This is a genomic window from Streptomyces sp. NPDC002835 (assembly GCF_053591995.1).
Genome location: NZ_JBSFUW010000017.1, coordinates 57,672 through 115,342, shown reverse-complemented (window position 1 = coordinate 115,342; position 57,671 = coordinate 57,672). Strand labels below are relative to the sequence as shown.

The 57,671-nt window shown below is 71.5% G+C and carries 44 protein-coding genes (1 of these 44 only partly in view); 34 read left to right on the top strand and 10 right to left on the bottom strand.

Features of this window, described 5'->3' with window-relative positions; genetic code table 11:
- On the bottom strand, positions 1-280 hold the 5' portion of the coding sequence (locus tag ACWD01_RS20160) for a GH1 family beta-glucosidase (RefSeq protein WP_451163641.1). The gene continues 1,136 nt to the left of window position 1, outside the view; the window shows 280 of its 1,416 coding nt (coding positions 1-280); the start codon lies at positions 278-280; its stop codon lies off the left edge, out of view.
- 395 nt (positions 281-675) lie between these two features.
- Here ACWD01_RS20160 and ACWD01_RS20155 point away from each other — a divergent pair, with 395 nt between their 5' ends.
- Positions 676-1,794 (top strand): glycoside hydrolase family 9 protein, encoded by a 1,119-nt coding sequence (locus ACWD01_RS20155; protein WP_451163639.1) that lies wholly within the window; start codon positions 676-678, stop codon positions 1,792-1,794.
- A 61-nt stretch (positions 1,795-1,855) separates the two neighbouring features.
- Here the strand turns inward: ACWD01_RS20155 and ACWD01_RS20150 are convergent, their stop codons facing one another.
- Entirely contained in the window at positions 1,856-2,449 is a 594-nt protein-coding gene (locus tag ACWD01_RS20150) for a peptidase inhibitor family I36 protein (protein ID WP_451163637.1), read from the bottom strand.
- Between the two features lie 293 nt (positions 2,450-2,742).
- On the opposite strand from ACWD01_RS20150, the gene ACWD01_RS20145 reads away from it, so the two are divergent.
- Entirely contained in the window at positions 2,743-3,738 is a 996-nt protein-coding gene (locus ACWD01_RS20145; RefSeq protein WP_451163635.1) for an ArsR/SmtB family transcription factor, read from the top strand.
- A gap of 29 nt (positions 3,739-3,767) precedes the next feature.
- On the opposite strand, the gene ACWD01_RS20140 is transcribed toward ACWD01_RS20145, so the two are convergent.
- Positions 3,768-4,793 (bottom strand): LacI family DNA-binding transcriptional regulator, encoded by a 1,026-nt coding sequence (locus ACWD01_RS20140; RefSeq protein ID WP_451163633.1) that lies wholly within the window; start codon positions 4,791-4,793, stop codon positions 3,768-3,770.
- A gap of 440 nt (positions 4,794-5,233) precedes the next feature.
- On the opposite strand from ACWD01_RS20140, the gene ACWD01_RS20135 reads away from it, so the two are divergent.
- The 3 genes from ACWD01_RS20135 to ACWD01_RS20125 all read left to right on the top strand — a co-directional run bounded on the left by ACWD01_RS20135 (position 5,234) and on the right by ACWD01_RS20125 (position 8,608).
- Entirely contained in the window at positions 5,234-6,580 is a 1,347-nt protein-coding gene (locus ACWD01_RS20135) for an ABC transporter substrate-binding protein (RefSeq protein WP_451163631.1), read from the top strand.
- A gap of 109 nt (positions 6,581-6,689) precedes the next feature.
- On the top strand, positions 6,690-7,700 hold the full coding sequence (locus ACWD01_RS20130; RefSeq protein WP_451163629.1) for a carbohydrate ABC transporter permease: 1,011 nt from the start codon (positions 6,690-6,692) through the stop codon (positions 7,698-7,700).
- Positions 7,697-8,608 carry a carbohydrate ABC transporter permease gene (locus ACWD01_RS20125; RefSeq protein WP_451163627.1) on the top strand — a complete coding sequence of 304 codons (912 nt, stop codon included), beginning with the start codon at positions 7,697-7,699 and terminating at the stop codon, positions 8,606-8,608. Before ACWD01_RS20130 ends, ACWD01_RS20125 begins: the two co-directional genes overlap by 4 nt.
- Before the next feature lie 58 nt (positions 8,609-8,666).
- Here ACWD01_RS20125 and ACWD01_RS20120 read toward each other — a convergent pair whose 3' ends face one another.
- Entirely contained in the window at positions 8,667-9,587 is a 921-nt protein-coding gene (locus ACWD01_RS20120; RefSeq protein WP_451163625.1) for a carbohydrate kinase family protein, read from the bottom strand.
- Positions 9,588-9,595: 8 nt separating this feature from the next.
- Positions 9,596-10,630: a LacI family DNA-binding transcriptional regulator gene (locus tag ACWD01_RS20115; protein WP_451163623.1), complete on the bottom strand. Its 1,035-nt coding sequence runs from the start codon at positions 10,628-10,630 to the stop codon at positions 9,596-9,598.
- A 427-nt stretch (positions 10,631-11,057) separates the two neighbouring features.
- Between ACWD01_RS20115 and ACWD01_RS20110 the strand changes: the two genes are divergently transcribed.
- The 18 genes from ACWD01_RS20110 to argF all read left to right on the top strand — a co-directional run bounded on the left by ACWD01_RS20110 (position 11,058) and on the right by argF (position 39,702).
- The gene (locus ACWD01_RS20110) at positions 11,058-12,332 is read left to right on the top strand and encodes an extracellular solute-binding protein (RefSeq protein ID WP_451163621.1); all 1,275 of its coding nucleotides are present in this window, start codon (positions 11,058-11,060) and stop codon (positions 12,330-12,332) included.
- Positions 12,333-12,351: 19 nt separating this feature from the next.
- Positions 12,352-13,362, top strand: coding sequence for a carbohydrate ABC transporter permease (locus ACWD01_RS20105; RefSeq protein ID WP_451163619.1), 1,011 nt, complete (start codon positions 12,352-12,354; stop codon positions 13,360-13,362).
- Complete coding sequence (locus tag ACWD01_RS20100) at positions 13,356-14,234, top strand: sugar ABC transporter permease (protein WP_451163701.1); 879 nt, start codon at positions 13,356-13,358, stop codon at positions 14,232-14,234. The genes ACWD01_RS20105 and ACWD01_RS20100 overlap by 7 nt, the downstream gene beginning before the upstream one ends.
- Positions 14,235-14,317: 83 nt before the next feature.
- Entirely contained in the window at positions 14,318-15,967 is a 1,650-nt protein-coding gene (locus ACWD01_RS20095) for a glycoside hydrolase family 13 protein (protein WP_451163617.1), read from the top strand.
- Positions 15,955-17,016: a LacI family DNA-binding transcriptional regulator gene (locus ACWD01_RS20090; RefSeq protein ID WP_451163615.1), complete on the top strand. Its 1,062-nt coding sequence runs from the start codon at positions 15,955-15,957 to the stop codon at positions 17,014-17,016. The genes ACWD01_RS20095 and ACWD01_RS20090 overlap by 13 nt, the downstream gene beginning before the upstream one ends.
- A 600-nt stretch (positions 17,017-17,616) precedes the next feature.
- On the top strand, positions 17,617-19,317 hold the full coding sequence (locus tag ACWD01_RS20085; protein WP_451163613.1) for a carbohydrate-binding module family 20 domain-containing protein: 1,701 nt from the start codon (positions 17,617-17,619) through the stop codon (positions 19,315-19,317).
- 124 nt (positions 19,318-19,441) lie between these two features.
- Entirely contained in the window at positions 19,442-24,838 is a 5,397-nt protein-coding gene (pulA, locus tag ACWD01_RS20080; protein ID WP_451163611.1) for a pullulanase-type alpha-1,6-glucosidase, read from the top strand.
- 85 nt (positions 24,839-24,923) lie between these two features.
- Positions 24,924-25,322, top strand: coding sequence for a cell division protein SepF (locus ACWD01_RS20075; RefSeq protein WP_356894886.1), 399 nt, complete (start codon positions 24,924-24,926; stop codon positions 25,320-25,322).
- A 77-nt stretch (positions 25,323-25,399) separates the two neighbouring features.
- Positions 25,400-26,656: an AAA family ATPase gene (locus ACWD01_RS20070; RefSeq protein WP_451163699.1), complete on the top strand. Its 1,257-nt coding sequence runs from the start codon at positions 25,400-25,402 to the stop codon at positions 26,654-26,656.
- Entirely contained in the window at positions 26,653-26,985 is a 333-nt protein-coding gene (locus ACWD01_RS20065; RefSeq protein WP_451163608.1) for a nucleotide pyrophosphohydrolase, read from the top strand. The genes ACWD01_RS20070 and ACWD01_RS20065 overlap by 4 nt, the downstream gene beginning before the upstream one ends.
- 230 nt (positions 26,986-27,215) lie before the next feature.
- Positions 27,216-27,701 carry a DUF6099 family protein gene (locus tag ACWD01_RS20060; RefSeq protein WP_451163697.1) on the top strand — a complete coding sequence of 162 codons (486 nt, stop codon included), beginning with the start codon at positions 27,216-27,218 and terminating at the stop codon, positions 27,699-27,701.
- Positions 27,702-27,923: 222 nt separating this feature from the next.
- Entirely contained in the window at positions 27,924-28,847 is a 924-nt protein-coding gene (locus tag ACWD01_RS20055) for an LLM class F420-dependent oxidoreductase (RefSeq protein WP_451163606.1), read from the top strand.
- 16 nt (positions 28,848-28,863) lie between these two features.
- Positions 28,864-29,802: a homocysteine S-methyltransferase gene (gene mmuM, locus ACWD01_RS20050; protein WP_451163604.1), complete on the top strand. Its 939-nt coding sequence runs from the start codon at positions 28,864-28,866 to the stop codon at positions 29,800-29,802.
- A gap of 46 nt (positions 29,803-29,848) precedes the next feature.
- Positions 29,849-31,309, top strand: coding sequence for a 3' terminal RNA ribose 2'-O-methyltransferase Hen1 (locus ACWD01_RS20045; protein ID WP_451163602.1), 1,461 nt, complete (start codon positions 29,849-29,851; stop codon positions 31,307-31,309).
- A complete protein-coding gene (locus ACWD01_RS20040) occupies positions 31,306-33,873 on the top strand; it encodes a polynucleotide kinase-phosphatase (protein WP_451163600.1) in 2,568 nt (855 codons plus the stop codon). The genes ACWD01_RS20045 and ACWD01_RS20040 overlap by 4 nt, the downstream gene beginning before the upstream one ends.
- Before the next feature lie 103 nt (positions 33,874-33,976).
- On the top strand, positions 33,977-37,126 hold the full coding sequence (locus ACWD01_RS20035; RefSeq protein ID WP_451163598.1) for a DUF4132 domain-containing protein: 3,150 nt from the start codon (positions 33,977-33,979) through the stop codon (positions 37,124-37,126).
- A gap of 192 nt (positions 37,127-37,318) precedes the next feature.
- Complete coding sequence (locus ACWD01_RS20030) at positions 37,319-38,551, top strand: arginine deiminase (protein WP_451163596.1); 1,233 nt, start codon at positions 37,319-37,321, stop codon at positions 38,549-38,551.
- 128 nt (positions 38,552-38,679) lie between these two features.
- Positions 38,680-39,702 (top strand): ornithine carbamoyltransferase, encoded by a 1,023-nt coding sequence (argF, locus tag ACWD01_RS20025; RefSeq protein ID WP_451163594.1) that lies wholly within the window; start codon positions 38,680-38,682, stop codon positions 39,700-39,702.
- Positions 39,703-39,861: 159 nt separating this feature from the next.
- Here the strand turns inward: argF and ACWD01_RS20020 are convergent, their stop codons facing one another.
- Positions 39,862-40,287, bottom strand: coding sequence for an ATP-binding protein (locus ACWD01_RS20020; RefSeq protein ID WP_451163592.1), 426 nt, complete (start codon positions 40,285-40,287; stop codon positions 39,862-39,864).
- 228 nt (positions 40,288-40,515) lie between these two features.
- Here ACWD01_RS20020 and ACWD01_RS20015 point away from each other — a divergent pair, with 228 nt between their 5' ends.
- Together ACWD01_RS20015 and ACWD01_RS20010 are read left to right on the top strand one after the other, a co-directional pair.
- Positions 40,516-41,343, top strand: a complete 828-nt coding sequence (locus ACWD01_RS20015; RefSeq protein ID WP_451163590.1) for an enoyl-CoA hydratase family protein — start codon at positions 40,516-40,518, stop codon at positions 41,341-41,343.
- Position 41,344: 1 nt separating this feature from the next.
- Positions 41,345-43,825: a bifunctional salicylyl-CoA 5-hydroxylase/oxidoreductase gene (locus ACWD01_RS20010; protein WP_451163588.1), complete on the top strand. Its 2,481-nt coding sequence runs from the start codon at positions 41,345-41,347 to the stop codon at positions 43,823-43,825.
- A gap of 43 nt (positions 43,826-43,868) precedes the next feature.
- Here the strand turns inward: ACWD01_RS20010 and ACWD01_RS20005 are convergent, their stop codons facing one another.
- Positions 43,869-44,687 (bottom strand): PaaX family transcriptional regulator, encoded by an 819-nt coding sequence (locus tag ACWD01_RS20005; RefSeq protein WP_451163586.1) that lies wholly within the window; start codon positions 44,685-44,687, stop codon positions 43,869-43,871.
- A 4-nt stretch (positions 44,688-44,691) separates the two neighbouring features.
- Positions 44,692-46,308: an AMP-binding protein gene (locus ACWD01_RS20000; RefSeq protein WP_451163584.1), complete on the bottom strand. Its 1,617-nt coding sequence runs from the start codon at positions 46,306-46,308 to the stop codon at positions 44,692-44,694.
- 142 nt (positions 46,309-46,450) lie between these two features.
- On the opposite strand from ACWD01_RS20000, the gene ACWD01_RS19995 reads away from it, so the two are divergent.
- The 3 genes from ACWD01_RS19995 to ACWD01_RS19985 all read left to right on the top strand — a co-directional run bounded on the left by ACWD01_RS19995 (position 46,451) and on the right by ACWD01_RS19985 (position 49,742).
- Complete coding sequence (locus ACWD01_RS19995; protein ID WP_451163582.1) at positions 46,451-47,647, top strand: acyl-CoA dehydrogenase family protein; 1,197 nt, start codon at positions 46,451-46,453, stop codon at positions 47,645-47,647.
- Positions 47,644-48,042 (top strand): RidA family protein, encoded by a 399-nt coding sequence (locus tag ACWD01_RS19990; RefSeq protein WP_451163580.1) that lies wholly within the window; start codon positions 47,644-47,646, stop codon positions 48,040-48,042. The genes ACWD01_RS19995 and ACWD01_RS19990 overlap by 4 nt, the downstream gene beginning before the upstream one ends.
- A 221-nt stretch (positions 48,043-48,263) precedes the next feature.
- Positions 48,264-49,742: an MFS transporter gene (locus tag ACWD01_RS19985; RefSeq protein ID WP_451163695.1), complete on the top strand. Its 1,479-nt coding sequence runs from the start codon at positions 48,264-48,266 to the stop codon at positions 49,740-49,742.
- 80 nt (positions 49,743-49,822) lie between these two features.
- On the opposite strand, the gene ACWD01_RS19980 is transcribed toward ACWD01_RS19985, so the two are convergent.
- A complete protein-coding gene (locus tag ACWD01_RS19980; protein ID WP_451163578.1) occupies positions 49,823-50,278 on the bottom strand; it encodes an SPW repeat protein in 456 nt (151 codons plus the stop codon).
- A 240-nt stretch (positions 50,279-50,518) separates the two neighbouring features.
- Here ACWD01_RS19980 and ACWD01_RS19975 point away from each other — a divergent pair, with 240 nt between their 5' ends.
- The 6 genes from ACWD01_RS19975 (at position 50,519) to ACWD01_RS19950 (ending at position 56,130) form a co-directional block, all read left to right on the top strand.
- The gene (locus tag ACWD01_RS19975) at positions 50,519-51,370 is read left to right on the top strand and encodes a hypothetical protein (RefSeq protein ID WP_451163576.1); all 852 of its coding nucleotides are present in this window, start codon (positions 50,519-50,521) and stop codon (positions 51,368-51,370) included.
- A 551-nt stretch (positions 51,371-51,921) separates the two neighbouring features.
- Complete coding sequence (locus tag ACWD01_RS19970; protein ID WP_451163574.1) at positions 51,922-53,328, top strand: sensor histidine kinase; 1,407 nt, start codon at positions 51,922-51,924, stop codon at positions 53,326-53,328.
- Between the two features lies 1 nt (position 53,329).
- Positions 53,330-53,737 carry a roadblock/LC7 domain-containing protein gene (locus tag ACWD01_RS19965; RefSeq protein WP_451163572.1) on the top strand — a complete coding sequence of 136 codons (408 nt, stop codon included), beginning with the start codon at positions 53,330-53,332 and terminating at the stop codon, positions 53,735-53,737.
- Between the two features lie 38 nt (positions 53,738-53,775).
- Positions 53,776-54,090: a DUF742 domain-containing protein gene (locus ACWD01_RS19960; RefSeq protein WP_356894847.1), complete on the top strand. Its 315-nt coding sequence runs from the start codon at positions 53,776-53,778 to the stop codon at positions 54,088-54,090.
- Positions 54,071-54,694 (top strand): GTP-binding protein, encoded by a 624-nt coding sequence (locus ACWD01_RS19955; protein WP_356894845.1) that lies wholly within the window; start codon positions 54,071-54,073, stop codon positions 54,692-54,694. The genes ACWD01_RS19960 and ACWD01_RS19955 overlap by 20 nt, the downstream gene beginning before the upstream one ends.
- Positions 54,691-56,130 (top strand): cytochrome P450, encoded by a 1,440-nt coding sequence (locus ACWD01_RS19950; protein ID WP_451163569.1) that lies wholly within the window; start codon positions 54,691-54,693, stop codon positions 56,128-56,130. Before ACWD01_RS19955 ends, ACWD01_RS19950 begins: the two co-directional genes overlap by 4 nt.
- Positions 56,131-56,188: 58 nt before the next feature.
- On the opposite strand, the gene ACWD01_RS19945 is transcribed toward ACWD01_RS19950, so the two are convergent.
- On the bottom strand, positions 56,189-57,253 hold the full coding sequence (locus ACWD01_RS19945) for a terpene synthase family protein (RefSeq protein ID WP_451163567.1): 1,065 nt from the start codon (positions 57,251-57,253) through the stop codon (positions 56,189-56,191).
- Positions 57,254-57,671 lie beyond the last annotated feature (418 nt).

Below are 57,671 nucleotides of genomic sequence, written 5' to 3'. Positions count from 1 at the left end.
AGAAGCGGTAACCGCCGACGCCGAGATCGGACATCAGGGCGACGTCCTGCTTGTACCGGTCGTAGTGGTCGGCGGCCACATCGCCGTTGTGGCCGTTCGCCACCTTGCCTGGAGTGTGCGAGAACGTGTCCCAGATCGACACTCCACGGCCGTCCCGGCCCGCCGCGCCCTCGATCTGGTACGCCGAGGTCGCCACTCCCCACAGGAATCCCGGTGGGAAGGACGCTGCGGCCTGCGGGCGCGCGAGCGCTGCGGGAACCGGATCGTTCTCTGCGGTCATCGTCATCCTCTGATCGGTCGATCGCCGGCGGCGGGCCGAGGGCCCGCGGCGGCCGGGCACGAACTTGGCGGGGCTGCTGAAAGCGCTCCCGCTCCGACGACCGGCAGCTCTGCGGCGGGGCAGGCGGAAGACCAGAGCTGCGTCAGCCGGAATGGGAGCGCTCCCATGAGATTCGGGCAGCCGGCGCGGGTTGTCAAGGGCCCGAGGTCCTGTCGCGGTCATTGACACGGGCCGTGCGAACCGCTTCATTGGTCCGCGGTGCCGCACCAGTGGTGCTCGACCCGCCATGCCCGTCGGGGCGCGGCGGGAACGAGTTGCGACCGGGGCGCGCCGCCCATGTGGGAGCGCTCCCGCATCCGGGTCCGCCGATCGTCCTGACCCGGTCGGTGGCCTCCTTGGCTGGGAGCGCTCCCGTTCGCAGCCCCGTCAGCCCCGTCCGCTCCGCACCGTCCCACCGTTCGGCGGTCACGGGCTCGCCGCACTACGGCCAGGTCGGGCAGTTCGACTGGGCCGAGGTCGCCACCGCGGGCACGCTCTCGCTGCTGACCGTCGCGGCCGACCTGCCCGCCGCCGACACCGCCAGGATGCGCGGCAACCTGACGGCGTTCGCGGACGCGGCCGTCACCACTTTGAACGGCGAGGGCTACCCCGCCCTCATCCCCGGCTCCAGGCAGTACCCGTGGGGCTCCAACTCGTACATCGTCAACCGGATGCTGCTCCTCGGCACCGCCCACGACCTGACCGACGACGTCCGCTATCTGAAGGCCATGCACCGCGGCATGGACTATCTGATGGGCGCCAACACCATGCGGCTGTCCTACGTGACCGGCTACGGCGAGTACGCGGAGACCGACCTGCACGACCGGCTCGCCTGGGGCGCGTACCCCGCCACCCCGTACCCGCGGGGCTGGCTGTCCGGCGGGCCCAACAACGAGAACATCAACGACCCGGCCACGCCCACCGGCCGGCCCGCCGCGAAGTCCTACGCGGGCCCCGGCACCGCGCCGGACGCCTGGGGCTCCAAGGAGAACACCATCAACTGGAACGCGCCGCTCGTGTGGACGGCGACGTATCTGGACCGCACCACGGACCGGCTGACGGCCGGTGAACCGGAGCCCGGCGCCTCCCTGTTGTCCCAGGGCAGGCCCGTGTCGGCGTCCTCGTCGGAGAACGGCGGGCTCACCCCGCAGCACGCCGTCGACGGCCGTGACGACACCCGCTGGAGCAGCGCCTTCCAGGACGACCAGTGGATCACCGTCGACCTGGGGACTTCCCGTTCCGTCTCCCGCGTGGTGCTCAAGTGGGAGGCGGCGTACGCGAGGTCGTTCCGGGTCCAGATCTCCGACGACCCGGACTTCCGCACCTCGACCGACCTGTACGCCACCTCCGCCGGCACGGGCGGCACCCAGTCGATCGACGTCTCTGGCCAGGGGCGCTACGTCCGCCTGCACGGCCGGACCCGCGCCACTCCGTACGGCATCTCGCTCTACGAGTTCCAGGTCTACGGGCGCTGACGGCCCGCCCGGCCCAGGGCCGCCGCCGCACCGTGCGGCGGCGGCCCTGCTGCGGAAGGGGTCAGCAGACGCGGATGCCGTCGGCCTTGTCGTTGTCGGAGCTGCCGACGTAGGAGTCGCGCGACGGGGCGGTGGAGGACCAGATCTGGGACCAGGAGCTGCCGGTCCAGTTGTAGACCCTGGTCACGGTTCCGCTGGTCTGGTTGTTGTGCCAGGAGGACGCCTTGTCGTTGAAGCCCCAGGTGGAGAGGTTGTTGAAGGCACAGTCCTGCCAGGTCAGCCGGCGGCCCTCGTAGCTCGCGTGCTCGTAGAGGCAGGTCCAGGTGTAGCTGCAGTTCGCCGTGCCGAGCGTCGTGACGGGCTCGCCGACGGCGCGGGCCTTCTTCTCGCCCGGGAGCGGGAACGTCATGATCGTCTTGCCGTCGCGCCAGGCGACCTGGTTGACGCCGATCTGCTCGCCGCCCGGGGTGATCTCCAGCTGCTCGTCGATCTGCTTCTGCAGACCGGCGACCTCGCTCGTGCTGAGGCCGGCTCGCTCCGCCTGGGCCGCGATCGTGCTGTCGAGCGTGGTCGCGGCAGAGGTCGTGCCGGTCACTCCGAGGACGGTCAGGGCGCCCGCGAAAAGAGTGGCCGCCAGCTTTGTTCTCGTATGCACAGGAATCGTGTCCCTTCCGGTGGTAGGACTTCGTGGAGGATGGTGAACGCACGTCATCGCCCCCGGCATTGCCGGTCGTACGCCCTCTTGCTCCGGGCCGGGTGATGACACGGACCACGCTGCCCGCCGGCGCCGGTGGGCGACAGCTCTCCCGAATTGCCGCAATCCCCAGCGCCGCAGCGTTCCTTGTGCTACGGCGACAGCCGTCACCGCGGCTCGGCGCGCCGCCTCGGAATCCCGGCGGGCCTCTGGGCACCCTGCGAAGGACAGCAGGCACCGCATCGGGGGACAACGTGCTTCGCATCCACTTCACCGGAGAAGACCTCGGCAGGGTCCGGCTCGCCCAGCAGCCGGACGCCATGTGGGAGACGGTGCTGAGTCTGCACCAACTGGTCGGCCCGGGGCCCTTCTTCGCCCCGTGGTGCCGTCGAACCCGCGCGGTGCTGGCCGCCGCCGGCTCGGGCCACGAGGTCAGGATGCTCACCGCGCTGGCCCCGCGCACCTCGTACTTCCCGGACTTCCTCACCCCCGCCGACGGCGCCGGCTGCGAACCCGTGCTGAACGCGGGCCTCGACAGGATGCTCTCCACCGGCAGGGGCCGGCTGCGCGCCGACATCACCCGCCTCGCCGCGGGCCGCTCCCGCCCTTCCGCGTGGCTCGACGACATCGCCTCCGGCCGCGCCCCGGCCCTGCGCCGGCTCGGCGCCATGCTGCACCGCTACCACCGTGTCGCGGTGGCTCCGCACGCCGACGCGTCGGCACGGTGCGTCCACCGTGACCGGCGGCGCCGGGTGCGTGACGTGCTGGAGCACGGCAGTGAGGGCCTGCTGGCCGGCCTCGGCCCCACGTCCCGCTGGCGCCCGCCCGTCCTCGAGGTCGACTACCCCGTGGAGCAGCAACTCCACCTGGAGGGACGGGGTCTGACGGTCATTCCCAGCTTCTTCTGCCACGACCACCCCATCACGCTCGCTCTTCCCGAGCTGCCGCCGGTGCTGGTCTACCCGGTGGCCCGGCAGCCGCTGTGGATACCGGAGCCGGCCGGAGAGACGCCCGGCGCGTCGGCCCTCGGCGAGTTACTCGGCGGCACCCGTGCCGCCGTCCTCCACTGTCTCGCCAGCAGCCACAGCACCACCACGCTCGCGGAGCGCCTGCGTATCTCCACCACGGCGGCCAGCCGCCACGCCGCCGCCCTGCGTGCGGCAGGTCTCGTCGCCACGGAGCGGCGGGGGGTCTCGGTACGGCACAGCCGCACACCCCTGGGAAACACCCTGGTGCACGAGGGCTGTTGACGCGGGGCGTACGGGCGTGGGGCGCGCGGTCAGGCCGTGGCGCGGCGTACCAACTCCGTGCGGAGCACCACGTTCCGCCAGGCGGCGCCCGGGGAGGCCATCTGGTCGAGGAGGACGTCGGCCATGGTGCGGCCCATCTCCTCCACCGGCTGGCGGACCGTCGTCAGCTGCGGGTCGGTGTGCTGCGCGAGCGGCGAGTCGTCGAAGCCGATGACGGCCACGTCGCCGGGCACCGCGCGGCCCGCGGCGCGCAGGGTGTGCAGCGCGCCGGCGGCCATCACGTCGGACGCGGCGAACACCGCGTCGAGGTCCGGGTGGCGGCGCAGCAGCTCCGTCATGGCGTGGCGGCCGCTCTCCTCGGTGAAGTCGCCGTCGGCGACCCAGGTGGGGTCGAACTCCCCGTACGCGCCGCGGACGGCCTCCTCGTAGCCGCGCAGCCGGCACTGGGCGACGTACATGTCCGCGCGGCCGGTGATGGTGACGATCTTGCGGCGGCCGGTCTTGGCGAGATGGCGCACGGCCAGCCGGGCCCCTCCGGCGTTGTCGCAGTCGACGTAGGAGACCGTCTCGTCGCCGGTGCGGCGGCCGCCCAGCACGGTGGGCATGTCCATGTCCGAGAGCTGGTCGGGGAGCGGGTCGTCGCGGTGGAGGGAGACCAGTAGGACGCCGTCGATCCGGCGGGCCTTGGCGTACTGGAGGAACCGGTCGCGTTCACGCTCCGTGCGCACCAGGGTCAGCAGCAGCTGGAGCTCCGTGTCGGCCAGGCCGATGCCGACGCCGTGGATGATCTCGGAGAAGTAGGGCTCGGTGAAGAACCGCTTCTCGGTCTCGGGGACGACCAGCGCCACCGCGTCCGTGCGGCTGCCCGCGAGGGCGCGGGCGGCGTGGTTGGGGATGTACCCGAGCTCCGCGATGGCCTGTTCGACGGCGTGCCGGGTGGAGTCGCGCACCCCCGGGGATTTGTTGATCACCCGTGACACGGTGCCCCGCCCGACACCGGCCAGGGCGGCCACCTGCTCGAGTGTGGGCTGGCCGTAGCGGCCCCGTGCTGCCATGCGTGCCTCCGGTGAGGGTGTTGCCGTGTGCGTCGATTCTCCCTGGTGACCTCGGTGACGGAGAGTTCGGGAGCGCTCCCAATATTGATCGATCAGCTCCGGCTTGTCGAGGATCATCCCGGGGCGCCGGCGCCGCTGGGGCGCGGGCGCGGCCAACTGGGCCTTATGTGGCGGCTCGCGGGTTTTGCCTGCGCTGAAAGCGGGAGATTCTCACGCCGGTGACATCTCGGAGCAATAAAGCTCTGTTGTTCGACCTTGACAGAGGGTGTCGCCGCCGGGAAGCTTTCGAACCAAGCAGTAGTGGGAGCGCTCCCACTCACCCGTACGGGATTGCTGTGCACCGCTTCCTCACTTCCCCTCCGTGACCGGTCCTGCTCGCCGTCAGCCCCACTCTGTCGCTCTGGGCCCGCCACCAGCCGAAACAGTCGTAGGAGCCTCGAATGCGCATATCTTTTGGTGACGTCCCGCGCAGACGCCGCGCGGTCACCCTCACCACCGCGAGTCTGCTGTCCCTCGGTCTTCTCGTGACCGGCTGCGGCGGCTCGGGGGACGAGGAGGGCAGCGACAGCTCGGGCGGAGAGATCACCCTCCGCGTCGGCACCTTCGGATCGTTCGGGTTCGACGACAAGACCGGCGCCAAGCTCTACGCCGAGTACGAGAAGCTGAACCCCGGCATCAAGATCGAAGAGACCAACGTCGCCGACGGCCAGAAGTACTGGGACGCGCTGAAGCTGAGGCTCTCGCAGGGCAGCGGCCTCGCCGACATCCAGGCCATCGAGGTCGGCTACATCGCGGAGGCCACCGGCGAGGCGATGTCGAAGAAGTTCGTCGACCTGGGCAAGACCGAGGGCGTCGACACCTCGGCGTTCCTCGACTGGAAGGTCAAGCAGGCCACCGCCCAGAACGGCGAGGTCGTCGCGCTGGGCACGGACATCGGCCCGATGGGCATCTGCTATCGCAAGGACCTGTTCCAGAAGGCCGGCCTGCCGACCGACCGCGAGGAGGTCGGCAAGCTGTGGGCCGGTGACTGGGCCAAGTTCCTGGCAGCGGGCGAGAAGTACAAGGCCGGCGCGCCGGACGGGGCGGCGTTCCACGACTCGGCGAGCGGTCTGTTCAACGCGGTCGTCTCCAGCCAGCCCGAGCAGTACTCGGGCGAGGACGGCCAGCTGCGCTGGGACAGCAGCCTCGGCGTGATGAAGGCGTGGGACACCGCCGTCAAGGCCGCCGAGGGCGGACTGACCGCCAAGCTGCGGCAGTTCGACGAGAAGGGCAGCTGGAACGCGGCGTTCAAGAACTCGAAGTTCGCCACCGTCGCCTGCCCGTCGTGGATGACCGGCATCATCAAGGACCAGGCCGGACCGTCCAACAAGGGCAAGTGGGACATCGCCCAGGCGCCGGTCCCGGCGAACTGGGGCGGCTCGTTCCTCGCCGTGCCCAAGGCGGGCAAGCACACCGCCGAGGCCGCCAAGCTCGCCGCCTGGCTGACCGCGCCCGAGCAGCAGGCCAAGGTGTTCGCCGTCAACGGCAACATCCCCTCGACCACCGAGGGCCTGAAGTCCGAGACCGTCCAGAACGCCCAGCCCGAGTACTTCCCCGGCGTCCCGGTCGGCAAGATCTACTCCGAGGCCGCGCAGCAGATCAAGCCGGCCCCGATCGGCCGCTGGGACGGTCAGGTGAAGACCTTCCTGACGGACAACGGGATCCTCGACATCGAGACCCGCGGCACCTCGCCGGAGAAGGCCTGGAACAACGTGCGCAAGCTGGTCGAGGACAAGATCGACCAGTAGCCGACGCCCTTCCGCCGGCTGTCCCCGCGGCAGCCGGCGGCTCCTTCGCGGGCGCCGCGCGGGCGCCCGCCGTTCTCCCGTCACCACTCACCAGGGAAAGGGTCGCCTGATGGCCACCTCCCTCCGGCCCGACCAGGGCGCCGACGTGATCGCCGGCCCCTCGGGCCCACCGAAGGGCCCGCGGCACCGGGACCCGTCCGGCTGGCGCAGCCGCCTCTACCGCCTCGACCTCAAGGCGACCCCGTACGCCTATGTGGCGCCGTTCTTCCTCGTCTTCGCCGCCTTCGGTCTCTTTCCGCTGCTGTACACCGGCTGGCTGTCGCTGCAGAAGGTCGAGCTCGGCGGCGCGGCCGAGTGGCGGGGCCTGGAGAACTACACCAGGCTCTGGGACAGCGACTTCTTCTGGAACGCCCTGGCGAACACCTTCACCATCGGCGTCATCTCCACCGTGCCGCAGCTGCTGATGGCGCTCGGACTGGCCCATCTGCTCAACTACCGCATCCGCGGCCGCGGTTTCTACCGGGTCGCCATCCTCGCCCCGTACGCGACGTCCATCGCCGCGGCCGCGCTGGTCTTCGCCCAGCTGTTCAACACCGACTACGGGCTGATCAACCAGCTGCTCGGCTACGTCGGCATCGACGCGGTCAACTGGGAGACCGAGAAGTGGCCCGCCCAGATCGCCATCTCCACGATCATCACGTGGCGGTGGACCGGCTACAACGCGCTGATCTACCTGGCCGCGATGCAGGCGGTGCCGAACGACCTCTACGAGGCGGCGGCCCTCGACGGGGCGTCCCGCTTCCGGCAGTTCATCAGCATCACCATCCCGTCGATCAAGCCGACGATCCTGTTCACCATCGTCGTCTCCACCATCGGCGCCACCCAGCTCTTCGGTGAACCGCTGATCTTCGGCGGCAGCCTGGGCATCGGCGGCGGCAGCGGCAACCAGTACCAGACGCTGAGCCTGCTGATGTACGAGAAGGGCTGGGTCACCGGTGCGCTCGGCCAGGCCTCCGCGATCGCCTGGGTGATGCTGCTCCTGCTGCTGGCCATCGGCCTCGTACAGCGCCTGCTCAGCCGGTCGAGCGCGCAGAAGAAGAACGGAGCGGCACGCTCATGAGTCATGTGCTGGACAAGACCGCGGCGCCCGCGCCCGCCGGACCGGCGAAGTCGCGCCGGCGGCGACTGGGGCAGAAGGCCGGACGGCAGCACCACGGCGGTCCGCTCACCTACGCGCTGCTGGTGTTCGCCGCCGTGGTCTCGCTCTTCCCGCTGTACTGGAACCTGGTCGCGGCCTCCCACTCCGGTGAACGCGTCGTCCAGGCCCCGAGCCCGCTGCTGCCGGGCAGCCGGCTGTTCGAGAACCTCTCCATCGCCTGGAACCAGGTGGACATGGGGGAGGCCCTGATCAACACGACGATCGTCGCGGGCGCGGTCGCGACCAGCACCGTGCTGTTCGCGACGCTCGCCGGGTTCGCCTTCGCCAAGCTGCGGTTCAAGGGGCGCAATGTGCTCCTGGCGGTCGTGGTGGCGACGATGACGGTGCCGCCGCAGCTCAGCGTCATCCCGCTCTACCAGCTGATCACCGAGCTCGGCTGGGTCAACCAGCTCCAGTCGGTGATCCTGCCGAGCCTGGTCGCCGCCTTCGGCGTGTTCTTCATGCGGCAGTACCTGCTGGAGGCGCTGCCGGTCGAGCTCATCGAGGCGGCCCGGATGGACGGCGCCCACAGCCTGCGCATCATCTGGCACGTGGTCTTCCCCATCGCCCGGCCGGCGATGGCCGTCCTCGGGATGCTGATCTTCGTCCAGTCGTGGAACGACTTCTTCTGGCCGTTCATCGCGCTCACCCCGGACGGCTCGCCCACCCTTCAGGTGGCACTCGCCGGTCTGGGGTCGGGGAACCACACCGTGAACCACGCGATCGTGCTGACCGGCGCGTTCATCGCGACCGTCCCGCTGCTCCTGGTCTTCGCCCTGCTCGGCAAGCACATCGTCGGGGGCATCACCTCGGGCGCGGTCAAGAGCTGAAACGCAGGGGAGCCGGGGCTCGCAAGGCGCGTGGGGCGCCCTGCGGGCCCCGGCGCAGTCACGCGTCGCAGGCCGCCCGCGCGCAGGCGGCGCGCAGTTCCGGCAGGCCGATGAACTCGGTGTGGGTGCCGGCCGCCCCGCAGACGAAGGCGCCCGCCACGGAGCCGGCGAGCACGCACTCCTCCATCTCCCGGCCCTCGAACAGCGAGTGCAGGAACGCGGTGACGAACGCGTCCCCAGCGCCGTTGGTGTCGACCACGGGGCGCTCGGGCCGTACGGCGGGGAAGTGCCGCGCCTTCTCGTCGCCGCGGACCAGCAGGTGGCAGCCCGCGGCGCCGGCCGTCGCCACGACGAACCGTGCCCGCCCCTCGGCGAGGATGCCGTGCATGACCTCCTCGAACCGGTCGCCGAGGGCCGCGGCGCTCAGGAAGACGTAGTCGGACGCGAGGGCGTAGTGCCGGTGGTGCGGGTTGCGGCCGTCCCAGTCGTGGAGATCGGTGGAGCTGGTGACGCCGAGCCGGTGGACGTCCTCGTACATGTCGCGGTTGTGGCCGACGATCGAGAGGTGGACGTGCCGGGCGCGCTCCAGGAACGGCAGATAGAAGGGGCGCGGCAGTCGCAGGTCCGCCGGGTGACGGCCGTCGTAGAAGGAGAAGCGGCGGCCCGCCGGGTCGACCAGATTGATGCCGCGCGGTGTGCCGTGCGGGGAGTGCACATGGCTGAAGTCGAGGCCCCGCTCCTCGTACGCGGCGAGCACCGTGCGGCCCTGGACGTCGTCGCCGAGGAAGTCGATGAACTTGGTGGCGAGACCCAGCGCGTGCCAGCCCAGCGCCACCCCGTTGCCGGTGTGCCCCACGTAGTCGCGCACCGGGGGCACGAACAGCGAGTCGCCGGGCGGTACTTCCAGCGCGTCGACGCGGACGATGGTGTCCACGCCGGTGCCGCCGACGACCAGTACGTCGTACTCCTGCTCGCTCACCTACGGCCTCAATCCCGGGCCGCGGCCCGCTTCGTGGCGGACGCGGTCGAGCCCCGCACCACCAGCTCCGGCATGAACACGAACTCGCTGTGCGGGGCGGGCGTGCCCTCTATCTCCTCCAGCAGCGCGCGCACCGACGCCTGCCCCATCGCCTGGACGGGCTGGCGGATCGTGGTCAGCGGCGGATCGGTGAACGCTATGAGCGGGGAGTCGTCGAAGCCGACCACCGAGATGTCCCGGGGGACGTGGAGCCGCTGCTGCCGCGCCGCGCGGATGGCACCGAGGGCCATCATGTCGCTGGCGCAGGCGATCGCGGTGCACCCCTTGGCGATCAGTGCGGCTGCCGCCGCCTGGCCGCCCTCCAGGGTGTAGAGGGAGTGCTGTATCAGCTCCTGCGACTCGTCGGGGGACAGCCCGAGCCGTTCCTCCATGGCCGCCTGGAAGCCCTCGATCTTGCGCAGCACCGGCACGAACCGCCGGGGGCCGAGCGCGAGGCCGATCCGGGTGTGGCCGAGCGAGGCGAGGTGGGTCACCGCCAGGTGCATCGCGGCCCGGTCGTCGGGGGAGACGAAGGGGGCCTGGACCTTCGGCGAGAAGCCGTTGACCAGGACGTACGGCACGCCCTTGGCGCGCAGCCGGTCGTAGCGCTCCATGTCGGCGGTGGTGTCCGCGTGGAGTCCGGAGACGAAGATGATCCCGGAGACGCCGCGGTCCACCAGCATCTCGGTGAGTTCGTCCTCCGTGGACCCGCCGGGGGTCTGGGTGGCGAGCACCGGGGTGTAGCCCTGCCGCGTCAGCGCCTGGCCGATGACCTGGGCGAGGGCGGGGAAGATCGGGTTGTCCAGCTCGGGGGTTATCAGTCCCACGAGGCCGGCGCTGCGCTGCCGCAGCCGGACCGGCCGTTCGTAGCCGAGCACGTCGAGTGCGGCGAGGACGGATTCGCGGGTGGCCGCGGCCACGCCGGGCTTGCCGTTGAGCACGCGGCTGACTGTGGCTTCACTGACCCCCGCCTGGGCTGCGATGTCGGCGAGCCGCGCGGTCATGGGAGTGGACTGTACCGGGCGCGCGTCGGATTGCCCACCAGGGGTGGGAATCGGCAGGTTCATTGCGTCATGTCGCCGCCGGTGCTCCCGTACGACCCCCGGTATGACCCCCGGACGACCTCCGTACGGCCGCCGCGGGGCATGAAGCGCGTCGCATCCCTGCAAAGCCTTGCGGAGCGCTTGCGAAGGCGTCCGTCGGCGGCGCACCCTGGGCACGGTCCGGTCCTGGAGGGGTGTCAAGCGATCCTTCGGCAACTCTCAGGACACGCGGATGTAACGATCACCTGTCCTTGCAGAAATTTGCCGCAAGGTCTTTCCGATGGTTTTCAGCCCTGTTACGTTCCTGGCAACCCGGCACCGCGAGGGAGCGGACGGCGGGAGGCAGGTCTTCGCCTCCGCCCTTCCGGGATCAGTTGAAGGAGTTCACATGCGGCGTGGCATAGCGGCCATCGCTCTGGTCTCGGCACTGGCCGTGTCGGCGACGGCGTGCGGTGGGAACGACAGCGGCGATACCGGCAACAAGAGCTCTGGTGAGCTCAGTGGCACGGTCACCTGGTGGGACACCTCCACGGTCGGCAGTGAGGACAAGGTCTTCAAGAAGCTCGCCGAGGACTTCACCAAGCTGCACCCGAAGGTCACCGTCAAGTACGTCAACGTGCCGTTCGGTGAGGCGCAGAACAAGTTCAAGAACGCGGCGCAGTCCGGCTCCGGCGCCCCCGACGTCATCCGCTCCGAGGTCGCCTGGACTCCGGAGTTCGCCGACCTCGGCTACCTCGCGCCGCTCGACGGCACCGCGGCGCTGAAGGGCGAGGACGACTTCCTCAAGCAGGCCGCTGCCTCCACCGAGTACAACGGCAAGACCTACGCCGTTCCGCAGGTCATCGACTCCATGGGCATCTTCTACAACAAGAAGATCTTCAAGGAGGCCGGCGTCGAGGTCCCCAAGACCATCGACGAGCTGAAGACCGTCTCGGCCACCATCAAGGACAAGACCGGCAAGACCGGCCTCTATCTCCGTGGTGACGACGCCTACTGGTTCCTCTCCTTCCTCTACGGCGAGGGCGGTGACCTGGTCGACGCGAAGAACAAGAAGATCACCGTCGACGACGCGGCCGGCGTCAGGGCCATGAAGACCGTCAAGGACCTGGTCGACTCCAAGGCCGCGATCACCGACGCGACCAACGGCTGGGACAACATGCAGGCCGCCTTCAAGGACGGCAAGGTCGCCATGATCATCAACGGCCCGTGGGCCGTCTCCGACACCTACACGGGCAAGGAGTTCGCCGACAAGGCGAACCTGGGCATCGCGCCGGTCCCGGCGGGCTCGGCCGGTCAGGGCGCCCCGCAGGGCGGCCACAACCTCGCCGTCTACGCGGGCTCCAAGAACCTGGACGCCTCGTACGCCTTCACCGAGTACATGACCTCCGCCGAGAGCCAGGCCAAGGTCGCCAAGGAGCTCAGCCTGCTCCCGACCCGCAACTCGGTCTACTCGCAGCCGGGTGTCGGGAGCAACGAGATCGTCAACTTCTTCCGCCCGGTCGTCGACAAGGCCGTCGAGCGCCCGTGGATCCCGGAGACCGGCAGCCTCTTCGCGCCGCTGGTGACCGAGTACACCAAGGTCCTCACCGGCCAGACCACCCCGGAAAAGGGAGCGAAGGCCACGGCCGACGAGTACCGCAAGCTCCTCAAGGACTGGAAGTAACAGGAAGGTTGGCCGGCTGATGGCTGTGGACACCAGCAGCCAGTCGGTGGCGAAGGCCGCGGGCGATGTCGCCCGCGGCCCGAGCCGCGGTACTGGCAAGCGCGAGGGCAGGCTCCGGCGCTCCCTCTCCACGCACTGGTACGCGTGGGCGATGGTCGCTCCGGTGACGGTCGTGATCTCAGTGATCATCGGATATCCGCTCGTCCGCGGTATCTACCTGTCCCTGACGGATGCCACGGAGCGCAATGTCGCGCGGACCATCGGCGTCAACGAGATCCCCGCGACCTATGAGTTCGTGGGCCTGGACAACTACAAGGAGGCGTTGTCCGGCGGGCAGTTCTTCGACACCCTGGGCTGGACGCTGGTGTGGACGGTGGCCTGCGTCTCGATCACGTTCGGCCTCGGCATGGCGCTGGCCAACATCCTCAACCGCAGGATCGCCGGCCGGTCCTTCTACCGGATGCTGCTGATCCTGCCGTGGGCGGTGCCGGGCTTCGTGTCCGTCTTCGCCTGGCGCTTCCTCTACGACGAGCGCCGCGGACTGCTCAACAGCATCCTCGCGGGCGGCGGCATCGACGCGGTGCCGTGGCTCAACGACCCCGGCATGGCCAAGGTCGCGGTGATCGCCGTGAACGTGTGGCTCGGTGTGCCGTTCATGATGGTCGCCCTGCTCGGCGGGTTGCAGTCGATCCCCGGCGAGCTCTACGAGGCCGCCGAGATGGACGGCGCCGGCCCCTGGCAGCGGTTCCGCAACATCACGCTCCCCGGCCTGCGTTCGGTCAGCACCACCGTGGTCCTGCTGAGCACGATCTGGACCTTCAACATGTTCCCGGTGATCTTCCTGCTCACCCGGGGCGGACCGGGCGAGGCGACCCAGATCCTGGTGACGCAGGCGTACAAGTTCTCCTTCGAGATCAGCCCGCGCGACTTCGCTCAGTCGTCCACCTGGGGCGTACTGATCCTGGTCATCCTGATGGTCTTCGCCGCGGTCTACCGGCGAGTCCTCCGCAAGCAGGGAGAAGTCTGGTGACCACCGCCGTGACCCCCACGTCCAGCAGCCGGACCAAGGTCCGCCCCCGTGGCGCGCGTTCGCCGCTCGCCTCCGCCGGGCTGCACGCCACCCTGATCGTCGCCTCCGTGATCGCCGTCTTCCCGGTGCTGTGGGTGTTCCTGACCTCACTCAAGCCCGCGAAGTACGCCAACACGACCGACTTCGTGAAGGAGACGACGCTCGCGAACTACCGGGGCCTGCTGGAGAACACCGAGTTCCTCACCTGGTTCGGCAACTCGCTGCTGATCGCCGGCCTCACCACCCTGCTCGGCGTCTTCGTCGCCGCCACCACGGGCTACGCGGTCAGCCGTTTCCGCTTTCCCGGCAAGCGCGGCCTGATGTGGACGCTGCTGATCACCCAGATGTTCCCGGTCGCCGTCCTCATCGTGCCGATCTACAACATCATGTCCGCCATCGGGCTGCTGAACAACGCGTTCGGCCTGGTCATCACCTATCTGACCATCGCCGTCCCGTTCTGCGCGTGGATGATGAAGGGCTTCTTCGACACCATCCCGATGGAGATCGACGAGTCGGGGCAGGTGGACGGACTCACCCCGTTCGGCACCTTCTGGCGGCTGATTCTGCCGCTGGCCAAGCCCGGCATCGCGGTCACCGCGTTCTACTCGTTCATCACCGCCTGGGGCGAGGTCGCCTACGCGTCCGCCTTCATGATCGGCGACGAGAACCTGACCCTCGCCGGCGGACTGCAGAAGTTCGTCAACCAGTACGGCGCCCAGTGGGGCCCGATGACCGCGGCCTCCGTGCTCATCGCCATCCCCGCGGGGCTCGTCTTCCTCTTCGCCCAGCGGCATCTGGTGACCGGCATGTCCGCCGGCGCCGTCAAGGGCTGAGAAGCCGTATGAAGCGGCGGCGCCGGTCCGTGCCCGACTCCCGGCCCGGCGCCGCACCCCACCCCATCACCTCCAGGGATGACATGACCCAGCACCTCGCTGCCCCCGCCGCCCCCACCACCGGCACGCACACGGGCTGGTGGCGTGACGCGGTGATCTACCAGGTGTACCCGCGCAGCTTCGCCGACGGCAACGGCGACGGCATGGGGGATCTGGAAGGCATCCGCGGCCGGCTGCCGTATCTGCGGGACCTCGGCGTCGACGCCGTCTGGCTGAGCCCGTTCTACGCGTCCCCGCAGGCCGACGCCGGCTACGACGTGGCCGACTACCGCGCCATCGACCCCATGTTCGGCTCGCTGCTCGACGCCGACGCGCTGATCCGCGACGCCCACGAACTCGGCCTGCGCATCATCGTGGACCTCGTGCCCAACCACTCCTCCGACCGGCACGAGTGGTTCCAGCGCGCCCTGCGCGAGGGCCCCGGCTCGCCGCTGAGGGAGCGCTACCACTTCCGCCCCGGCAAGGGTGCAAGCGGCGAACTGCCCCCCAACGACTGGGAGTCCATCTTCGGCGGGCCCGCCTGGACGCGTGCCGCCGACGGCGAGTGGTACCTCCACCTGTTCGCGCCCGAGCAGCCCGACTTCAACTGGGAGCACCCCGCCGTCCGGGACGAGTTCCGCTCGATCCTGCGGTTCTGGCTCGACATGGGCGTCGACGGCTTCCGCGTCGACGTCGCCCACGGCCTCATCAAGGCCCCGGGCCTGCCCGACCTCGGCGAGCACGACCAGCTGAAGCTGCTCGGGAACGACGTCATGCCGTTCTTCGACCAGGACGGCGTCCACGACGTCTACCGCTCCTGGCGCAAGGTCCTCGAGGAGTACGGCGACGACCGCGTCCTCGTCGCGGAGGCCTGGACGCCCACCGTCGAGCGCACCGCCAACTACGTCCGTCCCGACGAGATGCACCAGGCCTTCAACTTCCAGTACCTCGGCACCCACTGGGACGCCGAGGAGCTGCGCAAGGTCATCGACGACTCGCTCGCCGCCATGCGCCCCGTGGGCGCGCCCACCACCTGGGTGCTCTCCAACCACGACGTCACCCGGCACGCCACCCGCTTCGCCAACCCGGCGGGCCTCGGCACCCAGCTCCGCGAGGCCGGCGACCGCGAGCTCGGCCTGCGCCGCGCCCGCGCCGCCACCCTGCTGATGCTGGCGCTGCCCGGCTCCGCGTACGTCTACCAGGGCGAGGAGCTCGGCCTGCCCGACGTCACGGACCTGCCCGACGAGGTCCGCCAGGACCCGTCGTTCTGGCGGGCCAGCGGCCAGGACGGCTTCCGCGACGGCTGCCGGGTGCCGATCCCGTGGACCGTCGAGGGCTCCTCGTACGGCTTCGGCGACGGCGGCAGCTGGCTGCCGCAGCCCGGCAACTGGGGCCCGCTGAGCGTCGAGGCGCAGACCGGCGACCCGGGTTCCACGCTCGAGCTGTACCGCACCGCGCTCGCCGTCCGCCGCGAACACGCCGGGCTCGGCGCCGGTGACGCGGTCGAGTGGGTGGACGCCCCCGAGGGCGTGCTCGCCTTCCGCCGCGACGGTTTCCTGTGCACCGCCAACACCACCGGCGCCACGGTCCGTATCCCGGTGCCCGGCCGGACCCTGCTCGCCAACGACACGGTGATGGTCGTGGACGACATGGCAGAGGTGCCCGCCGACACCACCGTCTGGTGGGCGGTGTGACCGTACCCCTGCCTCGGGGCGGCGACGGTTCCGCCGCCCCGAGGCTCGCCGACCTGGCCCTCCAGGCCAAGGTCAGCGAAGCCACGGTCAGCCGGGTGCTCAACGGCAAGGCCGGCGTCGCGGCCGGCACCCGGCACAAGGTGCTGGCCGCCCTCGACGTGCTCGGCTACGAGCGGCCGATGCGGCTGAGGCAGCGCAGCGCCGGGCTCGTCGGCCTGATCATCCCCGAGCTGACGAACCCGATCTTCCCGGCGTTCGCTCAGGTCATCGAGCAGGTGCTGGCGGGGCACGGCTACACGCCCGTGCTGTGCACCCAGATGCCGGGCGGTTCCACGGAGGACGAGCTCGTCGAGCAGCTCGAGGAGCGCGGTGTCACGGGCATGGTGTTCCTCTCCGGGCTGCACGCCGATACGACGGCCGACCCGTCCCGCTATCTCAAACTGGCGGGGCGGGGCGTGCCGTTCGTCCTCATCAACGGCTACAACGAGGCCGTCCAGGCGCCGTTCGTCTCGCCCGACGACCGGTCCGCGGCGCGCATGGCCGTACGGCACCTCGTCGACCTCGGCCACAAGCGCATCGGTCTGGCCATCGGGCCGACCCGCTACGTGCCCTCGCTGCGCAAGGCGGAGGGTTTCACCGAGGCGCTCGAATCGATGCTGGGTCTGTCGGCGGACGACGCCGGGAGCTTCATCCAGCGCACCCTCTTCTCCGTCGAGGGCGGCCAGGCCGCGGCCGGCCTGCTGCTCGACCAGGGGTGCACCGGGATCGTCTGCGGCAGCGACCTGATGGCGCTCGGCGCGATCAGGGCGGTGCGGGCACGCGGACTCGAGGTGCCCGGGGACGTGTCGGTGGTCGGCTTCGACGACTCGCCGCTCATCGCGTTCACCGACCCGCCGCTGACGACGGTGCGTCAGCCGGTGCAGGCGATGGCGACGGCGGCGGTGGACGCGCTGGTCGAGGAGATCGACGGAAACCCGGTGCAGAGGACGGAGTTCGTCTTCCAGCCGGAGCTCGTGGTGCGCGGCTCGACGGGTGCGCCGCGGCGCTGAGGTCCGGTTTGCGGCGATGCCCCGGGCCGCGCGGTTGTCGGGAAGCCCGGGGCCGGCCCCGGGTCGGGGCGCGGCGGGGTCCTTCGGCGGCCCCGGGCCTCCTGCTCTTGGGCCTCGGCCGGTGAGCCGGGCCGGCGATGCCGACGCCGTTGACCCGGCGGCCTGTTGAGGCACTCCGGCGCTTCGGCGGTTTCCGGCCGGTGCGGTGACGGCCTGCCCCGGCCGGGCGCGTGGGGCCCGGCACTGACCGGGACCCCCGGCCGGGGCAGACCCCGTGGCAGCCGCCCGCTCGGGGCGACGGCCAACGGCCCCTGCCGGACCGGCCGCTGCGGGTGAGGGCCGGGCCGGAGTCGTGGTTGAACGTAACACCGCTGCAATGACTTGCGAAAGAGTTTGCGGTCACGAAACGGCCAGTTTTCAAGCACATTGCGGGAGTGTGCCCGGAGGGTTGACCACCGGCCGGGCTGGGCTTACGGTCTCGTCCGCAACGAGTTTCAGACTTCTTGCAGCAAGAAATCCCCAAGGCCTTGCGGGCACGGCGCGTTGCCGCACGAGGCTGACCCCTCGCATCCGCGCCTTCCTGTGAGCCCAGGAGGAATCATGGCCAGCAGAACCGTGGCCGCGGCCCTTGCCGTTGTGGCAGGAGCCGCCGCCGTCGTCACGGCCCCCACCCCCGTCCAGGCCGCGCCACCCGGCGGCAAGGACGTCACCGCCGTGATGTTCGAGTGGAAGTTCGACTCGATCGCCAAGGCGTGCACCGACAGCCTCGGCCCCGCCGGATACGGCTTCGTCCAGGTCTCCCCACCCCAGGAGCACATCCGGGGCAGCCAGTGGTGGACCTCCTACCAGCCCGTCAGCTACCGGATCGCCGGACGCCTCGGCGACCGCGCCGCGTTCGCGAACATGGTGGACACCTGCCACGCGGCCGGCGTCAAGGTCGTCGCGGACTCCGTCATCAACCACATGTCGGCCGGGTCGGGCACCGGCACCGGCGGGTCCTCGTACACCAAGTACGACTACCCCGGCGTGTACTCCGCGCCCGACATGGACAACTGCACCGCGGAGGTCAACAACTACCAGGACCGCGGGAACGTGCAGAACTGCGAACTCGTCGGGCTCGCGGACCTGGACACCGGCGAGGAGTACGTCCGGGGCAGGATCGCCGGATACCTCAACGACCTGCTGTCGCTCGGCGTCGACGGCTTCCGCATCGACGCCTCCAAGCACATGCCGGCCGACGACCTGACCGCCATCAAGTCCAGGCTGAGCAACCCGAACGTCCACTGGAAGCACGAGGCCATCCACGGCGCGGGTGAGGCGGTCTCGCCGAGCGAGTACCTCGGCAGCGGCGACGTCCAGGAATTCCGCTACGGACGCGGCCTCAAGCAGGTGTTCAACCACGAGAACCTCGCCTACCTGAAGAACTTCGGCGAGGGCTGGGGCTTCATGGAGTCCGGGAAGTCCGCCGTCTTCGTCACCAACCACGACACCGAGCGCGTCGGTGACACCCTCACCTACAAGGACGGCGCCGCCCACACCCTGGCGCACGTCTTCATGCTGGCCTGGCCGTACGGCTCGCCCGACGTCCACTCCGGCTACGAGTTCACCGACCACGACGCCGGCCCGCCGAACGGCGGGCAGGTGAACGCCTGCTACAGCGACGGCTGGAAGTGCCAGCACGCCTGGCGCGAGATCTCCTCCATGGTCGCCTTCCGCAACACCACGCGGGGCGCCGGTGTCACCGACTGGTGGGACAACGGCGGCGACGCGATCGCCTTCGGCCGCGGCGACAAGGGTTACGTGGCCATCAACCACGAGGGCTCCACGCTGACCCGCACCTTCCAGACGTCACTGCCGTCCGGCGCCTACTGCGACGTACAGAGCGGCAACGCCGTCACGGTGGACGGCTCCGGCCGGTTCACCGCGACGCTGGGCGCCGGCACCGCCGTCGCGCTGCACGCCGGTGCCCGTGACTGCGGCGGCGGCTCCACCGAGCCCGAACCGGTGAGCACGGGCGCGTCCTTCGCCGTCAACGCCACTACCGTCGTGGGCCAGAACATCTACGTCACCGGCAACCGCGCCGAGCTCGGCAACTGGAGCCCCGGCAGTGCCCTCAAGCTGGACCCGGCGAGCTACCCCGTGTGGAAGCTCGACGTGAACCTGCCCGCCGGCACGTCGTTCGAGTACAAGTACATCCGCAAGGACGGCTCCGGCAACGTCACCTGGGAGAGCGGCGCCAACCGCACCGCCACCGTGCCGTCGTCCGGCAAGGTCACGCTGAACGACACCTGGCGCGACTGACGCCACCCCCCGCGCTGCCCCGCGTCCCTCCCCGGGCGCGGGGCGGCGCACACCATTCACGTATTCGCACACCACGTACATCGCACACCATCCTCATCCAGCCCTCATCCAGGAGAGACCCGCCTTGATACGCCCCCGTATCCCGCTGCGCAGCGCAGTGGCCGCCGCCGTGGCGACGGCGACGGTCGCGGCGCTCGTGTCCGCCCTTCCGGCGGCAGCGGCGCCCAAACCGCCGAAACCGCCGTCGGACAGATCGCTGGCCGCCGAGCCCGCCCGTCACGACCTGACGCGTGAGCAGTTCTACTTCGTCCTGCCCGACCGCTTCGCCAACGGCGACCCGAAGAACGACCGCGGCGGACTGACCGGTTCGCGCCTCGCGACCGGCTACGACCCCACCGACAAGGGCTTCTACCAGGGCGGCGACCTCAAGGGGATCACCGAGAAGCTGGACTACATCAAGGGCCTCGGCACCACCGCCATCTGGATGGCGCCGATCTTCAAGAACCAGCCCGTGCAGGGCGAGGGCAAGGACGCCAGCGCCGGCTACCACGGCTACTGGATCACCGACTTCACCCAGGTCGACCCGCACTTCGGCACCAACGCCGACCTGGAGAAGCTGGTCGACAAGGCCCACGCCAAGGGCATGAAGGTCTTCTTCGACGTCATCACCAACCACACCGCCGACGTCGTGGACTACAAGGAGAAGTCGTACGACTACCTCTCCGAGGGCGCCTTCCCCTATCTGACCAAGGACGGCGAGCCGTTCGACGACACCGACTACGCGGACGGCTCGAAGCGCTTCCCGCGCGTCGGCACGGACTCCTTCCCGCGCACCCCCGTCGTGCCCGAGGACAAGAAGGACCTCAAGGTCCCGTCATGGCTCAACGACCCGACGATGTACCACAACCGCGGTGACTCGACCTTCGCCGGCGAGTCCTCGGAGAACGGCGACTTCGTCGGCCTGGACGACCTGTGGACCGAGCGTCCCGAGGTCGTCGAGGGCATGGCGAAGATCTACCAGCGCTGGGTCCGCGACTTCGGCATCGACGGCTTCCGCATCGACACGGTCAAGCACGTCAACACCGAGTTCTGGACCCAGTGGGCGACCGCGCTCGACGCGTACGCGGCGAAGCGCGGCCGTGACGACTTCTTCATGTTCGGCGAGGTGTACTCGGCCGACCCGGCCATCACCTCGAAGTACGTGACCGAGGGCCGCCTCGACGCCACCCTGGACTTCCCCTTCCAGGACGCCGCCCGCGCCTACGCCTCCCAGGGCGCCTCCGCCGAGAAGCTGGCGAACCTGTTCGCGCAGGACTACCGCTACACCACCGGCCGGGCCAACGCCTACGAGTCGGTGCCCTTCCTCGGCAACCACGACATGGGCCGCTTCGGCACGTTCCTCGCACAGGACAACCCGAATGCCGGCGACGCCGAACTGCTGGCGCGGTACAAGCTGGCCAACGAGCTGATGTTCCTCAGCCGCGGCAACCCCGTCGTCTACTACGGCGACGAGCAGGGCTACACCGGCGCCGGCGGCGACAAGGACGCCCGCCAGACGCTGTTCGCCTCGAAGACCGGGGACTACCTGGACGACGACCAGCTCGGCACCGACCGCACCCACGCGGCCGACGCCTACGACACCTCCCACCCGCTCTACCGCCAGATCGCCGCGCTGGCGAAGCTCACCAGGGCCCACCCGGCGCTGCGCGACGGCATCCAGGAGCAGCGCCACGCCGAGGGCTCGGTGTACGCCTTCTCCCGTACGGACCCGAAGACGCGCACCGAGTACGTCGTGGCCGTGAACAACGCGGCCGGGGCGAAGACGGTCAAGGTCCCCACCGGCTCCGCGGGCATGGACTTCGCGGCGCTCCACGGCGGTGACGCCACCGTCCGCAGCGGCGGTGACAAGAGCATCGAGGTCACCGTCCCTGCGCTGGGCGCCCTGGTGCTGAAGGCGGCCAAGCCGCTCGGCGCGCCCGGCGCGGAGCCCACCCTCACCCTGAAGGCCCCCGAGGCCGGCGCCACCGGCACCGTCGAGATCACGGCCGACACCGACGGCGGGCAGCTGAACCGCGTCGTGTTCGCCGCCCAGACCGGCAACGGCGACTGGCAGGTCCTCGGCTCCGCCGACCACGCCCCCTACAAGGTCACCCAGCGCGTCACCGCCCCGGCCGGAACCGCCCTGCGGTACAAGGCCGTCGTCGTCGACAGCGCGGGCCGCACCGCGAGCGCGACCGCCGCCACCACCAGCGGCGCACCGGCCGTGGAGCAGCCCCCGACCGCCACCCAGCGCGACTACGCGATCGTCCACTACAAGCGCGCGGACGGAGACTACGCCGACTGGGGCCTCTACACGTGGGGCGACATCGCCGAGGGCGAGGGCACCACCTGGCCCGCCGGCAAGCCGTTCAGCGGCCGCGACGCCTACGGCGCCTTCGCCCACGTCAAGCTCAAGCCCGGCGCCTCGTCGGTGGGCTTCATCGCCGTGAACAAGGACGGCGTCAAGGACACCGACGCCGACCGCGCGATCGACCTGTCGAAGACCGGCGAGGTCTGGATCGAGCAGGGCGACCCGGCGGTGCGCAACACGGCGCCCGAGGGCGCGTACCCGCCGCAGGACACCAGCAAGGTGGTAATCCACTACCAGCGCCCCGACGGTGACTACACCGGCTGGGGCCTGCACACCTGGACCGGCGCCGCGAACCCGACCGACTGGTCGAAGCCGCTGGAGCCGGTGCGCACCGACGCGTACGGCGCGGTCTTCGAGGTGCCGCTCGCGGCCGGAGCGACCTCGCTCAGCTACATCGTGCACAAGGGCGACCAGAAGGACCTGCCGTCCGACCGGTCGCTCGACCTCAAGGCGGCCGGCCACGAGGTGTGGCTGCTCGCGGGCCAGGAGAAGCACCTGCTGCCGCAGCCCAAGGGCGGCGGCGCGGCACTCGACCTCGCCAAGGCGGAGGCCGTCTGGATCGACGCGGACACCGTCGCCTGGAAGGGCAGCGACGCCGCCGCCTCCAGCGCCCTGCTGTACGCGCGCGACGGCTCCATCGCCGTCAAGGACGGCGCCCTCACCGGGGAGCGCCGGGTGCTGCGGCTCAACAGGACGGAGTTGACCGACGCGCAGAAGGCCGCGTACCCCCATCTGAAGGCGTACCCGGCCTGGTCCGTCGACCCGCGCGACCGTGACAGGGTGCGTGAGGCGCTGCGCGGGCAGCTCGTGGCCGCGCAGTACGCGGCCAACGGCGCCGCGGTGAGCGCCACCGGAGTGCAGATCGCCGGAGTCCTCGACGACCTGTACGCGGCGAAGGCCACCAGGGCCGACCTCGGCGCCACCTTCGACCGCAAGGGCGTGCCGACGCTGCGGCTGTGGGCGCCGACCGCCCAGCACGTGTCCCTGGAACTCGACGGGAAGCGTGTCGCCATGCGCCGCGACGACGCCAGCGGCGTCTGGTCGGTCAGGGGCAGGAAGAACTGGAAGGGCGACGCGTACCGGTACCACGTGAAGGTCTGGGCGCCCAGCGTCCAGAAGGTCGTCACCAACAAGGTCACCGACCCCTACTCGCTCGCCCTGACCACCGACTCGGAGCGGAGCCTCGTCGCCGACCTGTCCGACAGGTCGCTCATGCCGGCCGGCTGGTCGGCGCTGAAGAAGCCCGCCGCCGTGCCGCTGGGGGACGCCCAGATCCAGGAGCTGCACATCCGCGACTTCTCGATCGCGGACGCCACGGCCGACCACAAGGGCACCTACCTCGCCTTCGCCGACAAGGACAGCAGGGGCTCGCGGCACCTGCGCGAGCTGGCGGCCGCCGGCACCTCGTACGTGCATCTGCTGCCCGCCTTCGACATCGGCACCATCCCGGAGCGGAAGTCGGAGCAGCAGCAGCCGGAGTGCGACCTGAAGATCCTCGCGCCCGACTCGGCCGAGCAGCAGGCGTGCATCGCGAAGGCAGCCGCGAAGGACGCGTTCAACTGGGGCTACGACCCGCTGCACTACACCGTGCCGGAGGGCTCGTACTCCACCGATCCGGACGGCACCCGACGCACCGTCGAGTTCCGGCAGATGGTCAAGTCGCTGAACGAGGACGGACTGCGCACCGTCATGGACGTGGTCTACAACCACACCGTGGCCGCCGGCCAGTCGGACAAGTCCGTGCTCGACAAGGTCGTGCCCGGCTACTACCAGCGGCTGCTGGCCGACGGCAGCGTCGCCACCTCCACCTGCTGCGCCAACACCGCGCCGGAGAACGCGATGATGGGGAAGCTCGTCGTCGACTCGGTCGTGACCTGGGCGCGTGACTACAAGGTCGACGGCTTCCGCTTCGACCTGATGGGCCACCACCCGAAGGAGAACATCCTCGCGGTGCGCGCCGCGCTCGACGAGCTCACGCTCGAGCGGGACGGCGTGGACGGCAAGAAGATCATTCTCTACGGCGAGGGCTGGAACTTCGGTGAGGTCGCCGACGACGCCCGCTTCGTCCAGGCCACCCAGAAGCACATGGCGGGCACCGGCATCGCCACCTTCTCCGACCGGGCGCGTGACGCCGTCCGCGGCGGCGGCCCGTTCGACGAGGACCCGGGCGTGCAGGGCTTCGGCTCCGGCCTGTTCACCGACCCCAACCCCGCGGCCTCCAAGGAGGCCAACGGCACCGAGGCCGAGCAGAAGGCACGGCTGCTGCACTACCAGGACCTGATCAAGGTCGGGCTGTCCGGCAACCTCGCCTCCTACTCCTTCACCGACACGGCCGGCCGGACCGTCAAGGGCTCCGAGGTCGACTACAACGGCGCACCGGCCGGCTACGCCGCCGTACCCGGTGACGCTCTCGCCTACTCGGACGCCCACGACAACGAATCGCTGTACGACGCCCTCGCGTTCAAGCTCCCGGCCGCCACCTCCCCGGCCGACCGGGCAAGGATGCAGGTGCTGTCGATGGCCGTCTCCGCGCTGTCGCAGGGCCCGGCGCTCTCCCAGGCCGGGTCGGACCTGCTGCGCTCCAAGTCCCTGGACCGCAACTCGTACGACAGCGGCGACTGGTTCAACGCGATCCACTGGGACTGCCGCGACGGCAACGGCTTCGGCCGCGGACTGCCGCCGGAGGCCGACAACAAGCCCAAGTGGGGCTTCGCGAAGCCGCTGCTCACCGCGCCCACACTGACCGTGGGCTGCGCGGAGATCAACGGCACGTCCGCCGCCTACCGCGACCTGCTGAGGATCCGCACCGGGGAGCCGGCCTTCGGCCTGTCCACCGCGGAGCAGGTCCAGTCGGCACTGTCCTTCCCGCTGTCGGGCAAGGACGAGACGCCCGGAGTGATCACGATGCGCCTGGACGACCTGGTCGTGGTGTTCAACGCCACGCCGGAGCGGCAGACGCAGCGGATCGAGGCGCTCGCCGGCCAGGGCTACGCCCTCCACCCGGTCCAGCGCGCCGGCGCGGACGAGGTCGTCAAGTCGTCCGAGTACGAGAGGAGTTCGGGCAGCTTCACGGTTCCCGCCCGTACGGTCGCCGTGTTCGAGCGCGGCTGACCGCCGCGTTCGTCACCTGAGGTTCCCCGCCCCCTCACCCGTGTCGCTGTTGGGCCGAACGGGTGAGGGGAGCGAGGATGGACCCATGAGTAGGTACGAGAGGTACGACGTCACCGACGAGCAGTGGGAGGGCCTGGCCCAGGTGGTTCCGCTGCGCGGCCGCAACGAGTGGCCGTCGCGGGTCGACCACGTCACGGTCCCACGGGAGTACGAGGCCGCCGAGCACCGCCGCTTCATCGTCCTGCGGGTACAGGTCTTCGCCGACGCCCGCGAGGTCGCCGAGTACCTCATCGCCGGGATGCCGGTGCTGCTCGACCTCACCGGCGCCGACACCGATGTCGCCAAACGCATCCTGGACTTCAGCAGCGGCGTCGTCTTCGGACTCGGCTGCGGGATGCACCGGGTCGACCGGAACGTCTTCCTGCTGGCGCCGGTCGGCACGGAGGTCGAGGGGATCGCGGCCGCCGCCGTCCCTCATTCGTAGGAAGCTGCCCAAGGCGGAACGGTTCCGCGTGTTCACTGCTGCGTACCGTCCCGCTCATGGACGCGAACACGCTGGTCATGGACCGGGACGCATCGACTTGCAGCGACACTCCGGCCGGGGGCGCAGCAGCGGGGCGGGGGAGCGACGCCCTCGCCGCGGACACATCGCCGGTCCGGGGGAATGACCCCCTGGCCACGGGCACCTCGCCCAGGGGCGGCAGGGACCGGCCCGCCGTCACCGAACTGCGGCTCTCCGCCTTCAGGTCGCACCGCTCCGCCGTCTTCCCGATCGGCCCCATGACCCTGCTCGCCGGAGCGAGCGGCAGCGGCAAGTCGAACGCCCTGCAGGCGTACGAGGCCCTGGCGCTGCTGGGCTCCGGTTGCGATCTGGCCACCGCCTTCCCCCAGCCGCTCGAGTGCGTCCCGGAACGGGCGGTGGCCGACCGGCAGGGGCGGCGCGGCTTCCGGATCGGCTGCACCGTCGACGGGCCGGCCGGCCCCGTGCGCCTCGACGTCGCCGTACAGGCCGAGCCGCGGCTGCGGGTGGTCGGCGAACGGCTCACCTGCGGCGGCCGGACCCTGCTGACCACGGCGCTGCGCGACCCCTCCCGCTCCGTGCTCGAAGCCGCCTGGCACACCGCGGGCTCGGCGATCGTCACCCGCGGCCCGCTGCCCGACGACAGGCTCGGCACGGCGCTGCTGCCGCTGCGCGTCGCGGGCAGCACCGACGCCCAGTTACAGGTGCTCGCCGCGGCGGAACAGGTCGTGGTGGCGCTGCGGTCGGTCTTCGCCTGCGACCCCCGGCCGGAGCGGATGCGGGCGCCCGTGCCCGCCGGGCCGGGTCGGCTGCGCCGCGGCTGCGACAACCTCGCGGAGGTGCTGCACCGCACCCGCAGCGAATGCGCCAGGCGGCACGCCAGGCTCGCCGCGGCAGCCCGGACCGGGTGCGCGGGAGCCGTGGACGACCTGACCGTCGAGGAGTTGGCGAACGGCCGGGTACGCGCCCTGCTCGACCGGGGCGCCGCCGGTGGGGCGACGCCGCTCGGGCGGCTCGGCGAGGGCGAGCTCAGATATCTGGGGCTCGCCCTCGTGCTGCTCACCGGGCCGGGCGTGCTGGCCATGGACCAGGTCGCGGAGGTGCCGGTGGCGTACCAGTCGCTCACGGTGCTCGCCGACGGCTTCGACCGCTGCCTCGATCCGGAGCAGGCCCGCCAACTGGTGGCGCTCGGGGCGGAGATGTGCGCCCGGGGACACATCAGGCTGGTGGGGACGGTCACCGACGCGTCGTGCGCGCGGGGGATCGGCGGCGTGACGGTGGTAGACCTGGTGCCGTGACAAGAGATGACGGGCTGGATGTCGAGGGGTTGCAGCGCCGGCTGGCGTCGTTCGCGGCGGCGCGCGGCTGGGAGCCGTACCACACGCCGAAGAACCTGGCCGTGGCGCTGAGCGTGGAGGCGGCCGAACTGGTGGAGATCTTCCAGTGGTTGACGCCGGAGGAGTCCGCGCGGGTCATGGACGACGACGGGGACGCGCACCGGGTGCGGGACGAGGTCGCGGACGTGCTGGCCTATCTGCTCCAGTTCTGCGAGGTGCTCGGGATCGACCCCCTCCGGGCGCTGTCGGAGAAGATCGACCGGAACGAGATCCGATTCCCCGTGAAGTGAGCGCGTCGAGGCGGGCGTCTGAAGCGAGCGCCCGAAGTGAGAACCGGAGGCCGACGGACGCCTTCCGCGAGGTGCACAACGGCGTTTCGTCACTCTATGGAGTTGCCGAGTTGTCCACAACCGCCTTGCTGTCCACAGATTTCCGAATTCCCCTGGCTTTCTGGCTCAATGAGCTTCACTCTGGGTAATGAACTCAGTAGGAAGAAAGTCGTACGAGCGGGGGCGTGCAGATGGATGCGGAACGACTCGTGAAGGTGTGCCGCCATGCGCTGGCCCAGAGCCGCGCGGTGCCGGAGATCGTCGCGGAGGCCTGGCAGGCCCAGGCGCTGGCGCAGGCGATCGGCGCCCGGCTGGCGATCGTGGGTCCGACGGAGATCAGAGGGGAGGCCGCGGGACTGAGCGAGATCGGGGGCCGCGGATGCGGGGTGCTCGACCACCCCATGGTGCGCAGCGGTGGCGTGCGGGCGGCGCAGTTGTCCCAAGTCGCCGACCCGGAAGCGGCGTTACTGGCTCTGAACGTGCTGCTCGGGGACGTCGGCATCGCGCTGGTGGGGGTCGCCTGCGCCACGGACGACGAGGGTCTGTACTGGCAGTGCATCGAGACGATAGACACGGCCGACGAGTCGAGCGACCGCGTCCGGGGGATGCTGCGCCGGCTCGCGGAGCGCGAGCCGGACCGGCCGCCCGAAACCGTCCACGGCCGCGCGGGACCTTGACGGCTTCGGGCGGCCGGTCCGCGAGTTCCGCTGCGGCAGGCCGACGGCCGACAACCGAAGGCGCAGAATGGAACCGTGGCTCCGCTCCCCTCAAGAGGGGGCTTCCAACCCGAAGGTTGCGGTCCAGCTCGAACCGATCCCTCGCGGGACAAGTGGGAAACTAGCACAGACAAGGGAACCTCCCCGCCGGATGAAGCCGGCGGTCCTCGCGCTAGGAAATTGATGGATCTTCGAATCTTCACCGAGCCCCAGCAAGGGGCGAGCTACGACACCCTGCTGGCCGTCGCCAAGGCCGCCGAGGACCTCGGCTTCGACGCCTTCTTCCGCTCCGACCACTATCTGAGCATGGGGTCCGCCGACGGGCTGCCCGGGCCGACCGACGCCTGGATCACCCTCGCCGGACTGGCGCGTGAGACCAGCCGCATCCGCCTCGGCACGCTGATGACCGCGGGCACCTTCCGGCTGCCGGGCGTGCTGGCCATCCAGGTCGCCCAGGTCGACCAGATGTCGGGCGGCCGCGTCGAACTGGGCCTGGGCGCGGGCTGGTTCGAGGACGAGCACAAGGCCTACGGCATCCCGTTCCCCAAGGAGAAGTTCGCGCGGCTCGAGGAGCAGCTGGCGATCGTCACCGGGCTGTGGGAGACGGAGGTGGGCAAGACCTTCTCCTACGAGGGCACGCACTACCGGCTGACCGACTCGCCCGCCCTGCCGAAGCCCGCCCAGACCAAGGTCCCGGTGCTGATCGGCGGCCACGGCGCGACCCGTACCCCGCGCCTCGCCGCGCAGTACGCGGACGAGTTCAACCTCCCCTTCGCCTCGATCGAGGAAACCGAGCGGCAGTTCGGCCGGGTGCGCGCCGCCGCGGAGAAGGCCGGCCGCGCCCCGGACGACCTGATCTACTCCAACGCGCTGGTCGTGTGCGTGGGCAAGGACGACGCGGAAGTGGCACGCCGCGCCGCCGCGATCGGCCGGGAGGTGGAGGAACTGAAGGCCAACGGCCTGGCGGGCTCGCCCGCCGAGGTCGTCGACAAGATCGGACGCTTCGCGGCGACCGGCGCCTCGCGGGTCTATCTGCAGGTGCTCGACCTCGACGATCTCGACCACCTGGAGCTGATCTCGTCCCAGGTCGGCTCCCAGCTCGGCTGATCCACCGGGAGCCGCCGTGAAACCCGTACGTACGCTGGCCGTCGCCCTCGCCGCCGGGCCCGTCGTCCTCGACGGCGGCCTGTCCAACCAGCTCCAGGCGCAGGGCTGCGACCTGACCGGCAGCCTCTGGTCCGCCCGGCTGCTCGCCGACGAACCGCACCAGATCGCGGCGGCGCACACCGCGTACGTACGGGCGGGGGCGCAGGTGCTCATCACCTCGAGCTACCAGGCCACGTTCGAGGGCTTCGCCCGGCGGGGCCTCGGCCGGGCGGAGACCGCCCGGCTGCTCGGGCGCAGTGTGGACCTCGCCAGGTCGGCGGCTCTGGCGGCCGGCCACGAGGTGTGGGTCGCCGCCTCCGTCGGGCCGTACGGCGCGATGCTCGCGGACGGCAGCGAGTACCGCGGGCGGTACGGGCTCGGGGTGCGGGAGCTGGAGCGCTTCCACCGGCCGCGAATCGAGGCGCTCGCCGCCGCGGGCCCGGACGTGCTCGCGCTGGAGACCGTGCCGGACACCGACGAGGCGGAGGCGCTGCTGCGGGCGGCCGAAGGGTGCGGCGTGCCGGTGTGGCTGTCGTACACCCTCGCCGGCGGCCGGACGCGCGCCGGTCAGGACGCCGCCGCGGCGTTCCGGCTCGCCGCCGGCCGGGACGAGGTGATCGCCGTCGGGGTCAACTGCTGCGATCCCCGGGAGGCCGCCGACGCGGTGGCGCTCGCGTCCCGCGTGACCGGCAAGCCGGCCGTCGTCTACCCCAACAGCGGCGAGCGGTGGGACGCCGCGGCCCGGGCCTGGCGGGGCGGCTCCGCGTACGACCCGGCCCGGGTGCGGGAGTGGCGCGCGGCGGGCGCGCGCCTGGTCGGCGGCTGCTGCCGGGTCGGTCCGCGGGAGATCGGCGAACTCGCCGGGCTGCTGGTGCCGGACGAGGGGCAGGAGGGTGGAACCGGCCTCAGGGCCTGAGGAAAACCCCTGGTCGGCGCGGCCGGGGGAGACGATACTCAAACGCGTGTTCCTGACGATCAGTACCACCGGCACCCCTGAGCGACCCGCGACCGATCTGGGCTTCCTGCTGCACAAGCATCCCGACAGCGCGCAGGCGTTCTCCACCTCGCACGGCACGGCGCACGTCTTCTACCCCGAGGCGTCCGCCGAGCGGTGCACGGCCGCGCTGCTGCTGGAGGTGGATCCGGTGGCGCTGGTGCGGCGCGGCAAGGGCAAGGGCCGCGGCGGCGCCCCCGACTCGGCACTCGCCCAGTACGTCAACGACCGCCCGTACGCGGCGTCGTCCCTGCTGGCCGTGGCGCTGAGCGCGGTGTTCAAGAGCGCGCTGCGCGGCGTGTGCGACGCCCTGCCCGGGCGGGCCGAGGCCCCCCTGCCGCTGCGTGTCGAGGTGCCCGCGCTGCCCGCGCGGGGCGGCCCCGAACTGGTCCACAAACTCTTCGGACCGCTCGGCTGGAGCTCCGTCACCGCCGAACCCGTCCCGCTGGACCCGAAGTTCCCCGAATGGGGCGACTCCCGCTACGTGACGCTGGTGCTCGAAGGCGAGCTGCGGCTGGCCGACGCGCTGCGCCAGCTCTATGTGCTGCTCCCCGTCCTCGACGACGCCAAGCACTACTGGGTCGCACCGGACGAGGTCGACAAACTGCTGCGGGCCGGCGAGGGCTGGCTGGCCGAGCACCCCGAGCAGAAGCTGATCACCAGCCGCTATCTCGCGCGCCGCTGGGGCCTGACCCGCCAGGCCATGGAGCGTCTCGAACTGGTGCGGCTCGCCGAGGCCGACGACCTCCAGGTCGAGGACGTGGACAACGCCGTGGACGAGACCACCGACACCGAGGAACGCCCCGTGCCGCTCGCCGAGCAGCGCAGGGACGCCATCCTGACGGCACTGCGCGACGCGGGCGCGAGCCGGGTGCTCGACCTGGGCTGCGGACAGGGCCAGTTGGTGCAGGCGCTGCTGAAGGACGTCCGGTTCACCGAGATCGTCGGCGTCGACGTGTCCGTACGGGCCCTGACGATCGCCGGCCGGCGCCTGAAGCTGGACCGGCTCGGCGAGCGCCAGGCCGCCCGGGTCAAGCTGATGCAGGGATCGCTCACGTACACCGACAAGCGGCTCACCGGCTACGACGCCGCGGTGCTCAGCGAGGTCGTGGAGCACGTCGACCTGCCCCGGCTGCCGTCCCTGGAGTACGCGGTGTTCGGCGCGGCCAGGCCGCACACGGTGCTCGTGACGACGCCGAACGTCGAGTACAACGTCCGCTGGGAGACGCTGCCCGCGGGCCATGTGCGCCACGGCGACCACCGGTTCGAATGGAGCCGCGAGGAGTTCCGGCAGTGGGCCGAGGGCGTCGCCGGACGCCACGGGTACGCGGTGCGGTTCGTGCCCGTCGGACCCGATGACCCCGAAGTCGGGCCACCCACCCAGATGGCAGTGTTCGAGATGACCTCGAAGGAGGCGAAGGCCACATGACCAGTACCGAAGAAGCCGTGGTCACCACCCCCGGCCGCCGGCTCCCGGTGACCGACCTGTCCCTGGTCGTCCTCGTAGGCGCCACCGGCTCCGGCAAGTCCACCTTCGCGCGCAGGCACTTCCGGCCGACCGAGGTGATCTCCTCCGACTTCTGCCGAGGGCTCGTCGCGGACGACGAGAACGACCAGAGCGCCAGCGGCGACGCCTTCGACGTCCTGCACTACATCGCGGGCAAGCGGCTCGCGGCCGGGCGGCTCACCGTCGTCGACGCCACCAACGTGCAGCCCGAGAGCCGGCGGCAACTGGTGCGCCTCGCCCGGGAGCACGACGTCCTGCCGATCGCGATCGTCCTCGACATGCCCGAGGACGTCTGCGCCGCCCGCAACGCCACCCGCCCCGACCGGGCCGACATGCCAAGCCACGTCATCGGACGCCACCGGCGCGAACTGCGCCGCTCGCTGCGTGGCCTGGAGCGCGAGGGCTTCCGCAAGGTGCACGTCCTGCGCAGCGTCGAGGAGGCCGACCGCGCGGAGATCGTCATCGAGCGCCGCTACAACGACCTGCGCCACCTCACCGGACCGTTCGACATCATCGGCGACATCCACGGCTGCAGCTCCGAGCTCGAAACCCTGCTCGGCAAGCTCGGCTACACGGACGGGGTCCACCCCGAGGGCCGCACCGCCGTCTTCGTCGGCGACCTCGTGGACCGCGGCCCCGACAGCCCCGGCGTGCTGCGGCGCGTGATGGGCATGGTCGCTTCGGGCAGCGCCCTGTGCGTGCCCGGCAACCACGAGAACAAACTCGGACGCTGGCTGGGGGGCCGCAACGTCCAGCACACCCACGGCCTCGCCGAGACCATCGAGCAGCTGGAGAAGGAGGACGCCAAGGACCCCGCCTTCCGCGAGCGGGTAAGGGAGTTCATCGACGGACTCGTCAGCCACTACGTCCTCGACGAGGGAAAGCTGGTCGTCTGCCACGCCGGTCTGCCCGAGAAGTACCACGGCCGCACCTCCGGCCGGGTCCGCTCGCACGCCCTGTACGGGGACACCACCGGTGAGACCGACGAGTTCGGGCTGCCCGTCCGCTACCCGTGGGCGGAGGAATACCGGGGCCGCGCCGCCGTGGTCTACGGCCACACCCCGGTACCCAACACCTCGTGGATCAACAACACGATCTGCCTCGACACCGGCGCCGTCTTCGGCGGGAAGATGACCGCCCTGCGCTGGCCCGAGCGCGAACTGGTCGACGTACCGGCCGAGAAGGTCTGGTACGAACCGGTCAGGCCGCTGCTCACCGAAGCACCGGGCGGACGCGAGGGCCGGCCGCTCGACCTCGCCGACGTACAGGGCCGGCGGGTCGTCGAGACCCGGCACATGGCCCGGGTCGCCGTCCGCGAGGAGAACGCGGCGGCCGCGCTCGAGGTGATGAGCCGGTTCGCCGTCGACCCCCGGCTGCTGACGTACCTGCCGCCGACGATGGCGCCCACCGCCACCTCCCGCGAGGACGGCTATCTGGAGCACCCGGCGGAGGCCTTCGCCCAGTACCGCGCCGACGGCGTCGCCAGGGTCGTGTGCGAGGAGAAGCACATGGGCTCGCGGGCGGTCGCACTGGTCTGCCGCGACGCCGGCGCCGCGCGGGAGCGGTTCGGCGCCGAGGGAGCGACGGGCGCGCTGCACACCCGTACCGGACGGCCCTTCTTCGACGACCCCGCCATCACCGAGGAGATCCTGGACCGTCTGCGCGCGGCCGTCTCCGCCGCCGGCCTGTGGGACGCGCTCGACACGGACTGGCTGCTGCTCGACGCCGAGCTGATGCCCTGGTCCGTCAAGGCGTCCGGGCTGCTGCGTTCGCAGTACGCCGCGGTCGGCGCCGCGTCCGGGGCCGTGCTGCCGAAGGCGGCCGCCGCCCTGGAGGCCGCCGCCGCGCGCGGCGCCGGGGTGGCCGACCTGCTCGACCGGCAGCACGGACGGGCCGCCGACGCGGCCGCGTTCACCGACGCCTACCGGCGCTACTGCTGGACCACCGACGGGCTCGACGGGGTACGGCTCGCGCCGTTCCAGATCCTCGCCGTCCAGGGCCGTTCCCTCGCCGCGGTCCCGCACGACGAACAACTGGCCTGGCTGGACAAGCTGGTGGAGCACGACCCCACCGGCCTGCTCCAGGTCACCAGGCGGCTGGTCGTCGACACGGCCGACGAGGCGTCGGTGCGGGCCGGCACCGACTGGTGGCTGGAGATGACCGGGCGCGGCGGCGAGGGCATGGTGGTCAAGCCGCTGCAGGCACTCGCACGGGACGGGAAGGGCAGGCTCGTGCAGCCCGGCATCAAGGTCCGCGGACGCGAGTACCTGCGCATCATCTACGGCCCCGAGTACACCCGGCCGCAGAACCTGGAACGGCTCCGGAACAGGTTCTTGAACCACAAGCGCTCCCTCGCGCTGCGCGAGTACGCCCTCGGGCTGGAGGCGCTGGACCGGCTGGCCGACGGCGAGCCGCTGTGGCGGGTCCACGAAGCCGTGTTCGCCGTGCTGGCGCTGGAGTCGGAGCCGGTCGACCCCCGGCTCTGACCGCGCCGGACACCGGCCGCGGGGGCGTTGTCAGTGGCTCGTCCTACTCTGTGATCACCCGCTCGTGAAGGGCGGGTGATCAGCACGGAGTTCGGGGGGAAGCATGACCGCCACCGGGGGCTGGACGTCCGTCGGGGAGTACGGACTGACGCTCGACCCGTACGCGGAGCCGAAGCCCGCGCTGCGCGTGCGGGGCGGATCCGGCCGCGAGCTGAAGAAGGTGCCGCCGGCTCTCAAGCGCGACCCGGCGGCCCTGGAGCTGGTGGCCCTCGCGGACTGGATCGGCGACCACGCGGCACAGGCCCGCACCCGCGTCGAGGACTGGATGACCCGGTCCCTCCCGGTCACCGCCGCGTTGATACGGCACGTGTGGCCCGACCCGTACTGGCAGCGCGCCCTGCGGTACGCGGTGGTCGCGCCCTGCGCCGACGGTGAGCCGGACGTGGGCCGGGCGGGGCTGCTCACGGACGTCGCCGCCGGACCGGACGGCGCCCTGGAGCTGACCGGCCCCGGCGGGAGGACCGTACTGAGTGACGCCGTGGTGGCGGTTCCCCACCCCGTACTGCTGGACCCGGCGGGCAGCGGGCGACTGACACGGTGGCGGGACCTGCTCGACGAGTTCGGTGGCGAACAGGGCATCGAACAGCTCGGGCGCGCGGTGTACGTGCGCCCCGGCTCCTCACCCGCCCCGCATCCGCATGTGAGCCATTTCCGGATCAGGGCCTTCGACGGCGCCGCGTACAACTCCGGTTCGCGTTTCGAGCGCGTGGTGTCCCGCTTCGGGGGCCGCGTCAACGGAGAGACCGTCACGTTCACCTTCGAAGAGCGGGGCGGGACCCACCGGTTGCGGGTCGACCTGCGCTACCAGGGCCCGATGGCCCCGGTGGACATCCACGACTGCTGGTGGGACGACGCCAGGGGGCGCACCGGCACCGGAGCCTACGACCCGGTGCCCCGGGTGGTCTGGTCGGAAGGGCTGCGCGCCATGGCCGCCCTCTACGACGAACGGGACACCGAGGGCTGGGGCGCCGACCGCCGGGCCGGACTGCCCGCCGACTCCGGCGCCGTCTACCAGCGTTACCTGGCCGACTGCGCCGAGTACGGCTCTGCCGGCGGCCCGCCCGCGGAGCCGGCAGCGCCCCGCCGGACCACCTCCGACAGCGGACTCCTCGGCGCGGGCGCGGTGTTGGGCGGGATCCCCGCCGGGCCAAACGAAGAGACGCTCACCGCCCTGCGGCTCGACTGGCCGGTGCTCGACGAGGGCCACCACCTGGTGCGGCTCGTACCGGGCCGCGCCGTCGAGGGCGAGGCGGCGGTCGCCCGCGCCCTCGGGCTCCGGCCCGCGACGGCCGGTGCCGTGCCGGTGGGCCGGGTCAGGGTCCGGCCGCTGGACTTCCTGGCACAGGTCAGCCGGGTCCATCCGCAGCACGCGCGGCAGGCCATGGCGCTGCTGGCACCGTTGCGCCGGTGCGCGGAAACGGCCCCTGCCAAGCCGGGCCGCGCCGCGACACAGTTGCAGCAGGCGCTGGCGAAATTGACCGCCACCACACCCGAGCTGCTGCCCTTCGCGCTGTACGAGGGCGCCAAGGTGGTTGCGGGAGCCGGCAGCCCGGCGATGGCGGCGCCCCTCTTCACCGAGGCCCGCCGCCTCGAGGAGTCCCGCCTCGAGGAGTCACAGGGCGGCCGTGTGGACGAGGACGCTCTCGCGGCCACGTTCGCCGAGTTCACCCGGCTCGGTGTGGTGTCGGCGAAGCTGCTGCAGGAGTACCGCCAGGGCCTTGCCGCACGGCTCTCCCCGGCCGAGACCGCCGACCGGTATCTGCGCCTGGTGCTGGTGTGGTGCCGCGCGGGGCGGGAGGCCCCGCGCTCCCTCGCGGGGGACCTGGCCCGGGCCGCCGACGGCGCGGCGCTGCCCGCCGACGAGGACCACACCGAGATCCTGGACGCGCTGCTGCACCGCGGGGGCATGGACAAGGCCCCGCTTGCGGTCTGGCAGTCCTGGGAGCCGGCGCTCGCCGCCCTGACGGCCAGGAGCCCGGCCGCCGCCCGGCGGGCGCTCCGGCTGATGGCCGCACCGCGGGGGACGTCGGCGGCGGCCAAGGCGGCCACCGCCGAGGGCTGGCTGGAGCTCCTGCGACGTACCGGCCTGCTTTCGGCCATCACCGGCGACCCCGCGCACGGCACGCCCGCTTCCTCCTCTTCCTCCTCGGGGCCGGCCGCGCCCGACGAACGGGATGCGCGCCCCGAGCCGGCCGCGCCCCCCGCCCCGGCCTCGCCCGGCGAACTCGCCTCGCCCGCCGAGGTGAAGGCATGGCTCGGCCTCTTCCTGGAGCAGTACCAGGGCATGAAGCAGCCGGTCGCCGGTCTCGACGCGGTCCTCGCGGCCGTGGCCCGCAGACTGCGCGAGGCGGGCGAGGCATGGCAGCCGCCCGGGGGCCTGATGGCCCACGGCCAGGCCGGACCGGCCGTGGATCTCGACCTGCTGGCGCTGATGTCGAGGGCCGGCATCCCCTGGGCGGAGCCGTACGCCCATGGGAGCCTCGACGTGGTGCGATGGCTCGCGGCCAAGGGGCCCGCCGCCGTCGAGGAGATCGCCGCCGATCCGGTGCTGCGGCCTCTCGTCGGCCGGGAACTGGTCGTGCGGGGGCACGGCCGGGAGAAGCATGTGGCCGGTGCGCACCCGCTCACGGTCGCGCCCCGCGGCCTGGCCGCGCTGCGCCGGTCCGGGCCGCTGACGACCGTGGTGGAGGAAGGCACCGAGGAGCTCGGGCAGCGGCTGCATGGGGCCGACGGGACCGGCGGGACCGGCGGATCCGACAGGCTCACGGCGCTGCTCGATCTGCTGGTGCATCTCGAGCCCTTCCACGCCGCAGGGCTGACCGGCCCGTTCGCGGGGCCGGCCAAGGAGGCGGCCGGGGCCGACGCGGCGGCACTGCTCGCCGAGGCGCTCAGCGGCATACTCGGCGGCGCCGGCCGGGACGTCACCGTCCCGGCCGGCCACGCTCGTGAACTCCTCGACGCCGTCGGCCCGGAGGTGCTCGAGGAGTGCCGCGACCGGATCGTCCGGGGCCGGGCCGGACACCACGTCTACACGGCGACCGCCACGTCGCAGGTCCTGGCGGGGCTCGTCGTACGCATGCTGCCGGATCTCCCCGACGACGACGCCGCCGCGGCGCGGCGCGCGTCCACGGCGTTGCAGCAGGCCCTGGTCTGCGAGATACGGCAGGAGGACCTGCGAAAGCACCTCGCCTGACGTGCACCTCCTCGACCCGCACACGTCGCCCGGCGGACCTACGGCCGGACCCCGCCGGACCCCCGGCGGACCGCCGCTGGACCTCGCGTCGGCCCCGGCGCGCACATCGCATGACGGACCCCCGCGCACGAAGTCCGGACGCGATCAGCCGTTCGACGGGTGAGCGGCCTGCGGCACGGCCAGGATGGTGACATGGGATTCCACGTCGACTCCGAGACCGGGCGGCTGCGCCGGGTCATACTGCACCGGCCCGATCTGGAGCTGAAGCGGCTCACTCCGAGCAACAAGGACGCACTGCTCTTCGACGACGTGCTCTGGGTGCGCCGCGCCCGGCAGGAGCACGACGGCTTCGCCGACGTGCTGCGCGACCGGGGGGTGGAGGTGCATCTCTTCGGCGATCTTCTGCGCGAGTCGCTGGAGCTCCCCGAGGCCAGAAAGCTCGTGCTGGACCGGGTCTTCGACGAGAAGGAGTACGGACCGCTCGCCACCGATCATCTGCGGGCCGCGTTCGACGAACTGCCGACCGCCGACCTCGTAGAGGCGCTGGTCGGCGGGATGACCAAGCGGGAGTTCCTCGCCGGTCATTCGGAGCCGACGTCGGTGCGCTTCCATGTGATGGACCTGGACGACTTCCTGCTGCACCCGCTGCCCAACCATCTGTTCACCCGCGACACTTCGGCGTGGATCTACGACGGGGTCTCGATCAACGCGATGCGCTGGCCGGCCCGCCAGCGCGAGACCGTGCACTTCGAGGCCATCTACAAGCACCACCCGCTCTTCGTGGGCCCGGAGGCGGGGCCGTTCCACCACTGGTCCGAGGGTCAGGACGACTACCCCTCCACCATCGAGGGCGGCGATCTGCTGGTGATCGGCAACGGCGCGGTGCTGATCGGGATGAGTGAGCGCACCACGCCGCAGGCCGTGGAGATGCTGGCCCGCGGCCTCTTCGCCGCCGGCTCCGCCCGCACCATCGTGGCCCTCGACATGCCGAAGCGCCGGGCCTTCATGCATCTGGACACCGTCATGACGATGGTCGACGGCGACACCTTCACCCAGTACGCGGGGCTCGGCATGCTCCGCTCGTACACCATCGAGCCTGCCGAGGGAGGGCGCGGGCTCAAGGTCAGCGACCATCCCCCCGAGCGGATGCACGACGCGATCGCCGCCGCGCTGGGCCTGAAGGACATCCGGGTGCTGACGGCCACGCAGGACGTGCACGCGGCGGAACGCGAGCAGTGGGACGACGGCTGCAACGTCCTGTCGGTCGAACCGGGCGTCGTCGTCGCCTACGAACGCAATGTGACGACCAACACCCATCTGCGCAAACAGGGCATCGAGGTGATCGAGATCCCGGGCAGCGAACTGGGCAGAGGCCGGGGCGGTCCCCGCTGTATGAGCTGTCCCGTCGAGAGGGACCCGGTGTAGCCGCGCGGGTCGGCCGTGCGCTCTCGCGGCTGGGCCCACGCGGCCCGGTCGCCCGAGTGCCGTATAGCAATGCATTGGATCGTATAGAGTTCCACTGTCATCGCATCCGCCACGCAGGAGCAGCCATCATGGCGATACATCTCGAAGGCCGCCACTTCCTCAAGGAGCTGGACTTCACCGCCGAGGAGTTCCGCGGCCTGGTCGACCTGGCCGCCGAGCTCAAGGCGGCCAAGCGCGCGGGCGCCGAGGTCCAGCGACTGCGCGGCCGCAACATCGCTCTGATCTTCGAGAAGTCGTCCACCCGCACTCGCTGCTCCTTCGAGGTGGCGGCCGCCGACCAGGGCGCCTCGACCACCTACATCGACCCGTCCGGCTCCCACATCGGCAGCAAGGAGTCCGCCAAGGACACCGCCCGGGTGCTCGGCCGGATCTACGACGCCATCGAGTTCCGCGGTGACGGCCAGGACACCGTCGAGGAGCTGGCGGCGCACGCGGGTGTGCCGGTCTACAACGGGCTCACCAACCAATGGCACCCCACCCAGATGCTCGCCGACGTGCTCACCGTGACCGAGTACGGCGACAAGCCCCTGGAGGGGACCTCCTTCGCGTACCTCGGCGACGCCCGCTTCAACATGGGCAACTCCTACCTGGTCACCGGCGCGCTGCTCGGCATGGACGTCCGCATCGTCGCGCCCAGGGCGTACTGGCCGGCCGACGGGGTCGTCGCCGAGGCACACCGGCTCGCCGCCGTGAGCGGCGCCCGGATCACGCTTACGGAGGACATCGCCGAGGGCGTGCGGGACGCCGACTTCGTCGCCACCGACGTGTGGGTGTCGATGGGGGAGCCGAAGGAGGTCTGGGACGAGCGCATCAAGGCGCTGGCGCCCTACGCGGTGACCATGGACGTGCTGCGGGCGACCGGGAACGCGGACGTCAGATTCCTGCACTGCCTGCCCGCCTTCCACGACCTGGGCACCACCGTCGCCCGGGAGATCCACGAGCGGCACGGGCTGACGGAGCTGGAGGTCAGCGACGAGGTCTTCGAGTCGGAGCACTCGGTGGTCTTCGACCAGGCCGAGAACCGTATGCACACCATCAAGGCCGTCCTGGTGGCGACGCTCGCCGGTACCGGCCCCGCCGTCGGCCTGTAAGCACCCGGCCCTGCGCCCCGGGGGTGCGCGGGGCCGGGGCTCCCTGCGCACGGGGCCGGGGTCGCCCGCCCGCCCATGCCCGCCCCCCAGGCCGGACCCTGCGTGCCTCGGGGCGCGTCGCACCGCCTGCCCTCGCCCGACCCTGCGTGCCTCGGCGGGTCAGGTCTCGGCCGGGAGGATGAACCACACCGCCTTGCCGCGCTCCGTGGGCCGGTGGCCGCACGCCTCGCTCAGCGCCCGGATCAGCAGCAGCCCGCGGCCGCCCTCCTGCCACGGATCGGGCCGCGGCATGGGCGCGCCCTCCGTCAGCCCTGCGGGCGGCGCCGGGTCCGCGTCGTGCACCTCGACCTGGCAGCCCGAGGGAAGCAGCGCCACCACCAGCTCTATGGGCGAACCCTCCGCCGTGTGCTCCACCGCGTTGGCGACCAGCTCGGCCGTCAGCAGCTCCGCCGTGTCGCAGTCCGCCGGCGCCGGGTGGTCGCCGTCCTCCAGCGCGGCGCGCACCAGAGCGCGCGCCATGGGAACGGCTGCCGTGGTGTGCGGCAGCGCGAAGCGCGACGAGGCGGGACCGGTGGCTGGGCGCAAGGCGGACTCCCCGTTCGGTGGCAGTTCCAGTTCTCAACCCTACGAAGCGCAGGACGCGGAACCAGGGGTGAGAGCCCGCAGGGGCCGGGACCTGTGCCCGAACCGGGACGGGACCTTCGCGGAGTCGGGACAGTCGTATAGCGCAGTCGTGACGGCAGTCACAAACAGGTGATAGCTTCGACGGTAGAGGCAGCAGCAGACCGCCCGCGCCCAAGGAGGCCCCACTCCATGAGCCCCTTCACCGGTTCCGCCCCACGCACCGAGGACTGGCGCCATCTGCGGCTGACGAGGGACGACGGCGTCGCGACCGTCACCCTCGCCCGCCCGGACAAGCTCAACGCGCTGACCTTCGGTGCCTACGCCGACCTGCGCGACCTGCTCGCCGAGCTGTCCAGGGAACGCTCGGTGCGGGCCCTGGTGCTCGCCGGTGAGGGCCGTGGTTTCTGCTCCGGGGGAGACGTCGACGAGATCATCGGCGCGACCCTGTCCATGGACACCGCCCAGCTCCTCGACTTCAACCGGATGACCGGCCAGGTCGTACGGGCGATCCGGGAGTGCCCCTTCCCGGTGATCGCGGCCGTGCACGGTGTCGCCGCGGGCGCCGGCGCGGTCCTGGCGCTGGCGGCCGACTTCCGGATCGCGGACCCCTCTGCGCGCTTCGCCTTCCTGTTCACCAGGGTGGGGCTCTCCGGCGGCGACATGGGCGCGGCCTATCTGCTGCCTCGGGTCGTCGGACTCGGCCATGCCACGCGGCTGCTCATGCTGGGCGACGCGGTCCGCGCGCCGGAGGCGGAGCGGATCGGCCTCATCAGCGAGCTGGCCGACGAAGGGCAGGCGGACGTACGGGCCGTCGAGCTGGCCCGCCGCCTCGCCGACGGCCCGGCGCTCGCCCACGCCCAGACCAAGGCGCTGCTGACGGCCGAGCTCGACATGCCGCTCGCCGCGTCGGTCGAGCTGGACGCGGCGACGCAGGCGCTGCTGATGAACGGCGAGGACTACGCGGAGTTCCATGCGGCCTTCACCGAGAAGCGCGCCCCGAAGTGGCAGGGCCGCTGACATGCCCCCGGCGAATCCGGCAGCCGACCCGGGCGCGGACCCGGCAGCGAACCTGCCGGCCGGACCAACCCCGGCAGCCGACCCGGCACCGAACCTGCCGACCGGACCGCCCCCGACCCCGGCCGCCGAACCGACCCCAGCAGCGCCCCCGACCCCGGCCGCCGAACCGGACCCGTCAGCGCCCCCGCCCCCCGCCGCACCTCCCGCCCGCCCCCTCCGCGTCGCCGTCATCGGCGGCGGCCCCGGCGGGCTGTACGCCGCCGCGCTGCTCAAGCGGCTCGACCCCGCCCGCGAGATCACCGTCTGGGAACGGAACGCCCCCGACGACACCTTCGGCTTCGGCGTCGTCCTCTCCGACGAGACCCTCGGCGGGATCGAACATGCCGACCCCGTCGTGTACCGGGCGCTCCAGGACGAGTTCGTACGCTGGGACGACATCGACATCACCCACCGGGGGCAGACCCTCACCTCCGGCGGACACGGCTTCGCCGCCCTCGGCCGGCGCCGGCTCCTGGAGATCCTCCACGAGCGCTGCGAGTCCCTCGGCGTGCGTCTCCGCTTCCGCACCCCCGCCCCGCCCGCCGCCGACCTGGCCGTCGGCCACGACCTCGTCATCGCAGCGGACGGCGTCCACAGCGCCACCCGCGAGGCACACGCCGACGTCTTCCGGCCCCGCGTCACCACACACCGCTGCCGGTACATCTGGCTCGCCGCCGACTTCGCCTTCGACTCCTTCCGTTTCGAGATCGCCGAGACCGAGCACGGCGTGATGCAGCTCCACGGCTACCCCTTCTCGCCCGACGCCTCCACCGTCATCGTCGAGATGCGCGAGGAGGTCTGGCGCGCCGCCGGGCTCGACGCCTGCGACGAGCAGCAGTCGACCGAGCGCTGCGCCAAGGTCTTCGCCGAGGCCCTCGGTGGCCGCCCCCTGCGGGGCAACTCCTCCGCCTGGACCGTCTTCCGCACCGTCGTCAACGAACGCTGGTCGCACGGCAGTACCGTGCTGCTCGGCGACGCCGCGCACACCGCGCACTTCTCCATCGGCTCCGGCACCAAGCTCGCCGTCGAGGACGCCCTCGCGCTCGCCGCCTGCGTCGAGGAGCAGCCCGATCTGCCCACCGCCCTCGCCGCCTACGAGAGCGAGCGCCGCCCGGTCGTCGAGTCGACGCAGCGCGCGGCCGCCGCCAGCCTGCGCTGGTTCGAGGAGCTCGCCGTCCACACGGACCAGCCGCCCCGCCGGTTCGCCTTCAACCTCCTCACCCGCAGCCGCCGTGTCACCCATGACAACCTGCGGCTGCGCGACCCTGCCTTCACCGACGCCGTCGAGCGGGAGTTCGGCTGCCCGCAGGACACCCCGCCGATGTTCACCCCCTTCCGGCTGCGCGGGCTGACCCTGCGCAACCGCGTCGTCGTCTCACCCATGGACATGTACTCCGCCCACGACGGCATGCCCGGCGACTTCCACCTCGTCCACCTCGGCGCCCGCGCCCTCGGCGGGGCGGGCCTGGTCATGACCGAGATGGTGTGCGTCAGCCCAGAGGGCCGCATCACCCCAGGCTGCACCGGCCTCTACACCCCCGAACAGGCCGCCGCCTGGCGCCGCGTCACCGATTTCGTCCACACGAGCTCGCCCGGCACCGCGATCGGCGTCCAGCTCGGCCACTCCGGACGGAAGGGCTCCACCCGGCTCATGTGGGAAGGCATCGACCAGCCGCTGGACACCGGCAACTGGCCCGTGTCCGCCGCCTCCCCGCTCCCTTACCGCCCAGGCGTCAACCAGGTCCCGCACGCACTCGACCACGCCGGACTCACCGAGATCCGCGGCCAGTTCGCAGCCGCCACCCGGCGAGCCGCCCGCAGCGGCTTCGACCTGCTCGAACTCCACTGCGCCCACGGCTATCTGCTGTCGGGCTTCCTCTCCCCGCTGACCAACCAACGCACCGACGCCTACGGGGGTTCCCTGGAGCGACGGCTCCGCTTCCCGCTCGAGGTCTTCGACGCGATGCGCGCCGTCTGGCCGGACGACAAGCCGATGACCGTCCGTATCTCGGCCACCGACTGGGCCGACGGCGGCACCACCGCCGAGGACGCCGTGGCCGTCGCCCGCGCCTTCGCCACGCACGGCGCCGACGCCATCGACGTCTCCACCGGCCAGGTCGTCGCCGACGAACGCCCCGAGTACGGCCGCTCGTACCAGACGCCGTACGCCGACCGGATCCGCAACGAGGCCCATGTGCCGGTCATCGCGGTCGGCGCGATCTCGTCCTGGGACGACGTCAACTCGATCCTGCTGGCCGGCCGCGCCGACCTCTGCGCCCTGGCCCGCCCCCACCTCTACGACCCCCACTGGACGCTCCACGCGGCGGCCGACCAGGGCTACTCCGGCGACGCCGCGCCCTGGCCCCTTCCGTACCGGGCGGGCAGCCGCAAGCCGCCCACCGGCCGCACCGACGCCCCGAAGCCGAGGCTCACCCTCGACTGAGGCGCTCGTGCCGCCACGGCGACCCACCGCGGCACCGGCGCCGTCACCCCTCACCCGCCGCCGTCACGAACGCCGCCCCCGCGTCCCGCAGCCGGGCGTGCAGCCGTCCGAAGACCTCGGCGGAGCGTCCGCCCGGCCAGCCCTGCGGCAGCAGCTCGCCGGGCAGGCCCGGATCGGCGTACGGCAGGCGCCGCCACGAGTCCAGGGCCGGCAGGTAGTTCCGGTAGGCGTCCTCCGCCGGGGTGTCCTCCCGGGCCTCCCAGGAGCGCAGCACCGGCTCGTGCAGGTCGAGGAACTCCTCGTGCTGTTTGGCGATGGCCGCCAGGTCCCACCAGCGCGAGACCGACTCCGCCGTTGCCGCGAAGCCGAGGTGCTCCCCCCGGAACAGGTCCACGTACGCGTCGAGCTGGAGCCGCCGCAGCGTGTGCCGGGTCTCCTCGCAGAGCCGGGCGGGTGCGATCCACACCCCCGGCGCGGCCGCGCCGAAGCCGAGCCTGACCAGCCGCGAGCGCAGCAGATGACGCTTGTGCCGCTCGGCCTCCGGCACGGAGAAGACGGCGATGACCCAGCCGTCGGAGAGGTCGGCGGACGACGGGGCGTAGATGCGCCGGTCGCCGTCGTCGAGCAGCTGGCGGGCGTCCTCGGACAGGGCGTAGCCGGCCGCGCCGTCGGGCGTGCGCTCCGGCACGAGCAGCCCGCGCCGTTTGAGCCGGGACACGGAGGAGCGGACGGACGGCGCGTCGACGCCGAGGGCGCCCAGCAGCCGGATCAGCTCGGCCACGGCGAGGGGACCCGGCCGTTCGCGTCCGTACGCGCCGTACAGGGTGACGATCAGGGATCTGGGGGTGTGCTGCTCGGCCACGTGATCACTCTAGGGCTCGCAGCCGGAACCGCTGAAGCTTGCCGGTCGGCGTACGCGGCAGGGCGTCCAGGAAGACGATCCGCCGCGGGCATTTGAACGGCGTCAGCCGCTGCTTGACGAAGTCCCGCAGCTCCTCGGCGGCCGCCTCCCCGCCCGCCGCGCCGTCGCGCAGCACCACGTACGCCACCGCGATCTGGCCCCGCAGCGCGTCGGGTCTGCCGACGACCGCGGCCTCGGTCACGTCGGGGTGGTGCAGCAGCGCGTCCTCGACCTCGGGCCCGGCGATGTTGTAACCGGCCGAGATGATCATGTCGTCGGCGCGGGCGACGTAACGGAACCGGCCGTCGGGCTCGCGGACGTAGGTGTCGCCGGTGAGGTTCCAGCCACCCCGCACGTACTGGGTCTGCCGGTCGTCGGCCAGATAGCGGCAGCCCACGGGGCCGCGGACCGCGAGCAGCCCCGGCTCCCCGTCCGGCACCGGCAGCCCCTCGCCGTCCACCACACGCGCCTGCCAGCCGGGGACCGCGACGCCGGTGGTGCCTGGCCGGATCGCCTCGTCCGCCGCGGAGATGAAGATGTGCAGCAGCTCCGTCGCGCCGATGCCGTTGATGATCCGCAGCCCGGTCCGCTCGTGCCACGCCTGCCAGGTCGCGGCGGGCAGGTTCTCACCGGCGGAGACACAGCGCCGCAGGGAGCCGGTGGCGTGCCCGTCGAGCTGGTCGAGCATCACCCGGTACGCGGTGGGCGCGGTGAACAGCACCGACACCCGGTGCTCCGCGATCGCCGGCAGCAGCTGCCCGGGGCCCGCCTGTTCGAGCAGCAGGGCGCTGGCGCCGGCGCGCAGCGGGAAGACCACCAGACCGCCGAGCCCGAAGGTGAAGCCGAGCGGCGGACTGCCGGCGAACACGTCGTCCGGCTCGGGCCGCAGCACATGCTCGGAGAAGGTGTCGGCGATCGCCAGCACGTCCCGGTGGAAGTGCATGCACCCCTTGGGGCGGCCGGTGGTGCCCGAGGTGAACGCGATCAGCGCGACGTCGTCGGCCGCGGTCGCCACCGCCTCGTACGGCTCCGCCGCCCGCGCGTCCGCAAGCCGGACCAGGTCGCCGGGCGCGTCCCCGCCGTACGTGGTGATCCGCAGCCCCGGCACCTCCGCCTTGACCAGGTCGTCGACCGCCCGCACATCGCAGAGCGCGTGCGAGACGGCGGCGATCCGGCACACCGTCGCCAGCTCCCTGGCCCGGTGCTGCGCCAGCACGGTGACCGCCACCGCGCCCGTCTTCATCACCGCCAGCCAGCACGCCGCGAGATACGGGGTCGTCGGCCCGCGCAGCAGCACCCGGTTGCCCGGGACGACCCCGAGCTCCGCGGTGAGCACGTGCGCGATCCGGTCGACCCGTCCGCGCAGCTCCCCGTACGACCAGACCTCGCCGCCGCCGGAGCGGAAGACGGGGCGGTCCGCGCCGAAGCGCTCGATCGTGCGGTCCAGCAGTTCCGTGCCGCAGTTGAGCCGCCGCGGGTAGTGCAGCGAAGGCAGGTCGAAGAGTAGTTCCGGCCACTGCTCCGCGGGCGGCAGACGGTCGCGCGCGAAGGTGTCGGTGTGGGCCGAGGGTGTCAGCTCCATGGTTCGCCCCCTGTCGGGTCGGCGTCGCCAGACGAGCGTATCGTGATGGTGACGACAGTCAACAGTTCGCGATACCGTGCTTTTCGGGGGCGTCCGGCAGAGTCACCCGGCCGCCGTCACGCCGACTTCAGTGGGGGCACGAATGCCCGTATTCTCGCTCGATCCGGTACAGACCGCCCGGTGTGCCGAACTGCGCACCCTGGCCGCCCAGCGGCTGCGCCCCCTCGCGGAGAAGGGCGAGGCGGGCCGCGTCAACCGCCCCTTGGTCGAAGCCCTCGGCGAACTGGGACTGCTGGAACGTCTGTTCACCGCCGGAGCACTCGAACTGTGCCTGCTCCGCGAGTCCCTGGCCTACGGCTGCACCGAGGCCGAGACCGCGCTCGCCCTCCAGGGCCTCGGCACCTCGCCGCTGGTCCAGGCGGGTACCGAGGAACAGCGCGGACGCTGGCTCCCCGACGTCGTCGCGGGCCGGGCCGTCGCCGCCTTCGCCCTCAGCGAGCCCGACGCGGGCTCCGACGCCGCCGCCCTCGCACTGAAAGCCGCACCCGACGGCCGGGGCTGGCGGCTGAGCGGCGAGAAGCGGTGGATCTCCAACGCCCCGGAGGCCGACTTCTACACCGTCTTCGCCCGTACGACCGAAGGCGCCGGGGCCCGCGGGATCACCGCCTTCCTCGTCCCCGCCGACCGCCCCGGCCTGTCCGGCAGCGCGCTGGAGATGCTCTCGCCGCACCCGATCGGCGCGCTCACCTTCGACGACGTGCCGGTCGGCGCCGACGACCTGCTCGGTGCGCCCGATCGCGGCTTTGGCGTCGCCATGAACACCCTCAACCGCTTCCGGCCCAGCGTCGGCGCCTTCGCCGTCGGCATGGCGCAGGCCGCCCTGGACGCGACCGTCACCCACACGTCGGGCCGCCGGGCCTTCGGCGGCCCGCTCGGCGACCTGCAGTCCGTCGCCCATCGCGTCGCCGAGATGGCCACCCGCACGGAGGCCGCCCGGCTGCTCGTGTACGCGGCGGCGGCCGCGTACGACGCCGGGGCCGCCGATGTCCCCAAGCGCTCCGCGATGGCCAAACTGCTCGCAACGGAGACCGCCCAGTACGTGGTCGACTCGGCCGTACAACTCCACGGGGCCCGGGCCCTCCAGCGCGGCCACCTCCTCGAACACCTCTACCGCGAGGTCCGCGCGCCCCGCATCTACGAGGGCGCCACCGAGGTGCAGCGCACGATCATCGCCAAGGAGCTCTACGCCGGGGAACACCACCCGGAGGAGCACCGACCCGAGGAACACCACCCTGAGGAACGCGCGGAGGAGCCCCGTCCCGAGGAGAGGTCCGCATGACGCTGTCCCGCCACAACCCGGCCGAGCTGTCCCCGCCCACCGGCTTCTCCCACGCCGTCACGGCCACCGGCTCCCGGCTGGTCTTCCTCGCCGGCCAGACCGCCCTCGACACCGGCGGCAAGGTCGTCGGCGAGACGCTCCCCGAGCAGTTCGAGACCGCCCTGAGCAACCTCCTCACCGCCCTCGCCGCGGCCGGCGGCACCCCCCACGACCTGGCCCGCGTCACCGTCTACGCCACCGATGTCGCCGACTACCGCACCCACGCCGCCGAACTGGGCCGGATCTGGCGCCGGGCGGCCGGCCGGGACTACCCGGCGATGGCGGTCGTCGGGGTCGTACGGCTCTGGGACGAGCAGTGCCTGGTCGAGGTGGACGGGGTGGCGGTCCTGCCCTGAGCCGGCCCGCCCCCGGCCGGACCGACGCCCGACCGCTGCTTGATCGACTGGTGACGCTTCACCCGTCGGGCTTAACGTCGAACGGTGGACGGCACCGTCCGCGATCAGGTCCCAAGGCCCCGAACAGGGCGTTCCTCCCCGAGGCACGATGCGCCATGACGACCCCGCAGCCGACTCCCGCCGTGCAGACGTCAGCCCCCGACCGGGGCGGCGGGAACGGAATGGCGCTCTTCGTCATCGCCTCGTGCCAGCTGATGGTGGTCCTCGACATCACCATCGTGAACATCGCGCTGCCGCACATCCAGAACTCGCTGCACTTCTCCACCACCAGTCTGTCCTGGGTGGTCAACGCCTACACGCTCACCTTCGGCGGGCTGCTGCTGCTCGGCGGGCGGATCGGCGACATCCTCGGCAGGCGGCGCGTCTTCATGTTCGGCGTACTGCTCTTCGTGGTGGCGTCGCTGCTCGGCGGGCTCGCCCAGAACTCCGGCCAGCTGCTGGCCGCACGTGCCCTGCAGGGCGTCGGCGGCGCGATCGCCTCGCCGACCTCACTGGCGCTGATCACCACCACGTTCACCGAGGGCCCGCAGCGCAACCGGGCGTTCGGCGTGTTCGCGGCCGTGTCCGCCGGCGGTGGCGCGATCGGGCTGCTGGCCGGCGGGATGCTCGTCGAATGGCTCGACTGGCGCTGGGTGTTCTTCGTCAACGTGCCGATCGGTCTGCTCATCGCGGTCGCCGCACCCCGCTGGATCAAGGAGTCGGAGCGCCGCCCCGGCCACTTCGACGTCACCGGCGCGCTGTTCTCCACACTCGGCATGGTCACGCTGGTCTACGGGTTCATCCGCGCCGCCCAGGAGGGCTGGCGCGACACGTACACCCTGGCCTCGTTCGGTGCGGCGCTGGTGCTGCTCGCGGCCTTCCTCGCGGTCGAGCGGCGCTCCAAGCAGCCGATCACACCGCTGCACATGTTCGCCGACCGCAACCGTGCGGGCACCTACGGCATGATGCTCGGGCTCGCCGCCGCCATGTTCGGCATGTTCTTCTTCCTGACCCTCTTCGTCCAGAACGTGCTGGGCTTCGGCCCGCTGCGGGCGGGCCTGGCCTTCCTCCCGGTCAGTGCGGTCATCGCCGTCGGGGCCGGCCTGGCGTCCCAGCTGCTGCCGAAGTACGGCCCGAAGCCGTTCATGGTGACCGGCGCCGCCCTGGCCGCCGCCGGACTGGCCTGGCTGACCCTGACCGACATCCACTCCACCTATGCGGGCAGCATCCTCGGGCCGATGCTGGTCTTCAGCCTCGGCATGGGGATGCAGTTCGTGTCGCTGACGCTGATGGCGCTCTCCGGGGTGCCCGCGCACGAGTCGGGCGCGGCGTCCGGCCTGCTGAACGCCACCCAGCAGGTGGGCGGATCACTGGGGCTGTCGATCCTGGTCACCGTCTTCGGCACGGTCAGCGGAAACGAGGCGAGGAATCAGATCCCGCGCTTCGTGGCCGAGGCCACCCCGGCCGAGCGGCTCTTCTTCCAGCGCACCGGTGAGCTGCCGCCGCCCTGGGGCGACCAGGTGCTCACCTCCGGCGTCTCCGCCGCCTTCATCATGGCCGCGATCTTCGCGGTGGTGGCCGCCCTGATCGCGCTCCTGGTCATCCAGGTCCGCCCCGCCGACCTGGAACGCCTCAAGGGCGGCATCGGTCCCGGCGGGTGACCGGTCCGTTTCACGCGGCGGGCAGGACAAGGCCCCGGCGCTCCTTCGCCGGGGCCTGTGAGTGAGCGGCGGCCGTCCTGTCAGCTGACGGGTCCGGGGCCGCGGCGGCGGCCTGTGCCGCCCCGCGCACCGGCCGTGGCGGCCATGGCCAGGCCGCAGAGCAACGCGACCGCACCGACGATGATGTTGCTGACGATGCTGCGCGTCGTGTCCATCTCGCCGACGACGACCCAGGGCGACACGATCGTCCACGCGCCGATGGCGCATGCCGTCCATGCCATGGCGTGGGTGCGTTCGTACGCCGAGCTGAAGCCGCCCATGCACAGGGCGAAGGCGATTCCGGTGATCAGATTGGTCACGGCCAGGCTGGTCAGCCCGCTGAAGCCGGCGATCCATGGCGAGGCCGCCAGGTAGAGGCCCGTGACCAGGGCCAGTGTCTCAACGGCCTGAGCGCGCGGCGTGCTGGTGGCCCGCTCGAAGCGGGAACGCATCTCGGCCAGGTCCGGGTGTTGATCGATGTCTGCGTGAGTGGTCATGGTGGGCCGCCTCCTGTTCGCAGCCTTATGTGTCCTTTATGTCCATGGAACGCCCCTTTGTGTCGTCAGGTCAATGGGCAGTTCCCTTCCGGCGTTCGTGGCCGCGACGGCTGTCAGCCCTGGTGAGGCTCGGGTTCCGGGCGGGGGCGGCCCACGGGTGCACGGCATCACCCGTCGGCGGGGTGGCACGATGTCCGGTACGGCCTGTGTGACGGCCGTCACCTGCTCCCTGGGGGATCGATGAACATCTGGCTCGCGTCCCGGCTCGTCGCCGTGGCCGCCACGACCGCCCTCGTACTGACCGGCTGCACCGGCTCCGGCGGCTCCAACGACGCGTCGGCGTCACCGTCCGGCGGACCGGGAGCCTCCTCGCCGTCGCCGGGCGTCCCCACGTCCGACGCGCCCACCGCCCCGACCACCGGTGCGTCGCCGACCGCGACCGCGACCCCGTCCGCTTCCGCGCCCGGTCGCGGCGAGCCGCTGCCGGGCTTCCCCGGCCTCCAGCCGATGTGGCCGTTCGCCACGCTCTCCCAGGCCGAGGGCTGGGAGAGCGAGTACCGCGCCGGCGGCCACCAGCCCTGGCATCTCGACGCCGAACAGACCGCCCTCTCCTTCACCCAGCAGTACCTGGGCTTCAAGGACATCGACCGGATCACCTCACGGTCCGTCAAGGGGAGGGAGGCGCGGATCGGCGTCGGGCTGAGCGGGACGGAGTCCACCGGCACCGCGGCGGTCATCCACCTCGTGCGCTACGGCACCGGCCGCGACGCCCCCTGGGAGGTGGTGGGCACCGACGACACCACGTTCTCCCTGACCGTGCCCGCGTACGGGTCGGTCGTACGCTCCCCGGCCACGGTCGGCGGGCGGATCACCGGCGTGGACGAGAGCGTCCGCGTCGAGGTGCGACAGCCTTCCGCCGCACGGCCGTTGGGCGCCACGTGCTGCCTCTCGGCGGGCGGCAAGGGACAGCCCTGGGAGTCGTCCGTCTCGTTCACCGGAGCGGCCGACCCGGTGCTGACGATCGTCGCGTCCACCGGCGGCCACGTCGCCGAGGTCGAACGCTTCACCGTCACGGCGGTACGCACCGGCTGACCCGAAGCGACCCGACCGGCGGGGGTGCGGCCCAGCGGCCGCACCCCCGTTGCGCGTTGCTGCCCGCGGTCGGCCGCCGGGCTGGAGAGCGTCGTGACCAGTGGGCTGTCCGATGTGATCAATTCCCGGCATTTTCAGTCCAGATAATTGCGCAGCCGATCGAATTGTGAGCCCAGGTCGGTCAATGCAGGTCCTGCTTTCAGCAAGGTCACATGGCGAACCCCAACTGACTATGCTCCCTCCACATGTCGCGCTGCGCTCACAGCGAGTAATCGAATGCTGTGTGCGTGCGGACGGAACCGACCCCGCGAAGAGGCGTGACCCATTGACGCGATCTCGAAGCGAACGTCGGGGGAATTCACCGGAGACGTGTGTTCGGCCGAATGAATCCCACTCCGTTCCCGTCGGCGCACCGCGTCACCTCAGCCCACTCATTCCAGACTGTTTAGGACCCCTCGATGGTTCGTGCAGGTTCATCTTCCGGAGCCCGGCCACGTGCAGTGGCTCTGGAGTGGCTCATACCTCCTGGCGCCCTGGCCGGGGCTTTCGCCATGGCGCTGATCTTCGTCCCTGCGCACACACGGACATCCGTCGCCTGGTGCGGCCTCGCCGCGGTCGTTCTGACGGTCATCACCTCGGCTGAGATCGCGCGCCGGACCCGCGCGGCGGAGGCGGCCCGCTACGCACAGGCGGGCGCCGCGGCGCAGGCGTACTACGCGCAGCGCGAAGCCGCGCTGCTCGGGCGCCTGTCCGACCAGCGGGCCACTACCGTGTGGCTGGCCGAGGAGCTTCTCCCGGCAGCGGTGGCCCGGCTGAAGAAGGGCGACCCCGCCTCGGAGATCCTGCAGTCCGTCAGGCTCGGAGAACACCTCGACAGCGAGTTCACCGAAGCGCTCCGGGAGGCTCTGCGGACACTCCTGGAAGCCGTGGAGGCCGAGGAGGACACCCGGGACTCCGCGCAGCGGGCGCTGGTGGCCATCGCGCGGAGGGTCCAGGCGATCGTGCACCAGCTCGCCAAGGACCTCCGCGCCATGCAGATCCTCCACGGTACGGACGTCGTGGTCTCCCACGGCCTGCAGGACATCGACCATCGCAACGCCCTGATCGGCCGCCTCGCGGCGAGCATCGCGGTGCTGGGCGACGCCCGGCCCGGGCGGCAGTGGTCGAAGGCGATCCCGCTCTACGACGTCCTGCGGGGGGCCATGTCGCGCATCGTCGACTATCCCCGCGTGAAGCTGCGGTCGGTGACCGAGGTGGCCGTGGTCGGTCCCGGAGCCGAGCCGCTGATCCACCTGCTCGCCGAACTGCTCGACAACGCCACGACGTTCTCCCCGCCGGACACCCCCGTCGACGTGACCGCGAGCGAGGTGCCCTCGGGCATCGCGATCGAGATCGAGGACCGGGGGGTGGGACTCACCGAAGAGGTCCGGCAGCGCGTCGACCGCGTCATGTCCCAGGCCTCGTCCGGCATGCAACTGGCCGGCCTCGGCGAGGTGACACAACTCGGCCTGGCCGTCGTCAGCCGGCTGGCCCGTGAGCACGGCCTCGACGTCGACCTGCGCACCTCCGCCTACGGGGGCGTCCGGGCGGTCGTGCTCGTTCCGAGGAGCCTGATCACCACGTTGCAGCAGCCCGTCCCGAACGCCCAGCCGCTCGCGCGGCAGCACACGGCCGGACCGATCCTGCCGCGGCCGACGCCGCCGGCCCCCGCCGCGCCGGACGAGCCCGTCGAGGTCAAGGCGACCCTCAACGGCCTCCCGCAGCGGCGACGCGAGTCTCCGGTCCCGAAACCGGTCGTCCGCGCCACCCCCCATCCGCCGGCTGCTCCGGCCACCTCCCCGGGAACCAACGGAACGCACAGGCAACCGGGCCTGATGTGGGAGGCGTTCAACAGCGAGAAGAGAGCGGTCGCCGAACCTGCCACGGAACACAGCGAGCCATCAGACGAGGGTGAGTAACATGCAGCCACTGCCCAACATTGACTGGATGCTCAAGGAGCTCGCGTCCAGCGTCCCGTACGTGCGGCACGTGGTCGTCCTGTCGTCGGACGGTCTGAGCATCGGCCAGGCGGAGACGGAGCCCGACACCGCCGACGCGATCGCCGCCGCCTGCTCGGGCATCCAGAGCCTGGCGAAGGCCATCGCGCAGAGATTCCCGCACGGCGACGGCTCGACGCGGATGGTCGGCATCGAGGTCGACGGCGGCTACTTCTCCCTGATGGCGGCCGGACCCGGGGCCTATCTCGCGGTGCTGGCCGACGAGGAGGTGGACGCGGGGCTGCTGGGCGACCGTATGCGGACACTGGTGGTCCGGATCGGCCAGCACATGACCAGCCCGCCCCGCGATGACGTCGGGCGGGCGATGTGACGTCAGAGAGCCAGGACAGATGGGACGAAGGCAGTCCCGTGCCGCTCTTCGTCATCACCGGTGGCCAGGGTTCCGCGGCGAAGACGTTCAATCTGGTCACCCTCGTCGCGGCGAGGTCCGCACCCGAACCCGGTATGCAGCCCGAGCAGGCCGCGATCCTCTCCATGTGCCGCTACCCGCTCTCGGTGGCCGAGATCTCGGCGTACCTCAGCCTTCCGTTCAGCGTCGTCACGGTGCTGCTATCCGAACTCGTCGAAGGAGAACGTGTCGAGGCCACCGCTCCCGTTCCTGTCGCGTCCTACCCCGAACTCGGCCTTCTGGAGGCGGTGATCCATGGACTACGTAAGCTCTGAAGCACCCTCCGCCGGCCCCCGCGGCACCGACGTGCTGCTGCCCCACGGCGCCAGGGGAGTGAAGGTGGTGATCGTCGGCGGTTTCGGCGTCGGCAAGACCACCATGGTCGGGTCGGTGAGCGAGATCCCGCCGCTGACCACCGAAGAGACCATGACCCAGGCCGGTGTCGGGATCGACAACAATCCCGGAGCCGAAGGCAAGAACACCACGACCGTCGCCCTGGACTTCGGCCGTATCAGCATCAACCGGGAGCTGATCCTCTACCTCTTCGGGACGCCGGGACAGGAGCGCTTCTGGTTCCTGTGGAACGGCATCTTCGAAGGCGCGTTCGGCGCCGTCGTCCTCGTGGACACACGGCGGATCGACGTCTGCTTCGAGGTCATCACCCGCCTCGAAGACCGCCGCGTGCCCTTCGTCGTGGCCGTCAACACCTTCCCCGAGGCCCCGCAGCACCCCATACCCGCCCTGCGCACTGCTCTGGCCCTCAGCGAATCCGTGCCCATCGTCACCTGTGACGCACGTGACCGGGCGTCCTGCCGCGACGCCCTGCTCTCGCTGATGGTCTATCTGCGCACCCTCGCCGCCGCCCAGGAGCCCGTATGACCGTCCCACCGGCCGAACACACCACCCCGCAGCACGGGCTCACCCCGCCCCCGGGCTGCCCGGCCCACGCCGCCGCAGGAGCCGGCGGAGCGACCCGGCTCGACAGCGCCGCCGCCGTGACGGACCCCATGGGACTGTACGAGGAGCTGCGCGCCGCCCACGGTCCGGTGGCGCCCGTCCTGCTCGACGGCGACGTCCGCGCCTGGCTCGTCCTCGGGTATCTCGAGAACCGCGACGTGGCCGGCCGCTCCACCCAGTTCTCCCGCGACCCCCGCGTCTGGCACGGCTGGGAGAGCGGCGAGATCGACGCCGCCACCTCGCCGCTCGTGCCGATGATCGGCTGGCGTCCGGACTGCGTGTGCGCCGACGGCGAGGAGCACCAGCGCCTGCGCGGCGCGGTCACGGCCAGCCTCGACCAGTTCGACCAGCGCGGAGTCCGCCGCCACATCACCCGCCTCGCACACCAGCTGATCGACGGATTCTGCGAGGGCGGCAAGGCGGAACTGGTCGGCGAGTTCACCGAGCACCTGCCCATGCTCGCGCTCACCCACCTGCTCGGAATGCCGGACGAGTACGGCCCCAAGCTCGTGCACGCCGCCCGCGACCTGTTCAAGGGCACGGAGACGTCGCTCGCCAGCAACGCCTATGTGCTGGAGACCCTGGAGCAGCTGGTCGTCGAGAAGCGCGCCCGTCCCGGGCAGGACATCGCATCCGTGCTGATGGCCCATCCGGCCGGCCTCACCGACGAGGAGGTGCTGCACCACCTGCGGCTCATCCTGCTCGCCGGCTACGAGACGACCGCCAACCTCATGTCCAACGTCCTGCGGATGGTGGTCACCGACCCGCGGTTCCGCGGGTCCCTGGCCGGTGGTCAGATGACCTTGCCGGAAGCAGTGGAACAGGTCCTCTGGGACGAGCCGCCGCTGATGGTGTGCCCCGGCCGCTGGGCCAAGGGCGACACCACCCTCGGCGGACAGCAGATCAAGGCGGGAGACATGCTCCTGCTGGGCCTGGCCGCGGGGAACGTCGATCAGGCGATCCGCCCCGACCCCTCGACCCCCGTGCACCACAACCGCGCGCACCTGTCCTTCAGCGCGGGCGCCCACGAGTGTCCCGGGCAGGACATCGGCCGTGTCATCGCCGACACCGGCATCGACATCCTGCTCACCCGGCTTCCGGACATCACGCTTGCCGTCCCGGAGTCCGAACTCTCCTGGCGCTCCTCCACCTGGGCCCGGCATCTGACGGCGCTGCCGGTGAGCTTCGCCTCCCGTGCTCCGAGGACCCATGACATCCCGGCCTCGCTGCCGGCTCCGCCTCCGCCGGCCAGCACACTGCCCCCGACGCCCCCAGCACCCCCACGGCCGGAGGGCGCCGCACCTGAACGCCGCGTCTCGTGGCGGGCGCGGCTGAGCCGCTTCCTGCGGGGACGCTAGTTGCATGACGGCCGAGGGGGCTGCCCGGGAGTACGGGTCGGCCCCCTCGCGGCGGTTCTCAGGTGGACGCGGCCGGGCTGGAGGTGCGTTGCCCGGGGAGCGCCGGGCCGTCCGCGGCGGCGTAGCGGGGGGCCCCGGTGTACCAGGAGTGGAGGCCGGACAGGAAGCCGGCAGCTCCGCGGAGCCATGTCTCCAGCTCGGCTCGCTCGCCGGCGTGCAGCCCGGCTCGTTCGGCGAGCAGGGGCAGTTCACTCCGTCGCAGGTGATCGAAGTGGCGCAGCCGGGCGTTCACCAGGTCGACGGCGGCATGCACCGCCTCGTGGATGGTGACGCCCACGGACGTGGCGAGCACGACGACGAGGTTGTTGACGTCGTGTTCTTCATGGACTTCCCGCTGGTAGGAGGCTATGTCGTTCGCCAGCCCCATGTAGTCCATGAAGGAGTCGAGCAGGGCGCGGACGGTCCGGCTGTGCCGTATCCGGTCAGGTATCCGCGCGCCGGTGGCGAGCTCGACGGAGTACGGGGCGGTGTAGGCGGCGAAGCTTTCCCGGCGGAACTGGGCGTACTCGATCAGGTCCGGAACCCGGCGGGTGCGGCTGTTGGCCAACTCCTGGACTCCCGCGTCGATGTATCCGGCCAGGGCCCGGTTGAAGCCGTGCCGCCAGTGCGCGAGCCGCGGGGGGAACAGCCGGGGCTGCAGATCGGCGATGCCTCTCTCGACCGCGTTCTCCGGTTCGGGCAGCCGGGCGCCCGGTTCCGGCCGCAGGAAGGCGTGGAGCCGGGCGGTGAAGACGCTCGCGCCCGCGAGGTCACCCGTCCGTTTGAAGGCGGCGGCGAAGTAGTCGTCCCAGGCCAGCGCCCAGATGTTGAACCGGTGGTTGATCCGGAGATCGGCGAGTGCGGCATCGGGGAGGGTGCAGGCGGTCAGTCGGTCGACGGTCATGGCGTGGAACTGGGACCGGGTCCAGATCGGCCGGCGGTCCGGTGGTCCTCCGCCGTCGCCCAGCATGCCCATGTCCCGCGCCCACGTCTCGGCCTCCTCGTGCAGGGCCGGCAGGTACGGATTCACCTTCGCCGGGTACGGCATCCACAGTCCGGGGAGTCGGACGGCCTGCACTGTCATGGGACTTCTCCTCCCTCTCGGCCCGCATCGGTGTGCGGACCACAACCACGAGCGGCCGGCCGGTGAAGGCGGCACGCCCCTGTCGTTCGCACCTCGCCTCGGGAGCATGAGCACGCCGCGACATCATGAGCACGCCGCGACCGTCGCACCGGAGCAGCGCCTCGCACCCGCCCCGCCCCTCCCTGCCGTGACAACGGCCGTCAAAACGCCGGGTAGTTCCCTTCCTGCGGCGCTCCAAACTTGCCCAACCCGGCCGACCTACAACCTCGGGCGGCCGTCGCCGGCTGCCGATCCGAAACAGTTTGGGTGGAATTGACGACTCCTCTAGGGCGCTTTGGCGCAATTTCGATCCCAAAGCTGGCCATGATCCCTCATTGATCGCCATAGCCGTGCATCAACCGCTACCTGCGACGGCGAG

Coding starts and splice junctions, on each gene's coding strand:
- ACWD01_RS20140 (WP_451163633.1), bottom strand. CDS start 4,793: ATGGCAGCACGGGGCCGCTACGGCCAGCCCACACTCGAGCAGGTGGCC.
- ACWD01_RS20135 (WP_451163631.1), top strand. CDS start 5,234: ATGCGCATATCTTTTGGTGACGTCCCGCGCAGACGCCGCGCGGTCACC.
- ACWD01_RS20130 (WP_451163629.1), top strand. CDS start 6,690: ATGGCCACCTCCCTCCGGCCCGACCAGGGCGCCGACGTGATCGCCGGC.
- ACWD01_RS20125 (WP_451163627.1), top strand. CDS start 7,697: ATGAGTCATGTGCTGGACAAGACCGCGGCGCCCGCGCCCGCCGGACCG.
- ACWD01_RS20115 (WP_451163623.1), bottom strand. CDS start 10,630: ATGACCGCGCGGCTCGCCGACATCGCAGCCCAGGCGGGGGTCAGTGAA.
- ACWD01_RS20110 (WP_451163621.1), top strand. CDS start 11,058: ATGCGGCGTGGCATAGCGGCCATCGCTCTGGTCTCGGCACTGGCCGTG.
- ACWD01_RS20105 (WP_451163619.1), top strand. CDS start 12,352: ATGGCTGTGGACACCAGCAGCCAGTCGGTGGCGAAGGCCGCGGGCGAT.
- ACWD01_RS20095 (WP_451163617.1), top strand. CDS start 14,318: ATGACCCAGCACCTCGCTGCCCCCGCCGCCCCCACCACCGGCACGCAC.
- ACWD01_RS20085 (WP_451163613.1), top strand. CDS start 17,617: ATGGCCAGCAGAACCGTGGCCGCGGCCCTTGCCGTTGTGGCAGGAGCC.
- ACWD01_RS20075 (WP_356894886.1), top strand. CDS start 24,924: ATGAGTAGGTACGAGAGGTACGACGTCACCGACGAGCAGTGGGAGGGC.
- ACWD01_RS20070 (WP_451163699.1), top strand. CDS start 25,400: ATGGACCGGGACGCATCGACTTGCAGCGACACTCCGGCCGGGGGCGCA.
- ACWD01_RS20060 (WP_451163697.1), top strand. CDS start 27,216: ATGGATGCGGAACGACTCGTGAAGGTGTGCCGCCATGCGCTGGCCCAG.
- ACWD01_RS20055 (WP_451163606.1), top strand. CDS start 27,924: ATGGATCTTCGAATCTTCACCGAGCCCCAGCAAGGGGCGAGCTACGAC.
- ACWD01_RS20040 (WP_451163600.1), top strand. CDS start 31,306: ATGACCAGTACCGAAGAAGCCGTGGTCACCACCCCCGGCCGCCGGCTC.
- ACWD01_RS20035 (WP_451163598.1), top strand. CDS start 33,977: ATGACCGCCACCGGGGGCTGGACGTCCGTCGGGGAGTACGGACTGACG.
- ACWD01_RS20030 (WP_451163596.1), top strand. CDS start 37,319: ATGGGATTCCACGTCGACTCCGAGACCGGGCGGCTGCGCCGGGTCATA.
- argF (WP_451163594.1), top strand. CDS start 38,680: ATGGCGATACATCTCGAAGGCCGCCACTTCCTCAAGGAGCTGGACTTC.
- ACWD01_RS20015 (WP_451163590.1), top strand. CDS start 40,516: ATGAGCCCCTTCACCGGTTCCGCCCCACGCACCGAGGACTGGCGCCAT.
- ACWD01_RS20010 (WP_451163588.1), top strand. CDS start 41,345: ATGCCCCCGGCGAATCCGGCAGCCGACCCGGGCGCGGACCCGGCAGCG.
- ACWD01_RS20000 (WP_451163584.1), bottom strand. CDS start 46,308: ATGGAGCTGACACCCTCGGCCCACACCGACACCTTCGCGCGCGACCGT.
- ACWD01_RS19995 (WP_451163582.1), top strand. CDS start 46,451: ATGCCCGTATTCTCGCTCGATCCGGTACAGACCGCCCGGTGTGCCGAA.
- ACWD01_RS19990 (WP_451163580.1), top strand. CDS start 47,644: ATGACGCTGTCCCGCCACAACCCGGCCGAGCTGTCCCCGCCCACCGGC.
- ACWD01_RS19985 (WP_451163695.1), top strand. CDS start 48,264: ATGGCGCTCTTCGTCATCGCCTCGTGCCAGCTGATGGTGGTCCTCGAC.
- ACWD01_RS19980 (WP_451163578.1), bottom strand. CDS start 50,278: ATGACCACTCACGCAGACATCGATCAACACCCGGACCTGGCCGAGATG.
- ACWD01_RS19975 (WP_451163576.1), top strand. CDS start 50,519: ATGAACATCTGGCTCGCGTCCCGGCTCGTCGCCGTGGCCGCCACGACC.
- ACWD01_RS19970 (WP_451163574.1), top strand. CDS start 51,922: ATGGCGCTGATCTTCGTCCCTGCGCACACACGGACATCCGTCGCCTGG.
- ACWD01_RS19965 (WP_451163572.1), top strand. CDS start 53,330: ATGCAGCCACTGCCCAACATTGACTGGATGCTCAAGGAGCTCGCGTCC.
- ACWD01_RS19955 (WP_356894845.1), top strand. CDS start 54,071: ATGGACTACGTAAGCTCTGAAGCACCCTCCGCCGGCCCCCGCGGCACC.
- ACWD01_RS19950 (WP_451163569.1), top strand. CDS start 54,691: ATGACCGTCCCACCGGCCGAACACACCACCCCGCAGCACGGGCTCACC.
- ACWD01_RS19945 (WP_451163567.1), bottom strand. CDS start 57,253: ATGACAGTGCAGGCCGTCCGACTCCCCGGACTGTGGATGCCGTACCCG.